This is a genomic window from Arthrobacter pasteuri, assembly GCF_054510955.1.
On record NZ_JBTNDO010000001.1, the window covers coordinates 566,401 to 623,717 of the forward strand.

50 protein-coding genes and 1 riboswitch (2 of these 51 only partly in view) are annotated in these 57,317 nt (G+C 70.5%); of the genes, 18 read left to right on the forward strand and 32 right to left on the reverse strand.

Translation table 11 applies throughout. The annotated features are described in order from the left end of the window. Both ACX80H_RS02740 and ffh read right to left on the reverse strand, forming a co-directional pair. A protein-coding gene (locus ACX80H_RS02740) for an alpha/beta fold hydrolase (protein ID WP_459313351.1) crosses the window boundary here: on the reverse strand, nt 1–320 show its beginning. 388 nt of this gene lie to the left of the window's left edge; the window shows 320 of its 708 coding nt (coding positions 1–320); the start codon lies at nt 318–320; its stop codon lies off the left edge, out of view. 46 nt (nt 321–366) lie between these two features. Then, nucleotides 367–1,950: a signal recognition particle protein gene (gene ffh / locus ACX80H_RS02745; protein ID WP_459310868.1), complete on the reverse strand. Its 1,584-nt coding sequence runs from the start codon at nt 1,948–1,950 to the stop codon at nt 367–369. Between the two features lie 177 nt (nt 1,951–2,127). On the opposite strand from ffh, the gene ACX80H_RS02750 reads away from it, so the two are divergent. Continuing rightward, a complete protein-coding gene (locus ACX80H_RS02750) occupies nt 2,128–3,567 on the forward strand; it encodes a glucose-6-phosphate dehydrogenase (RefSeq protein WP_459310869.1) in 1,440 nt (479 codons plus the stop codon). A gap of 121 nt (nt 3,568–3,688) precedes the next feature. On the opposite strand, the gene ACX80H_RS02755 is transcribed toward ACX80H_RS02750, so the two are convergent. From ACX80H_RS02755 to ftsY, 3 genes are all read right to left on the reverse strand, one after another. Next, on the reverse strand, nt 3,689–4,027 hold the full coding sequence (locus ACX80H_RS02755; RefSeq protein ID WP_055773303.1) for a P-II family nitrogen regulator: 339 nt from the start codon (nt 4,025–4,027) through the stop codon (nt 3,689–3,691). Beyond that, a complete protein-coding gene (locus tag ACX80H_RS02760; RefSeq protein WP_459310870.1) occupies nt 4,024–5,352 on the reverse strand; it encodes an ammonium transporter in 1,329 nt (442 codons plus the stop codon). Before ACX80H_RS02760 ends, ACX80H_RS02755 begins: the two co-directional genes overlap by 4 nt. Before the next feature lie 228 nt (nt 5,353–5,580). Continuing rightward, nucleotides 5,581–6,774 carry a signal recognition particle-docking protein FtsY gene (ftsY, locus tag ACX80H_RS02765; protein WP_459310871.1) on the reverse strand — a complete coding sequence of 398 codons (1,194 nt, stop codon included), beginning with the start codon at nt 6,772–6,774 and terminating at the stop codon, nt 5,581–5,583. A 64-nt stretch (nt 6,775–6,838) separates the two neighbouring features. Here ftsY and ACX80H_RS02770 point away from each other — a divergent pair, with 64 nt between their 5' ends. Further along, nucleotides 6,839–8,131, forward strand: coding sequence for an MFS transporter (locus ACX80H_RS02770; RefSeq protein ID WP_459310872.1), 1,293 nt, complete (start codon nt 6,839–6,841; stop codon nt 8,129–8,131). Between the two features lie 11 nt (nt 8,132–8,142). On the opposite strand, the gene smc is transcribed toward ACX80H_RS02770, so the two are convergent. Next, complete coding sequence (smc, locus tag ACX80H_RS02775; protein ID WP_459310873.1) at nt 8,143–11,763, reverse strand: chromosome segregation protein SMC; 3,621 nt, start codon at nt 11,761–11,763, stop codon at nt 8,143–8,145. A gap of 257 nt (nt 11,764–12,020) precedes the next feature. Here smc and ACX80H_RS02780 point away from each other — a divergent pair, with 257 nt between their 5' ends. Genes ACX80H_RS02780 through ACX80H_RS02790 form a run of 3 tightly spaced genes read left to right on the forward strand, consistent with a single transcriptional unit; the run spans nt 12,021 to nt 16,647 of the window. Beyond that, entirely contained in the window at nt 12,021–13,046 is a 1,026-nt protein-coding gene (locus ACX80H_RS02780; protein WP_459310874.1) for a 3-oxoacyl-ACP synthase III, read from the forward strand. Next, the gene (locus ACX80H_RS02785; protein WP_459310875.1) at nt 13,040–15,682 is read left to right on the forward strand and encodes an alpha/beta fold hydrolase; all 2,643 of its coding nucleotides are present in this window, start codon (nt 13,040–13,042) and stop codon (nt 15,680–15,682) included. Before ACX80H_RS02780 ends, ACX80H_RS02785 begins: the two co-directional genes overlap by 7 nt. Continuing rightward, on the forward strand, nt 15,679–16,647 hold the full coding sequence (locus ACX80H_RS02790; RefSeq protein WP_459310876.1) for an NAD-dependent epimerase/dehydratase family protein: 969 nt from the start codon (nt 15,679–15,681) through the stop codon (nt 16,645–16,647). Before ACX80H_RS02785 ends, ACX80H_RS02790 begins: the two co-directional genes overlap by 4 nt. A gap of 107 nt (nt 16,648–16,754) precedes the next feature. Here ACX80H_RS02790 and ACX80H_RS02795 read toward each other — a convergent pair whose 3' ends face one another. The 6 genes from ACX80H_RS02795 to coaD all read right to left on the reverse strand — a co-directional run bounded on the left by ACX80H_RS02795 (nt 16,755) and on the right by coaD (nt 21,165). After that, nucleotides 16,755–17,651 carry an NlpC/P60 family protein gene (locus tag ACX80H_RS02795; protein WP_459310877.1) on the reverse strand — a complete coding sequence of 299 codons (897 nt, stop codon included), beginning with the start codon at nt 17,649–17,651 and terminating at the stop codon, nt 16,755–16,757. A 2-nt stretch (nt 17,652–17,653) separates the two neighbouring features. Beyond that, nucleotides 17,654–17,832, reverse strand: a riboswitch (cyclic di-AMP (ydaO/yuaA leader). A 141-nt stretch (nt 17,833–17,973) separates the two neighbouring features. Continuing rightward, nucleotides 17,974–18,948 carry a bifunctional DNA-formamidopyrimidine glycosylase/DNA-(apurinic or apyrimidinic site) lyase gene (gene mutM / locus ACX80H_RS02800; RefSeq protein WP_459310878.1) on the reverse strand — a complete coding sequence of 325 codons (975 nt, stop codon included), beginning with the start codon at nt 18,946–18,948 and terminating at the stop codon, nt 17,974–17,976. After that, a complete protein-coding gene (gene rnc, locus ACX80H_RS02805) occupies nt 18,949–19,689 on the reverse strand; it encodes a ribonuclease III (protein ID WP_459310879.1) in 741 nt (246 codons plus the stop codon). A 74-nt stretch (nt 19,690–19,763) separates the two neighbouring features. Further along, nucleotides 19,764–19,967, reverse strand: a complete 204-nt coding sequence (rpmF, locus tag ACX80H_RS02810) for a 50S ribosomal protein L32 (protein WP_087076034.1) — start codon at nt 19,965–19,967, stop codon at nt 19,764–19,766. Between the two features lie 2 nt (nt 19,968–19,969). Next, on the reverse strand, nt 19,970–20,536 hold the full coding sequence (locus ACX80H_RS02815) for a YceD family protein (protein ID WP_301227153.1): 567 nt from the start codon (nt 20,534–20,536) through the stop codon (nt 19,970–19,972). 107 nt (nt 20,537–20,643) lie between these two features. After that, complete coding sequence (coaD, locus tag ACX80H_RS02820) at nt 20,644–21,165, reverse strand: pantetheine-phosphate adenylyltransferase (protein ID WP_459310880.1); 522 nt, start codon at nt 21,163–21,165, stop codon at nt 20,644–20,646. A gap of 138 nt (nt 21,166–21,303) precedes the next feature. Between coaD and ACX80H_RS02825 the strand changes: the two genes are divergently transcribed. The 5 genes from ACX80H_RS02825 to ACX80H_RS02845 all read left to right on the forward strand — a co-directional run bounded on the left by ACX80H_RS02825 (nt 21,304) and on the right by ACX80H_RS02845 (nt 25,116). After that, on the forward strand, nt 21,304–22,539 hold the full coding sequence (locus tag ACX80H_RS02825; RefSeq protein ID WP_459310881.1) for an aminotransferase class I/II-fold pyridoxal phosphate-dependent enzyme: 1,236 nt from the start codon (nt 21,304–21,306) through the stop codon (nt 22,537–22,539). Continuing rightward, complete coding sequence (locus ACX80H_RS02830; protein WP_459310882.1) at nt 22,536–23,378, forward strand: spermidine synthase; 843 nt, start codon at nt 22,536–22,538, stop codon at nt 23,376–23,378. Before ACX80H_RS02825 ends, ACX80H_RS02830 begins: the two co-directional genes overlap by 4 nt. A gap of 19 nt (nt 23,379–23,397) precedes the next feature. Next, nucleotides 23,398–23,610, forward strand: coding sequence for a hypothetical protein (locus ACX80H_RS02835; RefSeq protein WP_459310883.1), 213 nt, complete (start codon nt 23,398–23,400; stop codon nt 23,608–23,610). A 61-nt stretch (nt 23,611–23,671) separates the two neighbouring features. After that, nucleotides 23,672–24,268, forward strand: a complete 597-nt coding sequence (locus ACX80H_RS02840) for a hypothetical protein (RefSeq protein WP_459310884.1) — start codon at nt 23,672–23,674, stop codon at nt 24,266–24,268. Between the two features lie 116 nt (nt 24,269–24,384). Continuing rightward, nucleotides 24,385–25,116 (forward strand): YcnI family copper-binding membrane protein, encoded by a 732-nt coding sequence (locus ACX80H_RS02845; protein ID WP_459310885.1) that lies wholly within the window; start codon nt 24,385–24,387, stop codon nt 25,114–25,116. 93 nt (nt 25,117–25,209) lie between these two features. On the opposite strand, the gene rsmD is transcribed toward ACX80H_RS02845, so the two are convergent. The 11 genes from rsmD to ACX80H_RS02900 all read right to left on the reverse strand — a co-directional run bounded on the left by rsmD (nt 25,210) and on the right by ACX80H_RS02900 (nt 36,598). After that, the gene (gene rsmD / locus ACX80H_RS02850; RefSeq protein ID WP_459310886.1) at nt 25,210–25,782 is read right to left on the reverse strand and encodes a 16S rRNA (guanine(966)-N(2))-methyltransferase RsmD; all 573 of its coding nucleotides are present in this window, start codon (nt 25,780–25,782) and stop codon (nt 25,210–25,212) included. A 10-nt stretch (nt 25,783–25,792) separates the two neighbouring features. Then, nucleotides 25,793–26,872 (reverse strand): sulfate/molybdate ABC transporter ATP-binding protein, encoded by a 1,080-nt coding sequence (locus ACX80H_RS02855; RefSeq protein WP_459310887.1) that lies wholly within the window; start codon nt 26,870–26,872, stop codon nt 25,793–25,795. Further along, on the reverse strand, nt 26,872–27,702 hold the full coding sequence (locus ACX80H_RS02860; RefSeq protein ID WP_459310888.1) for an ABC transporter permease: 831 nt from the start codon (nt 27,700–27,702) through the stop codon (nt 26,872–26,874). Before ACX80H_RS02860 ends, ACX80H_RS02855 begins: the two co-directional genes overlap by 1 nt. Nucleotides 27,703–27,756: 54 nt before the next feature. Then, nucleotides 27,757–28,554 (reverse strand): molybdate ABC transporter substrate-binding protein, encoded by a 798-nt coding sequence (gene modA / locus ACX80H_RS02865; protein WP_459310889.1) that lies wholly within the window; start codon nt 28,552–28,554, stop codon nt 27,757–27,759. Then, nucleotides 28,551–28,955 carry a TOBE domain-containing protein gene (locus tag ACX80H_RS02870; RefSeq protein ID WP_459310890.1) on the reverse strand — a complete coding sequence of 135 codons (405 nt, stop codon included), beginning with the start codon at nt 28,953–28,955 and terminating at the stop codon, nt 28,551–28,553. The genes modA and ACX80H_RS02870 overlap by 4 nt, the downstream gene beginning before the upstream one ends. Nucleotides 28,956–28,996: 41 nt before the next feature. Then, nucleotides 28,997–31,228, reverse strand: a complete 2,232-nt coding sequence (locus ACX80H_RS02875; RefSeq protein ID WP_459310891.1) for an ATP-dependent DNA helicase RecG — start codon at nt 31,226–31,228, stop codon at nt 28,997–28,999. After that, on the reverse strand, nt 31,218–32,162 hold the full coding sequence (locus ACX80H_RS02880) for a DAK2 domain-containing protein (protein WP_459313352.1): 945 nt from the start codon (nt 32,160–32,162) through the stop codon (nt 31,218–31,220). Before ACX80H_RS02880 ends, ACX80H_RS02875 begins: the two co-directional genes overlap by 11 nt. Nucleotides 32,163–32,184: 22 nt before the next feature. Next, on the reverse strand, nt 32,185–33,192 hold the full coding sequence (gene thiL / locus ACX80H_RS02885) for a thiamine-phosphate kinase (protein WP_459310892.1): 1,008 nt from the start codon (nt 33,190–33,192) through the stop codon (nt 32,185–32,187). Between the two features lie 55 nt (nt 33,193–33,247). Beyond that, complete coding sequence (locus ACX80H_RS02890) at nt 33,248–34,669, reverse strand: sugar nucleotide-binding protein (RefSeq protein WP_459310893.1); 1,422 nt, start codon at nt 34,667–34,669, stop codon at nt 33,248–33,250. A gap of 4 nt (nt 34,670–34,673) precedes the next feature. Then, on the reverse strand, nt 34,674–35,672 hold the full coding sequence (gene rfbB / locus ACX80H_RS02895; protein ID WP_459310894.1) for a dTDP-glucose 4,6-dehydratase: 999 nt from the start codon (nt 35,670–35,672) through the stop codon (nt 34,674–34,676). A 113-nt stretch (nt 35,673–35,785) separates the two neighbouring features. After that, complete coding sequence (locus ACX80H_RS02900; RefSeq protein WP_459310895.1) at nt 35,786–36,598, reverse strand: hypothetical protein; 813 nt, start codon at nt 36,596–36,598, stop codon at nt 35,786–35,788. 188 nt (nt 36,599–36,786) lie between these two features. Between ACX80H_RS02900 and ACX80H_RS02905 the strand changes: the two genes are divergently transcribed. Together ACX80H_RS02905 and ACX80H_RS02910 are read left to right on the forward strand one after the other, a co-directional pair. Next, nucleotides 36,787–37,275, forward strand: coding sequence for a DUF3515 family protein (locus ACX80H_RS02905; RefSeq protein ID WP_459310896.1), 489 nt, complete (start codon nt 36,787–36,789; stop codon nt 37,273–37,275). Nucleotides 37,276–37,341: 66 nt separating this feature from the next. Next, nucleotides 37,342–38,199: an SMP-30/gluconolactonase/LRE family protein gene (locus tag ACX80H_RS02910; protein WP_459310897.1), complete on the forward strand. Its 858-nt coding sequence runs from the start codon at nt 37,342–37,344 to the stop codon at nt 38,197–38,199. A gap of 94 nt (nt 38,200–38,293) precedes the next feature. Here ACX80H_RS02910 and ACX80H_RS02915 read toward each other — a convergent pair whose 3' ends face one another. Next, a complete protein-coding gene (locus ACX80H_RS02915) occupies nt 38,294–39,133 on the reverse strand; it encodes an SDR family oxidoreductase (RefSeq protein WP_459310898.1) in 840 nt (279 codons plus the stop codon). Between the two features lie 132 nt (nt 39,134–39,265). Here ACX80H_RS02915 and ACX80H_RS02920 point away from each other — a divergent pair, with 132 nt between their 5' ends. Together ACX80H_RS02920 and ACX80H_RS02925 are read left to right on the forward strand one after the other, a co-directional pair. Continuing rightward, a complete protein-coding gene (locus ACX80H_RS02920) occupies nt 39,266–40,309 on the forward strand; it encodes a glycosyltransferase family 2 protein (RefSeq protein ID WP_459310899.1) in 1,044 nt (347 codons plus the stop codon). Between the two features lie 43 nt (nt 40,310–40,352). After that, nucleotides 40,353–40,583, forward strand: a complete 231-nt coding sequence (locus ACX80H_RS02925; RefSeq protein WP_459310900.1) for a DUF3072 domain-containing protein — start codon at nt 40,353–40,355, stop codon at nt 40,581–40,583. A 141-nt stretch (nt 40,584–40,724) separates the two neighbouring features. Here the strand turns inward: ACX80H_RS02925 and ribA are convergent, their stop codons facing one another. Both ribA and ACX80H_RS02935 read right to left on the reverse strand, forming a co-directional pair. After that, nucleotides 40,725–42,110, reverse strand: coding sequence for a GTP cyclohydrolase II (ribA, locus tag ACX80H_RS02930; protein ID WP_459310901.1), 1,386 nt, complete (start codon nt 42,108–42,110; stop codon nt 40,725–40,727). Nucleotides 42,111–42,183: 73 nt separating this feature from the next. Beyond that, nucleotides 42,184–43,101, reverse strand: a complete 918-nt coding sequence (locus ACX80H_RS02935) for a LysR substrate-binding domain-containing protein (protein ID WP_459310902.1) — start codon at nt 43,099–43,101, stop codon at nt 42,184–42,186. A gap of 142 nt (nt 43,102–43,243) precedes the next feature. Between ACX80H_RS02935 and ACX80H_RS02940 the strand changes: the two genes are divergently transcribed. After that, a complete protein-coding gene (locus ACX80H_RS02940) occupies nt 43,244–46,777 on the forward strand; it encodes a bifunctional proline dehydrogenase/L-glutamate gamma-semialdehyde dehydrogenase (protein ID WP_459310903.1) in 3,534 nt (1,177 codons plus the stop codon). A gap of 82 nt (nt 46,778–46,859) precedes the next feature. On the opposite strand, the gene ACX80H_RS02945 is transcribed toward ACX80H_RS02940, so the two are convergent. Together ACX80H_RS02945 and ACX80H_RS02950 are read right to left on the reverse strand one after the other, a co-directional pair. Continuing rightward, nucleotides 46,860–49,739 (reverse strand): PKD domain-containing protein, encoded by a 2,880-nt coding sequence (locus ACX80H_RS02945; protein WP_459310904.1) that lies wholly within the window; start codon nt 49,737–49,739, stop codon nt 46,860–46,862. Continuing rightward, nucleotides 49,736–50,251 (reverse strand): hypothetical protein, encoded by a 516-nt coding sequence (locus tag ACX80H_RS02950; RefSeq protein ID WP_459310905.1) that lies wholly within the window; start codon nt 50,249–50,251, stop codon nt 49,736–49,738. Before ACX80H_RS02950 ends, ACX80H_RS02945 begins: the two co-directional genes overlap by 4 nt. 636 nt (nt 50,252–50,887) lie before the next feature. Between ACX80H_RS02950 and ACX80H_RS02955 the strand changes: the two genes are divergently transcribed. From ACX80H_RS02955 to ACX80H_RS02965, 3 genes are all read left to right on the forward strand, one after another. Further along, the gene (locus ACX80H_RS02955) at nt 50,888–51,928 is read left to right on the forward strand and encodes a YeiH family protein (protein WP_459310906.1); all 1,041 of its coding nucleotides are present in this window, start codon (nt 50,888–50,890) and stop codon (nt 51,926–51,928) included. A 141-nt stretch (nt 51,929–52,069) separates the two neighbouring features. Then, complete coding sequence (locus ACX80H_RS02960) at nt 52,070–52,696, forward strand: FMN reductase (protein WP_459310907.1); 627 nt, start codon at nt 52,070–52,072, stop codon at nt 52,694–52,696. Between the two features lie 94 nt (nt 52,697–52,790). Further along, the gene (locus ACX80H_RS02965) at nt 52,791–53,876 is read left to right on the forward strand and encodes a CE1758 family FMN-dependent luciferase-like monooxygenase (RefSeq protein ID WP_459310908.1); all 1,086 of its coding nucleotides are present in this window, start codon (nt 52,791–52,793) and stop codon (nt 53,874–53,876) included. Nucleotides 53,877–53,962: 86 nt separating this feature from the next. Here ACX80H_RS02965 and ACX80H_RS02970 read toward each other — a convergent pair whose 3' ends face one another. The 4 genes in view from ACX80H_RS02970 to murA are tightly spaced (at most 12 nt apart) and all read right to left on the reverse strand, a layout consistent with a single transcriptional unit that may run on beyond the window. Then, on the reverse strand, nt 53,963–55,105 hold the full coding sequence (locus tag ACX80H_RS02970) for a D-alanine--D-alanine ligase family protein (RefSeq protein WP_459310909.1): 1,143 nt from the start codon (nt 55,103–55,105) through the stop codon (nt 53,963–53,965). Further along, nucleotides 55,102–56,151, reverse strand: coding sequence for an NAD(P)H-dependent glycerol-3-phosphate dehydrogenase (locus ACX80H_RS02975; protein ID WP_459310910.1), 1,050 nt, complete (start codon nt 56,149–56,151; stop codon nt 55,102–55,104). Before ACX80H_RS02975 ends, ACX80H_RS02970 begins: the two co-directional genes overlap by 4 nt. Continuing rightward, nucleotides 56,148–56,936 (reverse strand): lysophospholipid acyltransferase family protein, encoded by a 789-nt coding sequence (locus tag ACX80H_RS02980; protein WP_459310911.1) that lies wholly within the window; start codon nt 56,934–56,936, stop codon nt 56,148–56,150. The genes ACX80H_RS02975 and ACX80H_RS02980 overlap by 4 nt, the downstream gene beginning before the upstream one ends. Before the next feature lie 12 nt (nt 56,937–56,948). After that, nucleotides 56,949–57,317, reverse strand: the 3' end of a protein-coding gene (murA, locus tag ACX80H_RS02985) for a UDP-N-acetylglucosamine 1-carboxyvinyltransferase (RefSeq protein ID WP_459310912.1). The gene runs 981 nt beyond the window's last position; only the last 369 of its 1,350 coding nucleotides appear in the window; the start codon falls outside the window, past its right edge — the gene reads right to left on this strand; the stop codon is at nt 56,949–56,951.

Here is a 57,317-nt window from a genome sequence, read left to right on the forward strand (position 1 = left end):
GAAAGGCCGGCAGTCAGCGAGAGGCATGCAGGCTCGATGAGCGTCAGGGAGCCCACGAGGCCCGGCCGCTCGACGGCGAGCAGCATGGCCGGAACGGCACCCTCCGCGTGCGCGACGACGTGCCCGCCGGCGCCCAGGGCCTCGGCGAGGATCTCCTGGTCGCGATCGTGGTCCGTCGCCAGGGGCTCCGCCTCCGCGTCGAAGCCGTGGCGCCGGAGGTACAGGCAGTCGAAGTCGAGCGAGAGTCCGTGCTGCTTCGGCCAGGCCGCGGCTCCGAAACGGCCACTGCCGTGGACGAAGACGACACGCTCGAGGCTCAGCACGGGCGGGAACCTGCCGGGCCCGGTGCGGGATGCACTGGGATCGCTACTTCCCGAGGAACTTCTCGAAGCCCTTCGGGAGGTTCATGGCCGACGGGTCGAAGTCCTGCTGGCCGCCGAACGCCGCGCCCGTGGGCGCCGCAGTGCGGGCCGCGGTGCGCCGCGCCTCCGCTTCCTGCAGTTCCTGGGCCGCCTTCGCGGGGTTGCCCGAACGCGGCTTCTTCTTGCCCTTGGCCGCGACCGCCTTCGCCTTACGCGGACCGCCGAAGCCGCCGGGACCGGCCATCCCGGGCATGCCCGGGATTCCTCCGCCGGATGCCATCTTCTTCATCATCTTCTGCGCCTGGGTGAAGCGCTCGAGCAGTCCGTTCACCTCGGAGACGTGCACGCCCGAACCGCGGGCGATCCTCGCGCGACGCGATCCGTTGATGATCTTGGGCGCGAGGCGCTCGTGCGGGGTCATGGAACGGACGATGGCCTCGACACGGTCGATCTCGCGCTCGTCGAAGTTCTCGAGCTGCTCCCGCATGTTCGCGGCACCGGGCATCATCATGAGCATCTTCTTCATGGAGCCCATGTTGCGGATCTGCTGCATCTGGGCGAGGAAGTCCTCGAGGGTGAACTCCTCCTGGTCGGCGAACTTCTTCGCCATCCGGGCCGCTTCATCCTTGTCCCAGGACTGCTCCGCCTGCTCGATGAGCGTCAGGATGTCGCCCATGTCCAGGATGCGCGAGGCCATGCGGTCGGGGTGGAACAGCTCGAAGTCGTTCAGTCCCTCACCCGTGGACGCGAACATGACGGGCTTGCCGGTGACCGAGGCGACGGAGAGGGCGGCGCCACCGCGGGCGTCGCCGTCGAGCTTGGTCAGGACCACACCGGTGAAGTCGACGCCCTCGTTGAAGGCGAGCGCGGTGTTGACGGCGTCCTGGCCGATCATCGCGTCGATGACGAACAGCACCTCGTCGGGGCTGATGGCGGCACGGATGTCCGCAGCCTGCTGCATCAGTTCGGCGTCCACGCCGAGACGGCCCGCGGTGTCGACGATGACGACGTCGTGCAGGCGGGCGCGGGCCTCGGCGACACCCTGGCGGGCCACGGCGACGGGATCGCCCGTCGCTGCCTCGAATTCGGAGCTGACGCCCGGGTGCGGGGCGTAGACGGGAACACCGGCGCGCTCACCATTGACCTGGAGCTGCCGGACGGCGTTGGGGCGCTGGAGGTCGCAGGCGACGAGCAGCGGGCTGTGGCCCTGGCCCTTGAGCCACTTGGACAGCTTTCCGGCGAGCGTGGTCTTTCCGGCACCCTGGAGGCCGGCCAGCATGATGACGGTCGGCGGGTTCTTCGCCAGGCGGATCCGGCGGGTCTCGCCGCCCAGGATCCCGACGAGTTCCTCGTTGACGATCTTGACGACCTGCTGGCCCGGGTTCAGGGCCTGGGACACCTCGAGGCCGAGTGCGCGTTCCTTGACGGCTGCCGTGAAGGCGCGCACCACGGGCACGGCGACGTCGGCGTCGAGCAGGGCGCGCCGGATCTCGCGGACGGTGGCGTCGATGTCCGCCTCGGTGAGGCGGCCCTTGCCACGGAGGTTCTTGAAGGTCGCAGTCAGCCGGTCGGAGAGTGAATTGAACACGTGCCGTGAACTTCTTTCATCGGGAAGTAGAGAGACTCAACTCCCTAGGGTACCAACTGGGGGTGCCGGAGGGATGCCTGACCCGGGTGGACCCGGCCCACCGGACACTCCCGGCGCAACCGGCGACGCATTGCCCCAGTGCGGGACAGGCACAGGGATAAGTGGCAAGGTGAAGAGGTGGACACTCACTCTCTCGCAGAACACGACACCATTCCCGCCGAGGCAGACACCCGGGTCAAGACACTCCTCATCCTGGGGGCTTCCGGGGACCTCACGGGGCGCCTGCTGCTTCCCGGACTGGCGCGGCTCATCCGGCTCGGGCGCGCGGACGGGCTGAAGCTCGTGGGCGCGGGATCCGACGACTGGACGGACGAACAGTGGCGCGAACGCGTGGACGGGGCGTTCGCCGCGGCTCTGGAGAAGGCCGACGACGCCGGCAGGGCGTCCCTCCAGCAGGTGCGGGACAACAGCTCGTACCACCTGATCGACGTCACCCAGGACGGCCTGGCCGACCTGGTGCAGACGCTGGAGGGTCCGGTGGCGCTGTACTTCGCGCTGCCCCCGGCCATCAGTCAGAAGGCCTGCAGCGCCCTCGGGCCGGACTCCCTGCCGAAGAGCACCCGCCTCGTCATGGAGAAACCCTTCGGGACGGACCAGGCGTCGGCGCACAGCCTCAACGACAAGCTGGCCGGACTCGTCCCGGAGCAGAACATCCACCGCGTGGACCACTTCCTCGGCAAGGCGACGGTCTTCAACATCCTGGGCCTCCGCTTCGCCAACCGGATCCTCGAGCCGGTCTGGAACAACCTCCACATCGAGAAGGTCGAGGTGATCTTCGACGAGGATCTCGCGCTCGAGAACCGTGCGCGCTACTACGACGGCGCGGGCGCCCTGCGCGACATGATCCAGAGCCACCTGCTGCACGTAATGGCCCTTCTGGCGCTCAACGCGCCGTCCACCCTGCACGAGCGCGACCTGCGGGACCACATCGGCTCGATCCTCCGGGCGAGCTCGGTGGACCTCGACAGTCCGGGCAGCAGCCGCCGCGCCCGGTACACCGCCGGCACCATCGGCGACCGGCAGATCCCCGACTACGCCGCGGAGCCCGGCGTCGACCCCTCGAAGGGCACCGAGACCCTCGCCGAGGTCACCGTGTCGATCAACAACGAGCGCTGGTCCGGCGTCCCGTTCGTCCTCCGCTCCGGCAAGGCCCTCGGCGTCAAGCGCAAGGAGGCGGTCATCACCTTCCGGCCCGTCAGCCACCTGCCCGTGGGCTTCACGGGACAGGACGCGCCCACGAAGCTGCGCATCGGGTTCGGACCGGACACCCTCCAGCTCGAACTCGACGTCAACGGACCGGGCGACATCTTCTCGCTGGACCGCGCGACCCTCAGTGCGGACCTCAACGAGACGGACCTGCTCCCCTACGGTGAAGTACTCGACGGGGTCCTCGCCGGGGATCCGACGCTGTCCGTCCGCGGTGACACCGCCGAGGACTGCTGGCGCATCGTGGAGCCGGTCCTTCAGGCCTGGTCGGAGAACCGGGTACCCCTCGAGGAGTACCCCGCGGGATCGAACGGTCCGGAGTCCTGGCCGTCGTCCCACGGTCGGCCCTGACGACCGCTCCCGCACTTTCCCCGCGCTTTCCCCGCGCTTTTCCGACGATGACGGAAGGGCCGCCACGATGTGGCGGCCCTTCCGTCCTGCTTCTGCTGTGTCTTCTGCAGCGCTGCGTCTCCTACAGTGCTGCGTCCCCGCGCTCACCGGTGCGGACCCTGACGGCTTCCTCAACGGGGATCACCCAGACCTTGCCGTCACCTGCGCGCCCCGTGTTGGCCGTCGAGACCAGGACGTCGACGATGTCGGTGACCCAGGCATCCGCGACGAGGACCTCGACGCGCGCCTTCTGGAGGAGGTCCACGGTGTACTCTGCGCCGCGGTAGACCTCGGTGTGGCCGCGCTGGCGGCCGTAGCCGCTCGCCTGGCTGACCGTGAGGCCCTGGACCCCGTAGTTCTCGAGGGCTCCCCGGACGCCGTCGAGCTTGTCGGGACGAACGATTGCTGTCACCAGTTTCATGAATGTACGCCCTCCGTGACGTTCTGCTGGGTGGTCTTCTGCGTGGTCTTGTGCTGCCCGAACGTCTGCTCGGCGAAGGGGTGGAAGGATCCGCCCACTCCCAGTCCGCCGAATTCGTAGGCGGTCTCGGCGTGCTCCGAGAGGTCGACGCCGCCGATCTCGTTGTCGGAGCTGACCCGGAACCCGATGGTCTTGTGGATCGCCAGGCCGATGATGGCGGTCATGACGGCGGAGAGTGCGATCGCGATGGCGGCCGCGACGACCTGGGCCACGAGCTGCCCGGGGCCACCTCCGTAGAAGAGTCCGCCACCGGCGCCCTCGACCGGCAGTGCGATGAAACCGAGGGACAGCGTGCCCACGATGCCCGCGACCAGGTGGACGGCGACGACGTCGAGCGAGTCGTCGAAACCGAGGCGGTACTTGATGCCGACGGCCAGGGCGCAGACCGCGCCCGAGACGAGGCCCAGGCCTACGGCGCCGACGGGGCTGACGTTGGCGCAGGCGGGGGTGATGGCGACGAGGCCGGCGACGATGCCCGAGGCGGCGCCGAGGGACGTCGGGCGTCCGTCGCGGATCCGCTCGGTCATGAGCCAGCCGACCATGGCGGCGGCGGGGGCGGCCATGGTGTTGATCCAGATCAGGCCGGCCTCCTCGGCGCTTCCTGCCGCGCCCCCGTTGAAGCCGAACCAGCCGAACCACAGGAGTGCGGCACCGAGCATCACGAACGGGATGTTGTGGGGGCGCTGGGCAGGGTCCTGGCCGAAGCCCTGTCGCTTGCCGAGGATCAGGGCGAGGACCAGGGCGGCCACGCCTGCGCTGATGTGCACGACCGTGCCTCCGGCGAAGTCGATGGCTTCGCCGACAGCGCCGCCGACAGCACCGTCAGCGCTGAGGAGTCCGCCGCCCCACACCATGAACGCGAGCGGGCAGTACACCGCGGTGACCCAAATGGGCACGAAGACGGTCCACGCACCGAACTTGGCGCGGTCGGCGATGGCACCGCTGATGAGCGCCACGGTGATGATGGCGAACGTGGCGCCGTAGCCCGCGCCAATGAGGTCCTCCGTGCCGATCAGGCTCGCGAGCCCGAAGGAGGTGAACGGGTTGCCGAAGAGCTGGGCGATGCCGTCCCCGCCGGTCATCGAGTAGCCCCACAGGACCCAGACGACCCCCACGAGTCCGACGGCGATGAAGCTCATCATCATCATGTTCAGTGCGGCCTTGGCACGGGTCATCCCGCCGTAGAAGAAGGCGAGGCCCGGGGTCATGAGGAGTACGAGGGCAGCTGAGATCATCACCCAGACGTGGCCTGCTGTGAGGTCCATCAAACACGATCCTTCCGAAGGGGCGGGGACTTCCCGCACCTCCAGAATGCGATGGGCGTGTTTCCGTCCCTGGGGCGGAACATTGCGCGCAGGTTACATCAGTCTCACCGACGTAAAAGGCGCATGACGCAGATGTTTCCGTCAGGTTTCCGGGGGCCGGATCCCTTGCCGGATCACTGGATGGACCCTCGGTGGCGGCCCGACGGACCGCGCGTCCCGGCAGTACAGCTAGCTCAGGAGCGCGTCGACGAAGCCCTCGGCGTCGAAGGCCGCGAGGTCGTCAGCGCCCTCGCCGAGGCCGATCAGCTTCACGGGCACGCCGAGGCTGCGCTGGATCGCCACCACGATGCCGCCCTTCGCGGTCCCGTCCAGTTTGGTGAGCACGATCCCGCTGATGTTCACGACCTCGGCGAAGACGCGCGCCTGGTTGAGTCCGTTCTGCCCGGTGGTCGCATCCAGCACCAGGAGGACCTCGTCGACCGTGCCCTGCTTCTCGACGACGCGCTTGACCTTGCCGAGCTCGTCCATCAGGCCGACCTTGTTCTGCAGGCGCCCGGCGGTGTCGATCAGGACCACGTCGACTTCCTGCTCGATGCCCGCCTTAACGGCCTCGAAGGCCACGGACGCCGGATCGGCGCCGTCGACGTCGGACTTCACCGTGGGCACGCCGACGCGCGCCCCCCACGTCGCCAGCTGCTCCGCGGCGGCTGCGCGGAAGGTGTCCGCCGCTCCCAGGAGTACGTCCTTGTCGTCGGCGACCAGCGCGCGCGCGAGCTTGCCGACGGTGGTGGTCTTGCCCACCCCGTTCACGCCGACCACCATCACGATCGCAGGCCGGTCCGCGTGCCGCTGCGTGGCGAGTGAGCGGTCCATCGAGGGATCGACCAGCTTGACCAGTTCCTCACGGAGCATGTCCTTGACCTCGGCGGGGTTGCGGCTGCCGGCCACCTTCACGCGCTCGCGCAGCGCGTCGACCAGTTCCATGGTGGGCTCGGTGCCGAGGTCCGCCATCAGGAGGGTCTCCTCCACCTCGTCCCAGACGTCCTCGTCGATCCTGTCGCGCGACAGGAGGGTGAGCAGCCCCTTGCCGAGCGCGTTGTTCGAGCGGACGAGGCGTGCCCGCAGCCGGGCGAGGCGGCCCTGCATGGGTTCGACGGTGTCGAAGCGCGGGGCGGGGGGCGCCTCGTCGAGGGTGCTGAGGTCGTCGGGGACCAGGACATCCGTCGTGGTCCCACCCGGGCTGTCGAGGACATCGGTGGAGGTGGCACCGTGGGCGGCGACGCCGGCCTGGTCGTCGGGATCCCTCGGCGAGGAATAGAGCCCGGGAGGTGTGCGCCTGCCCCGGACGAGGAGGGCCGCGAGCGACCCGATCACGGCGATCGCGAGGATGACGAAGATGACAGGCAGAAGGATGTCGTTCACTGATCCACCTTCTCACACGGGCCGATTGAGCATCCGACGGATGCGGTGACAGAATGCGAGGACCATGGCCGGTTCCCCTCACGCTCGCAAGCAGTCCCTCCTTCGGATCCTTCCGCGGAGGACGCGGGGAGAGGGCGACGCTGCCGCGCCGGAGCGCCCCTCCATCCCGCGCGAGATCCGGGTCCTCATCGCGGCTGCGTTCGTGATCGCCATCGGCTTCGGGCTCGTGGCCCCGATCCTGCCGCAGTTCGCGCAGAGTTTCGATGTCGGAGTGACGGCGGCGTCCGTGATCGTCAGCGCCTTCGCCTTCACGAGGCTCCTGTTCGCACCGGCGGGCGGGTGGCTCGTGGAGAAGCTCGGCGAGCGTCCGGTCTACATCATCGGGCTGCTCATCGTCGCCCTGTCCACCGCCGCGTGTGCCTTCGCCGCGGACTACTGGCAGCTGCTGGTCTTCCGCGGCCTGGGCGGCATCGGGTCGACCCTGTTCACCGTCTCGGCCATGGGACTGATCGTCCGGCTCGCACCGCCGTCCATCCGTGGCCGGGTCTCCGGTGCCTACGCCACGGCATTCCTGCTCGGCAGTATCGGAGGGCCCCTCATCGGAGGCCTGCTCGCCGGCCTCGGGCTCCGCGTGCCGTTCCTCGCCTATGCGGTCGCGCTGCTCGTCGCATCCGCCGTCGTGTTCTTCCAGCTCCGGGACACCTCCCTCGCCGACCGGCAGGCGGCACGCCACCAGGCGCCGCTGTCGGTCCGGGAGGCCGTCCGAGACTCCGCCTACCGTGCGTCGCTCCTGTCGGGCTTCGCCAACGGGTGGTCCTCGTTCGGCATCCGGATGGCCCTGGTCCCGCTCTTCGCGACCGCCGTGCTCGACGCCGGGCCGCAGGTCGCAGGCCTCTCGCTCGCCTTCTTCGCGGGCGGGACCGCACTCTCGCTGACGGTGTCCGGACGCCTCGCCGACACGGCCGGCAGGAAGCCGCTGGTGATCACCGGGCTCCTCGTCAACGGCGCCGCCATGGCCGCGCTCGGCTTCTCGGGCAGCGTCGCCGTCTTCCTGGCGATCTGCGTGGTCGGGGGGATCGGGACGGGCCTGCTGAATCCGGCACAGCAGGCGGCCGTCGCGGACATCATCGGCACCGGACGCAGTGGCGGCAAGGTCCTGGCGACGTTCCAGATGAGCGCGGACCTCGGTGCCATCGTCGGCCCGATCGTCGCCGGCCTCATCATCGACCGGCTGGTCATGGGCTCCTACGCCCTGGCCTTCGTCGCCACCGGCGTTCTGGCCGTGGTCGCCGCCCTCACCTGGCTCGCGTCCCGCGAAACCCTCCCCCGGCAGTCCCGGGACCAGCTCTCCGGCTGACGGTCGCCCCGCTAGCCGGGGAGCTGCTCCTCGGCGTCCAGGCGCTGGCTGATGACGGTGGACACCCCATCACCGCGCATCGTGACGCCGTAGAGCGCGTCGGCCACCTCCATCGTCCGCTTCTGGTGCGTGATGATGATGAGCTGGCTCGACTCGCGGAGCTCCCGGAAGATCCTGATGAGCCGGCCCAGGTTCGTGTCGTCGAGCGCGGCCTCGACCTCGTCCATGACGTAGAAGGGCGATGGCCGTGCCTTGAAGATGGCGACGAGGAGCGCCACGGCGGTCAGCGAGCGTTCCCCGCCCGAGAGCAGGGACAGCCGCTTGATCTTCTTGCCGGCGGGCCGGGCCTCCACCTCGATTCCCGTGGCGAGCATGTCGGAGGGATCGGTGAGCACGAGCCTGCCCTCACCGCCGGGGAACAGCGTGGCGAACACGCGTTCGAACTGCTCGGCCGTGTCCCGGTAGGCGGCCGTGAAGACCCGCTCGACGCGCTCGTCGACCTCCCGGATGATGTCGAGGAGGTCCTTCCGGGTGGCCTTGAGGTCCGCCAGCTGCGTGCTGAGGAACTGGTGCCGCTCCTCGAGCGCCGCGAATTCCTCCAGGGCGAGGGGATTGACCTTGCCGAGCGCCGCGAGATCCCGCTCCGCGCGCTTCAGCCTCTTCTCCTGCTGCTCCCGCATGAAAGGAATTCCCTGCGGTACCGGGATGCCGTCGTCGTCGACCGGCGCCCGCAGGGCCGCCCACTTGTCCTCCGGGGAGTCCGCGGAGTCCTGGGGCACGGGCAGGTGCGGGCCGAACTCGTCCACGAGGTGGTCGGGCGTCAGTCCGAGCTCCTCGATGGACCGGTTCTCCAGGGCCTCGATCCGAAGCCTCTGCTGGGTGCGGGCGAGCTCGTCTCGGTGCACGGTGTCCGTCAGGCGTGCGAGCTCGGCGCCGAGTTCCGCGTTGGCCTTCCGGACCGTCTGCAGCTCCGTGTCCTGCTGTTCGCGCAGCCGCTCGGCGGCATCGCGCTGCTCGGCCGCGACCGCGACGGACTCCGCGGCCCGCCGCTCGGCAGAACGGGCTGCACGGGCGACCGCCGCAGCCTTGACGGCCTGTGCCTGCCGGATTCGTGCCTTCTCCGCCGCCTGTTCACGCGCCCGGCGCTCCGACTGGGCCGCTCGCTCGAGCGACGCCGCCCTGTTCCCGAGCGCCGACAGCTGCTCCTCGCCGCTGCGCAGGGCCAGCCGTGCCTCGAGCTCGGCCTGCCGCGCGTCTGCGGCGGCGCGCTGGAGGGTGGTGCGCTGCTCGGTGGACGGCTCGGCCTCGACGGGCTGCTCCTGCAGGTCCTTCAACCGCTGCGCCGCCTCGGAGAGCCGGGTCTCCTCCTGTGCGAGGTTCGTCTCCGCGGTCCGCATCAGTGCGGCCAGCCGTTCTGCCTCGCCGGATGCCGAGCGCAGGCTCGCGTTGAGGTGTCCGAGCTTCTCGGCGACGGCGGCCATGCGTGCGTCGGATTCATGCAGGCGCTCGAGCGCCGCGTCCACGCGCTGCTGCGCGGACTGCTGCCGGGTCCTCGCTCCCGACAGGCGGAACCGCAGGCGCTCGGTCGAGGCGACGGCGGAGGCCAGCCGCTCCTCCGTCTCCTCGGCAGCCGCGCGGAGCTCGAGGTAGCCTGCCGCGCCGGGGGTGCCGCCGCGGGCGGCATGGCGGGAGAGGACGTCGCCGTCGCGCGTCACGGCGAGCGGCGCCGCACCGTCCTCGATCACGCTGCGGGCGTGGTCCAGGTCCCGGACGACGACGGCGCCGCGCAGCAGGTCCTCGAGGGCGGGCCGGAGCGCGGGGGGCACCTCCACGACGGAGAGCACGGGAACGACGGCACTCGGATCCGCGGGGCCGGTCCCGCGCGGAGACGCCTTCGCCGGACGCCCGCCCGATCCTGCCCCGGGGGCGACGACGAGGGACACCTGTCCGGCGTCGTCGTGCTTCAGGAGCTCCAGTGCCGCGACGGCCGCGGCGACGCTCTCCACGGTGACCGCGTCGGCGGAGCCCGCGAGCGCCGCGGCGACCGCCTTCTCGAAGCCCCCTGCGACCGTGAGGAGCTGGGGCAGCGGCAGCGCCACGCCGTCGAGCCCGGCGGCGAGGAGGGCGCCGGAGCCGTCGCGCTGCTGCAGCCCCTCGCGCTGTGCCTCGAGGCGGGCGGCGAGGGCGCTCCGTTCCCGCTCGGCGGCGCGCTCCTCCCCGGCGAGCGCCTGCAGTTCGTCCGTGATGGTCCCGAGGAGAGCCGAGGCCTCCTCGTAGTCGGCGTCGAGGCCCTCCTCGCCCTGCTCGTGACCGGCTACCTGGCCCTCGAGCGCGGTGAAGTCCCGCTCGGCGGCACCGCGTCGTTCCTCGGCCGCGGCGATGGACGCCCGGAGGCGTCCGAGTTCCGCGACGGCCGACTCGACGCGGGAGCGGGCCGCTCCCACGGTGCCCGCCAGCCGGGCCTCGCCCTCGCGTCTGTCGGCGGCTGCGCGCAGCAGGCGCGCGAGCCTCGCGTCCTCGGCGGCCGACGCGTCCTCGGCCGCGCGACGCGCGGACAGCGTTGCCTCGAGTGCGCGTCCGAGCGAGGCCACCTCCTCCTGCAGCGCCGAGACCTCGGTCCGCACACGCGCCGCCTGCCGGTCGAGGTGGTCGGGATCACGCCCGGAGTCCGGTTCGGGGCCGCCCTGCCCCAGCAGGTGCCCGCGATCCTCGGCGCGCGCTGCGAGGGCCGCGAGTTTCTCGCGGGCACTCGACAGCGCGTACCAGGTCTCGCGTGCCCGGTTGAGGGCCGGGACGGCCCCCGCGGCGGCCTGCTCGAGATCGGCCTGGCGTTCCTGGCCGGCTCCGAGTGCCTGCTCGACCTCCTCCCGGCGGGCCTGGAGCGCTGCCTCGGCAGCGACGTCCCGCTCGAACCCGGAGCGCAGCGTGACCAGGTCGTCCGCGAGCAGGCGGGACCGCGCGTCCCGCACGGCGAACTGCACCTGCTGGGCACGGCGTGCGACCTCGGCCTGCTTCCCGAGCGGCGTCAGCTGACGCCGGAGTTCGGTGGTGAGGTCGGACAGGCGCGCGAGGTTCGCCTGCATGGCGTCGAGCTTCCGCACCGTCTTCTCGCGCCGGCGGCGGTGCTTCAGGATCCCGGCGGCTTCCTCGATGAAGCCGCGCCGCTCCTCCGGTGTGGCATGAAGCACCTTGTCGAGCTGTCCCTGCCCGACGATGACGTGCATCTCGCGTCCGAGCCCGGAATCGGAGAGGAGCTCCTGGATGTCGAGGAGTCTGCAGTTCTTGCCGTTGATCGCGTACTCCGAGCCGCCTGCACGGAAGAGCGTGCGCGAGATCGTGACCTCGGTGTACTCGATGGGCAGGGCACCATCGCTGTTGTCGATGGTGAGGGATACCTGCGCCCGCCCCAGCGGTGCCCGTCCGGACGTCCCGGCGAAGATGACGTCCTCCATCTTGCCGCCGCGCAGCGTCTTGGCACCCTGCTCCCCCATGACCCAGGCGAGTGCGTCGACGACATTGGACTTGCCGGAACCGTTGGGGCCGACGACGGCGGTCACGCCGGGTTCGAAGTCGAAGGTCGTCGCCGACGCGAAAGACTTGAACCCCCGCATGGTTAGACTCTTCAGATGCACAGTGTCAGGATCTCCAGGGGGAATGGGACCTCACCAATCTACTGGAACGCTCCGACTGTACTGAGTACGGGGCGGCATCGGGCGGGCAAGGCCGTGACCTCCGCGAATCGGGAGTGACCGGCCGGGGCATTAAGAAGTAGGCTTACAAAAGTTTCAGCAGTATCCGTTTCAGCAGTATCCAGAGGCGTCCAGGCCGATCCATCCGTGGGTCCTCTACGGCCACCTACCGGCGCTGACCAGTTGACGAGGCAGGAAATTTGACCGGTAACGCGACGTTTCGACATGACAACACGGCCTTGCTCGCCGTCACGAGTGTGGAGGCGCCGGTAGTCGTCAGTTCCGCAGAGTTCGACGAACGGCTGGCGCCCAGCCTGAAAAGGCTCCGGCTCTCGAAGCGGCTCCTCGAGCGCGTGGCCGGCGTGACGGAGCGCCGCTGGTGGTCGCCCGGGTCCGACTTCGACGACGCCGCCATCGAGGCGGGAGCCAAGGCGATGGCGGAAGCCGGCATCGAACCCGGTGACGTCGGCCTGCTGATCAACACCTCGGTGACCCGCCGCAACCTCGAACCGTCCGTCGCCGTGAAGATCCACCACTCCCTGGGTCTCCCGTCGTCCGCCATGAACTTCGACCTGGCCAACGCGTGCCTCGGCTTCGTCAACGGCATGACCCTTGCGGCCAACATGATCGACTCCGGGCAGATCAGGTATGCCCTGATCGTCGCCGGCGAGGACGCCCAGCGGACCCAGGAAGCGACGTTCAAGCGGCTGAACCGCGAGGACTCCACCCGTGAGGACTTCCTCAGCGAATTCGCGACCCTCACCCTCGGCTCCGGGGCTGCCGCCGCCGTCCTCGGTCCCGCCGACCTCCACCCCGGGTCCCACCGCATCCTCGGCGGCGTCTCACGTGCCGGCACCCAGCACCACGAACTGTGCGTGGGCGGCATCGACGGCATGTACACCGACACGAAGGGCCTGCTCGACGGCGGGCTCGAACTCGTGGTCACCGCATGGCACGAGGCGCAGGCCGACGGCTGGTCGTGGGGCGCGATGGACCGCTACGTGACCCACCAGGTCTCCAACTCCTACACCAACGCCATCATCAAGGCCGTGGATCTCGAGCGCGAGCGCGTTCCCATCACCTTCCCGCACTGGGGCAATGTCGGACCCGCATCGCTGCCGATGACCCTCGCGCAGGAGTCCCAGTCGCTCTCCCCGGGAGACCGCGTGCTGTGCCTGGGCGTCGGATCGGGCCTGAACACCTCCATGATGGAGATTGCGTGGTAGCACTCCCCGGCGTTGACCCCTCGTGGTCGACGTACATCGACGTGCCCTCGTCCAGTGCCGCGGACGCTCTGGGCACCAGCCATCGCTGGCACTACCTCGACAACGGGCTCGGCCGGGACGGCACCGGCAGCGTCCAGGGGACGCTCCTGTGCGTCCACGGCAACCCGACATGGTCCTACCTGTGGCGGACCTACCTCGCCGCCGGGCTGGAGGCCGGGTGGCGCGTGATCGCCGTCGACCAGCTCGACATGGGCTACTCGGAGCGGACGGGCGTCTTCCGGCGCCTCGAACACCGCATCACCGATCTCGAGGACTTCGTCGCCGCGGTGGGCCTGTCGGGGCCCGTGGTCACGGTGGGCCACGACTGGGGAGGCGTCGTCAGCCTCGGCTACGCGAACCGCAACCGGGACGACCTCGCCGCCGTCATCCTGACCAACACGGCCATCCACCAGGATCCCGCCCGCCCGATCCCAGCTCCGCTGCGGCTCGCGCTCGCTCCGGGCGTGCACGGGCTCGGCACCAGGACCAGCAGCGCGTTCCTGGACGTGACCCTGTCCCTCGCCCGGCCGGCCCTGGACCCGGGCGTCCGCCGCGCCTTCCGGGATCCCTACCGCACGGCCGCCGCACGCCAGGGCATCGCGAACTTCGTCTCCGACATCCCCGTCGGTGCGTCCCACCCGAGCCACGGCGCCCTCACCGCGACGGCGGAGGGGATCCGCAGCCTGGACGTGCCCGTCCTGATGATGTGGGGCCCGCACGATCCGATCTTCTCCGACCCCTACCTCGAGGACCTCGCCCGCCGGATGCCGCACGCGGACATCCACCGCTTCGAGCGGGCCGGCCACCTCGTGCAGGAGGACGCCGACACGACGTCGACGGCCATGGAGTGGCTCGGGAACCGTTCCGTCGGGCGGTCCCTCCCCGGGACGGAACGGGACGGTGTCGGACAGGATGTCCAGCAGGATGTCCAGCAGGACACCGCGTACCTGCCGTTGGGCGCACGCATCCCGGAACTGGCGGCCGGTCCCGCCGGGGCCACGACCGCCGTCGCCGAACTGACGTCCGCCGGGACGCGCACGCTGTCCTGGCGCGAGCTCGACGACGACATCAGCGCAGTCGCCGGCGGCCTCACCGCGCTCGGCTTCGGCGCGGGCAGCAGGGTGAGCCTGCTCGTGCCGCCCGGTGTGGACCTGACCGTCCTGATCTATGCGTGCCTCCGGATCGGCGCGGTGATCGTCGTTGCCGACGCCGGACTCGGGGCACGCGGCCTCAGCCGGGCCGTGAAGGGTTCCTCGCCCGACGTCGTCATCGGCATCGAGCGGGCACTCCTCGCTGCGCGCGCCTTCGGCTGGCCGGGGCGCCGGATCAGCGTCGCTCCGCTGTCGCCGGCGAGGCGGACGGCACTGCAGGTCGAGGCCTCGCTGAACGACCTGCGCGCCGCCCGTCCGACGGACCCCCCGGAGGCCGCGCCCGACGCCGACGCCGCCATCCTCTTCACGTCCGGTTCCACCGGGCCGGCCAAGGGCGTGGTGTACACGCACCGGCAGCTCTCCGCCATGCGCGACGCCGTCGAGACCACCCTCGGACTGGGCCCCGGAGCCGCGCTCGTCGCGGGCTTCGCGCCCTTCGCCCTGCTGGGTCCTGCCCTCGGCGTGACGTCGGTGACGCCCGACATGGATGTCACCGCTCCCCGGACCCTGACCGCCCGGGCACTGGCCGACGCAGCCGCTGCCATCGACGCGACCGTCGTCTTCGCGTCTCCCGCAGCCCTGCGGAACGTGCTGGCGACCTCGGCCGACGTCACCGGATCCGGCCGGGCGGCCCTGGGCAGGATCTCCCTTCTGCTCTCCGCCGGCGCACCGGTTCCCGTACCGCTCCTGGAGGCCGTGCAGGACCTCGTACCATCCGCCGTGCTCCACACGCCCTACGGCATGACGGAGTCGCTGCTCGTCGCGGACGTCGACCTGGCGGGGATCCGATCCGGTACCACAGCGGCGGCGACCGGGCTCGAAGGCGCCGGCAACGGCGTCTGTGTCGGCCGCCCTGTCTCCGGCACCCGCGCCGCGGTCAGCCCCCTCGACGGCACGGGAGCGGCGACGGGAGAACCGACGACCGCCCCCGGGGTGACGGGTGAGATCCTCGTCGACGCCCCGCACGTCAAGGACCGCTACTTCCGCCTGTGGAGGACGCAGCAGGAGTCGTCGCGTACCCCGCCGTGGCACCGAACGGGGGACGTCGGCCACTTCGATGCCGAAGGCCGCCTGTGGGTCGAGGGCCGGCTGGGCCATGTCGTGACAGCGGCGGGAGGCGTCCTGACCCCGGTCGGGCTCGAGCAGGCGCTGGAGGAACTCGACGGAGTGCACCTCGCCGCCGTCGTGGGCGTCGGACCCACGGGCACCCAGGCCGTCGTGGCGGTCCTCGAGGCGGAGACGGCAGGACGGCGCCCCCGTCTGGCAGACCCCCGGCTCGCGGCAGCTGCCCGGGTGGCTGCTCGGGAGCTCGGCGTGGACCTCGCGGCCGTTCTCGCCGTGCCCGCACTCCCGGTCGACATCCGCCACAATGCCAAGATCGACCGGACCCGCGTCGCGGCGTGGAGCGGCCGCTTCCTGTCGGGCGGACGGGCAGGATCCCTGTGACCGTCCTCGTGACGGGGGCCAGCGGCATGCTGGGCCGGGCCGTCGCGGAACACCTCCTGGCCGCCGGTTCCGATGTGCGGTGCTTCCAGCGCCGTCCGTCCGGCATCGACGGGGTCGAGGAGCTCCTGGGCTCGATCGGGGACGCCGGGGCGGTCGCGGCTGCGGTACGGGGCTGCGACGCCGTCATCCATCTCGCCGCGAAGGTCTCCTTCACCGGGACGCCGGCCGAGTTCGACTGCACGAACGTGGAGGGGACCCGGCTCCTGCTCGACGCCGCGCAGGAGGCCGGCGCCACCGACGTCGTGTACGTCTCCTCCCCGTCCGTCGCCCACGACGGGACGTCGCTGGTGGGCGCTCCGGCCGGCCCCGCGGACCCGGAGTACGCGCGCGGACACTATGCACGGACCAAGGCGGCGGCGGAGCTGCTCGCCCTCGCACGCTCGACGCCGGAGTTCCGCGTGGCGGCGGTGCGGCCGCACATCGTGTGGGGACCGGGCGACACACAGCTCGTCGAACGCGTCCTCGAGCGGGCCCGGCACGGTCGCCTGCCGCTGCTCGACGGCGGCACCGCACTCATCGACACCACCTACGTGGACAACGCGGCGTCGGCCATCGTCGCCTGCCTCCACCGCATGCAGGCTGCACAGGGGCAGGCGTTCGTGGTCACGAACGGCGAGCCGCGCCCCATCGCGGAGTTGCTGGGCGGCATCTGCCGCTCCGGCGGCGTCCGTCCCCCCGCATGGTCGGTGCCGGGGCCACTGGCCCGGGGCGCGGGTGCGGTCATCGAACGGGCATGGTTAGCACTCGGACGCGCGGAGGAGCCTCCCATGACCCGCTTCCTGGCCGAACAGCTCTCCACGGCGCACTGGTTCGACCAGCGGCACACGCGGGCGGTGCTGGACTGGCAGCCGTCCGTCAGCATCGAGGAGGGCCTCGAGCGGCTCGCGGCGCACTACCGCGGCTGACCCCGGCACCAGGAACCGACCGACGGAACAGACAGGGAAGGGCGGGATGCTGTGCATCCCGCCCTTCCTTCGTATCGTCCTGGTACCGGCGCAGGGCCGGTGCAGGGTTATCGCGTGTAGTAGCCGTCCACCGACATGGCGTTGACCGAGTGCACGAGCGTTCCCTGCGAGGGGTTGAGCGCGCTGATCATCTCGCCGTTGCCGAGGTAGATACCGACGTGGCTGCCGCCGTTCTGGCTCACCAGGTCGCCCGGCTGGGGGTTGCTGGTGGGCGTCAGGGCCGCGAACTGCGACCAGGTGGTGCGCGGCAGGCTGACGCCGTTCTGTGCGTAGACCCACTGCACGAAGCCGGAGCAGTCCCAGGCGCCGAAGGAGGTGCCGCCGTAGACGTATGCCGAGCCGAGGCCCTGCATCGCGGTCGCGGTGATGCCGCTGGTCGCTACCGGCGTGAAGGCTGCGGCCTGCGTGCTGAGGCCCGTCGAGTTGCCTGCCGGAGCAGCTGCGGGAGCAGCGACCGGAGCGGCTACGGGAGCAGCGACCGGAGCGGCTACGGGAGCAGCGACCGGTGCGGCTGCGGGGGCCGCGAGGATGGCTGCGGACTGGACGGAGTACTGCTGGGGTGCAGCGGAACCGCCGAGGGAGATCGACTGGCCGGGGTAGATGACCGAGCTGTACCCGAGGCCGTTGGCCGTGAAGACGGCCTGGAGGCTCACGCCGTGGGCTGCTGCGATGCTGCCGAGGGTGTCCCCGGCCTGGACGGTGTAGGTACCTGCCGCAGCGGTGGTCGCCGCTGCCGGCTGGGTGCTGGTGGACTGGACGCTGATCTCGCCGGCGGCGCTTGCCGGAAGCGCTGCACCGAGCATGATGCCGGATGCGGCAACGACGACGGCGGCGGGCTTGCCGGCCACCGAAGCAGAGGCGCTGACCGCGCGGGATGCGGTGACGAGGGGGTTGGTGCGCGTGGGGACTGCCCGGTGGCGCGCGGAAGTGTTCTTCTTGGACATGCTGTTGCCTTTCCCAATGCCTACGAAGTTAGCTGTCGGGTTCGGATGGGACATCCGGACGCGTTTCCCGTAGACCACCGCCCCCGGTGCTGGTCTACGCGCGTCTTAACCCCAAGGACTCTCAGGTGAGTCCGCTATTGGTTCCCCCGCCCCTGTCGAACGTGTTGAGCGAACGGTCCATCCTCATCGACAGGGTTAGGCAGTGCGAGGATGGGCGCCCGTCCGTGGTGGACCGGGCGCGGGCTTAACCGTACGCGGTCGGACGCGTCTTGTCACGTTTGGGTCACGAACCCCGCACGACGACGGGGTTCCGGGGCCTCGGCTAGGATCGCGCGTTGCGCGGTCTTGGCTGGCAGACGGGGCAGAGGAAGGACGACCGGTTCATGAAGGCCTCCCGTCGCAGGAGGGTCGTCCGGCCCTCCGACAGGCACCGGCGGCAGGGCTGCCCGGCACGCCCGTAGGCTTCCAGATCGCGCGCGAAGTAGCCGGACGCTCCGTTGACGTTGACGTACAGCGAGTCGAAACTGGTGCCGCCGGCCTCTAGGGCCCGCCGCATCACGGTCGTGACCGCCTCGACGACGCGGAGGGTGTCCGGCCGGCGGAGGGTGTCGGTGGGACGCGCGTAGTGCATCCTCGCCGCCCACAGGGCCTCGTCGGCGTAGATGTTCCCGATGCCCGAGATGAGGCCCTGGTCGAGGAGTGCGCGCTTGAGGCTTGTCCTCCGCTCCCGGAGCCGGCGGTGAAAGGACTCCGTGGAGAACGCGGGGTCGAGGGGATCGCGGGCGATGTGCGCGGCCTGCCGGGGTATGAACGGGAGGCTTCCGCCCCCGAGCCCGCCCGGCCGGCCATCGGTCGTCCGCTCGAGGTCCGTCACGAACATACCGCCGAAGATCCGTTGGTCCACGAAGCGCAGGTCTGCCGGAAGCGGAGTGCCGTCCGCATCGGTTGCGGCGGACAGTCTCAGCCGCACCTTCAGGTGCTTCTCCAGCGGCGCGTCGGGCTCCTCGATGAGCAGCTGCCCACTCATCCCGAGGTGGGCCATGAGGGCGGTGGAAGGAGCACTGGAGGGAGCGCTGGAGGGGCCGTCCGGATCCTCGAGGATCATCCAGAGGAACTTCCCGCGGCGGACGACGTCCGTCACGCGGGCGCCCGTGACGTTGCCGCGGAAATCCTCGACCCCGTGGACATGCCGTCGAAGCGATCGCGCGTCGAGGACGTCGACGTCCTCGACGGTCCGCCCGGTCACCCAGCGCGCCAGGCCCCGGCGTACCACCTCGACCTCGGGGAGTTCAGGCACTCAGGCCCTGTCCGCGGCGGACCCGCCGACCGCGTCGGGCCTGACGTCCGCAGGAACCCCGGATGCGTCCGCAAGGAGTCGCCAGGACTCGGCCGCCGCAGCCTGCTCCGCTTCCTTCTTGGAGTGCCCGCAGCCGGATCCGTAGTCGACGCCGCCGATCACCAGGCGCGCCGTGAAGGTACGGGCGTGGTCGGGGCCGGTCCCTTCGACCTGGTAGTCGATCAGCCCCAGGCGACGGGCGGCGGCGGTCTCCTGGATACGGGTCTTCCAGTCGGTGCCCTCTCCGAGGACCGCGGAGTCCCGCAGGAGCGGTCCGATGAGCCGCATGACCATTGCGCGTGCGGTCTCGATCCCGTGGCTCAGGTACGCCGCCCCGATGACGGCTTCCATCGTGTCCGCGAGGATGGAGGCCTTGTCTCGGCCGTTGGTGAGCTTCTCACCCTGGCCGAGCAGCACGTAGTTGCCGAGATCGAGGGAACGGGCAACCCCCGCCAGCGCCTTGGTGCTGACGACGGCGGAGCGCCGCTTCGCCAGTTCACCCTCGGACAGACCGGGATTGTCCCGGTACAGCGCGTCCGTCACCGACAGGCCGAGCACGGAGTCGCCGAGGAACTCCAGGCGCTCGTTCGTGGGGATCCCGCCCTGTTCGTAGGCGTAGGACCGGTGCGTCAGGGCAAGACGAAGCGTCTCGGTGTCGATATCGACACCGAGACGCCTCGTGAGTTCTGCTGTATTCTTCACAACCGCATCAGCTGATCCAGCATCGGACGGATGCCTGCCGCAGCACCGGGCGTGCGGCAGGCCATGGTCCGTTGTCAGACGTCGGCTACCTTGCGGCCCTTGTACTCGAGGAACAGCGGGGTACCGGCTGAGTCGGTGACAACCTTGGCCTGGTGGGCGAGGCTGTAGGTGACGCGGCCGTTCTCGATGGTCTTGACCAGCTTGGGGGCGGTTGCCTTCCACTGGGACCGGCGTGCGCGGGTATTCGCGCGGGACATCTTCCGCTTCGGGACAGCCACGGCTAACTCTCTTCTCTCTCGTCTGACTCTGACTTGGTTGCCGCGTCATTCTCAGCGGCGGTGCCCGCCAGCCCTGCAAGGGCTGACCAGCGAGGATCCAAAACTTCATGGTGGTGGTCCGGATCATCGTTGAGCCGGGCTCCGCATTCGGAGCACAGACCCTTGCAATCCTCCCGGCACACCGGCTGGAATGGCAGCGACGTAACCACTGCATCCCTCAGCACGGGTTCCAGATCGACCGAATCGTTCTCCACCCTGTACTGTTCTTCGTCCTCTTCCACCGACAGCGACTGGGAGTCGCTGTAGAAGAAGAGTTCCTGGATGTCCACATCGCGGTCGAACCGCAGTGGCTCCAGGCAACGGCCGCACTCGCCGGTTACCTCGACGTTTGCCGTTCCCGACACCAGGATTCCCTCGTGCACCGATTCGAACCGCAGGTCCAGTTCCATCTCGGAACCTTCCTGCACACCGATCAGTGCGACGCCGAAGTCCTTCGGTGCCGGTACATGTTCTTCAACTGTCCGCATGCTTCCCGGACTGCGTCCGAGATCCTTGACACTGAAAGTCAAAGGCGAACTGAGATCGCTTTTAATGGTGACTCCTGTAGAACATATGACCGACGTACCATCTTAGCCTGATGAGGCGGGCAGTCCCAAAACCGGCAGCAGGTGGCGGGTCACGCCCCTTCCGGCCGATCGCCGGCACTCCGTGACGTGCCCGGCGCCCCGCCGGCCGGCACCAGGCGGCGGAAGACCGCTTCCGGAACGAACGGCTGCACATCGCCGCCCAGGAAGGCGACCTCTTTCAGGAGGGTCGAGGAGACGTGCGCGAACTCGCTTCCCGTCGGCAGGAAGACGGTGTCGACGTCGGCGAGGTGGCGGTTCATCGTGGCCATGGGGAGTTCGTAGTCGAAGTCGAGCCCGGACCTCAGTCCCTTCACCAGCGCCGTCGCACCGTGCTCCCTGCAGAAGTCGGCCAGGAGGCCGGAGCCCATCGGGAGCACCGTGACGCCATCGAGGTGCGAGAGGCTCCCCGTGCAGAACGCGATGCGCTCGTCGAGGGTGAACCGGTACTTCTTCGCGTAGTTCGTCGACACCGCGACGATCACCTCGTCGAAGAGGCGGGCGGCCCGGCTGATGATCTCGACGTGTCCGTTGTGGAGGGGATCGAAGGATCCGGGGCAGACGGCGCGGCTCATGCCCCCACGCTACCCAGTCGGGCGGGCCCCGTGGGAACAGGACATGCGGAAGGAGCACCGGGAGCCGAGGACGCGGGGCGCCCCCTTCCGGGTCGGCGCGGGAGGCCTCCGGCCGGCAGGAGCGGCGATACTGGTGTCATGACGACGGAAGCGCGCACGACCATCCCCCCTGCCAGTGGCACGGCACCGTGGGCGAGAGCGGCGCGCGGCGCGAACCTGCTCGGCAGTGACGGCAGGCTCGGCATCACGATCTTCGAGGAGGTGACAGCCCTCGCGCAGCAGCATTCGGCGATCAACCTCGGGCAGGGTTTCCCCGACGAGGACGGACCGCAGGAGATCCTCGAGGCTGCCCGCGCCGCGATCGCCGAGGGCGCCAACCAGTACGCCCCCGGGCAGGGGCTCGCCGTCCTGCGCCATGCGATCGCCGCGCACCAGGAGCGTTTCTACGGCCTGCACGTCGATCCGCAGACCGAGGTCATCGTCAGCACCGGGGCCACCGAGTCGATTGCGGCCGCGATCCTCGCCTTCGCCGGTCCGGGCGACGAGGTGCTCACCTTCGAGCCCTTCTACGACTCCTACGGCGCCGTGATCGGGCTCTCGGGTGCCACCCACACCACCGCGCCCCTGAGGGCTCTGGATTTCCAGCCCGACGCCGCCGGCCTCGAGGCCGCCTTCAGCGAGCGCACCCGGGTCGTCGTCGTCAACAACCCGCACAACCCGACGGGCAGCGTCTTCGCCCGTCCGGCCCTCGAGCTCATCGTGCAGCTCGCGGAGCGCTACGGGGCCATCATCGTGACGGACGAGGTGTACGAGCACCTGACGTTCGGGAGCGGGCACCTGCCGATCGCTTCCCTGCCGGGGGCCGCCGAGCGCACCCTGACCATCTCCTCCGCGGGCAAGACGTTCTCGGTAACCGGCTGGAAGATCGGCTGGCTCAGCGGCCCCGCCGAACTGGTGGCGCAGGTCCGCACCGTCAAGACCTTCCTGACGTACACCTCGGGAACGCCGTTCCAGGGGGCCGTCGCCCTGGGCCTGGGGCTGACCGACGAATACTTCTCCTCCGCCGCGGCGACGCTGCGGAAGAAACGGGACCTTCTGGGTGAGGGCCTCCGGGCAGCCGGTTTCGACGTCTTCGAGCCGCAGGGCACGTTCTTCACCGTGGTCGATGCCGCGCCCCTGGGCATCGACGACGCGACCGACCTCGCGCGACGCCTGCCGTCCCTGGTCGGGGTCGCGGCCATCCCGGTGGCGGTGTTCTGCCACGAGGAGGGCGCCGAGCACACGCGCTCCATGCTCCGGTTCGCGTTCTGCAAGAAGTTCGACGTGATCGAGGAGGGCGCCCGCCGCCTCGCCATGCTGCGGGAGCGTGTATGAGCACGTCCCAGGGGCCGGAGTCCGACGGCGACTTCGACGTCCCCACGCGCTGGCTGCCGGGCGCGGCTGCCTATGCGGAGATCGACGAGGACGCCTACATCGACGGGGCGCTGATCCTCAGCATCGGTGGAGCCCAGCAGTCCCACGTCGACATGCGCCATCCGGACCGGGTGTTCTACGAATACCTCCAGCGCATCGCGCGGGTCATCGACCTGGTGCGGCCCCCTGCCGCTCCCCTGCGGATCCTGCACCTCGGCGCCGGGGCACTGACCCTCGTCCGGTACGTCCAGGCGACCCGTCCGGGGTCCGTGCAGGTGGCGGTGGACCTGGAGGCCGACCTGATCGACTTCGTCCTCGACGCCATGCCGCTCCCGGACGGCACGATGTGCGAGGTCGTCGCCGCCGACGCCGCGGACGCGGTCCTCGAGCAGCCGGATGCGGCGTTCGACGCCGTCGTGCTCGACATCTTCGCCGGAGCCGACGCACCGGCCCACCTGACCGGCGCGGACTTCGCGGCCCAGCTGTTGCGGGTCTGCGAGGAGGACGGGGTCGTCCTGGTGAACGTCGGGGACGACCCGCCGCTCGCCTTCGCCCGCGCGCAGAGCCGGCAGCTGTCCGCGCTCGCGGCCGGGACCGCCGTCCTGACCGAGGCCGGCATGGTCGGCGGCGAGCATCCCGGCAACGTCATCATCGCCTCCCGCGCCGCGGGCTGGCCGGACGCCTGGACGCCGGCACTCCTCGCGGCAGGGCCGCACCCGGCGGCCGTTCTCGTGGGCTCCGGACGCGAGGCCTTCGAGCAGGATTTCCCGCGGGCCTCCGGGCCGGGATGCGCTGAGTAGCCCGAACGGCACGAGCGGCGTGGAATCCGAGTACCCCCTCCTCGCGACCACGGGATCGATTCCGGCTCTCCTCGGTGAGGACCCGGACACCTGCCTCCTGATCGTGCCGGAGGTCCTGCTCAGCTGGCATCCCGTTCGTCCGGAACGACCCGCGCGCGTCCTCGGCCCATCCGCGAAGCCGCCCGGCCCGAACCACGTGCACGCAGGCTCCGGCCGTGCGGCGGTACCCTGAGGAAGAAGCCTGAGGATGCCGGGCTCGCAGGACCGAAGAACGGAACGGGGAGGAGACAGCAGTGGCAGGCCTTCCCTATCTCCGGTCCCTGGTCCTCGTCTCGCTGGTCATGTCGGTGTCGTCCGCGTCGCACCTCCTCGCGGGGGGCCATCTGCCCGCCCCTGGGGTCCTGCTCCTGTTCGGCGTGCTCCTCCTCGTACCGATGACGCTGCTCGGCCGGCGCAGGCTCTCCCTCCGCTCGTCGCTGCTGGCCATGGGCAGCGGCCAGGTGCTGCTGCACACCCTCCTCGGGATGACCGCCGTCCCCGCAGTGTGCGAGAGCTCCTCGGCCCTGCCCGGCCACCATGCCGCGTTCGAACTCGCCTGCTCGCCCGTGGCGCGGGATGCGATGGGCCCGGCGGCGGGCGACGCCCCCGTCATGGTCCTCCTCCACGGGATGGCCACGGTCCTCCTGGCCCTCGCCACCTCGCGGAGTGACGAGGCCGCCGCCCTCCTCCGCGCCTGGCTCCTGCCGCTCCTGGCCCTTCCCGCCGTCGCTCCCCCGGCTCCGACGCGCCGCCCGGTCCTCGACGTGCCGCCGCCCGTCCCGCCGCTGTCCGTCCACGCCTCGGTCCCGACACTGCGGGGTCCCCCGCTCCCCGGACCGCAGCCCGCCTGACCCTGCCTTCCCCGACGGAACCCGGGTCGGCCGGCGGTCCTGCCCCGATCCCGATTCCTCATTCCCTGCTGCCGCCCGCCCTCGCGGGCTGCAGCGCATTCCTGAAAGGCAGTTCCATGACGTCGTCCTACCCCCAGCGCGCCTTCACCGGTGTCGTCCTCACCACCGCCGGACTGATGGCCCTCGGCCTCGGCGCCGCAAGCGCCCACGTCTCGGTCGCACCCACGTCCACGTCCGAGAACGGCTATTCCCAGCTCACCTTCAGCGTGCCCAGCGAATCCGAGACCGCAGCGACGAACAAGCTCGAGGTGCAGCTTCCCACCGCCCAGCCCTTCACGTCGGTCCGGGTCAAGCCCGTCGAGGGCTGGACGGCGGAGGTCGTCTCCGGCGCCCTGCCCGAACCGGTCACGACGACCGACGGCGCAACGCTCACCGAAGCTCCCCTGTCCGTCGTATGGACCGCGGAACCGGGCTCGGAGATCTCGCAGCAGGAATACCAGACCTTCTCGATCTCCGTGGGACGCCTGCCCGAAGCAGGCTCCACTGTGATGCTCCCGGCGATCCAGTCCTACACCGACGGCGAGGTCGTCGAGTGGAACCAGGAGACCGAGGGTGCGGAGGAGCCCGAGAAGCCGGCACCGTCCTTCGTCACCACCGCGGCGGTGGAGGGCGACGGATCGCACGGAAGCCCGGAGGCTACCGAGGCCCCGGAGGCCATCGACGCCGAGCAGGCCTCGGACACGTCGGCAGGATCCCCGTCGGCACTCGGGTGGGCAGGCCTCGTCGCGGGCCTGCTCGGACTGGCCGCCGGCGGAACCGCACTGGTCCGGACGCGGCGCCGGGCATAGCCCTCCGGGAAGGACGGCGGACTCCCAGCGCGGTGCCGGCAGGCGAACCGGCACCGCGCCCCCGGGGTCTCCCCGACGGCGGACGGTAGCGGCTCAGTCGACGGCGGGCTCCAGGAACCACAGGCGGGTCTCGCCGTACTTCTTGTCCGAGAAGCGCTCGAGCCACGCGGGCCATTCCGGTTCCGGCGACCTCGCGGAGCGCTCGACCACGACGACGGCGCCCTCCGACAGCCTCGACCGCAGCGCCGTGAGGACGGCGAGCACCCCGTCCTCACGGACGCTGTAGGGCGGGTCCATCAGGACCAGGTCCCAGGTCAGCTCCGGCGCCACGCGCTCGAGGTACGTCTCGACCTTCGTCCGGTGTACGCGGACGGCCGTCCAGCCGAGCACCCGGTTCACCAGGTCCGCGTTGCGCTGGGCGACGGCGGCCGCCCGGTCCGCGGATTCGACGAGGTCGACGGACGCCGCACCGCGGCTCGCACTCTCCACCCCGAGCGAACCGGACCCGGCGTAGAGGTCCAGGACGTGCGCTCCGTGGATCACTCCGTAGGATTCCAGGCTGGAGAACAGGGCCTCCTTCACGCGGTCCGACGTCGGCCGCGTCCCGTTTCCCTCGACACTGGTCAGGGTCGAGCCGCCCGCGGCTCCGGCGATGATTCGGGTCATGCTGACGACTCTATCGTCCGCCCGCGGGACTTCGCAGACCGGTCCCGTCCACCGGGTAGACTGTTGCATCCGCGGGACGGACGCCGAGGAAGACCCGCACGCCGGGAGCGATTCCGAGCCCGACGGCGGCCGCCGGCGCGACGTCGGCCGCAAGCCCCGCCGCATGCACCCGCACGAGGTCGCCGCGGTGTTCGATGTCGTCGACCTCCGCTCCGATCCAGCTCCACCCCGCACCGGCCTCCGCTGTCCGGGACACCCCGACGCTGACCGGGCGCACGGCGAGGGCGAGGCGCGCTCCGACCGGCGTCTCATGCTCCAGCGGTACCTCCAGCCCGTTGTCCGCCCGGAATCCCGCCGTCGTCCGCCGCCCCGGTACGAGGTTCAGGCCGGCGAGGCGCGCGCCGAAGCCGGTCACGGGGCGTGTCAGGACGTCCCCTGTGGCGCCCGATTCGACGATCCTTCCGCCCTCGAGGATGAGCACCCGGTCCGCGAGCAGGAAGGCGTCGAGCGGGTCGTGCGTCACGAGGATGGTCGGGCGTTCGGCCAGGACCTCCCGCAGGAGGGTGCGGAGGGCCGGGGCGACGCTGACGTCCAGTGCCGCGAGCGGCTCGTCGAGCAGGAGCAGCGACGGGTCGGCGGCCAGCGCCCGGGCGACGGCGACGCGCTGCGCCTGCCCGCCCGACAGCTGGGCGGGCCTGCGGGAGGCGAGGTCGTCGACGCCGACGCGTTCGAGCCAGTGCCGCGCCGTCGACCGTGCTGCGGACCTGTGCTGCCCGCGGCTCCGTGGACCGAAGGCGACGTTCTCCAGCACCGTGAGGTGGGGGAACAGCAGCGCTTCCTGCGCCAGGAGCGCGACACCGCGGTGGCGTGGCTCGGTCAGCACGCGCCGGCCGGCCCCGACGTCGAAGAGGAGCGTGCCGTCCAGTTCCGCCCGGCCCGCAGCCGGCGCCAGGAGCCCCGCCACCAGGTCGAGCAGGGTGGACTTCCCCGCCCCGTTCGGGCCGAGGACTGCGAGCGTCTCCCCCGGGGCCAACTCGAACGAGACGTCGAAACCCCGCTCAGGGAGGGTCGCCGTGAAGGTGAAGCCCATCAGCGGACCGGAGCGCGGTCGTTCGCGGGCCGGCTGGACGGCACCGCGCTGCCCCCGAGCGGCCGGACCCGGTGTGCGACGCCGACGACGGCGATGGCCACTCCGACGAGGATGAGCGAGAGGGCGACGGCGGCGTCCGGGTCCGTCTCCCGCTGCAGGTAGACCTCCAGCGGGAGCGTTCTCGTGGTGCCCTGGAGGCTGCCCGCGAAGGTCAGCGTGGCCCCGAATTCGCCAAGTGCCCGCGCGAAGGAGAGCACTGTCCCCGACACGAGCGACGGCAGCACGACGGGGAGGGTGATCCGCCGGAGGACCGTCCAGCGCCCCGCTCCGAGGGTCGCCCCGACGGCCTCGTAGCGCGTGCCGGCCGAGCGGAGTGCCCCTTCGAGGCTGAGGACGAGGAAGGGCAGCGCCACGAAGGACTGCGACATCACGACGGCCGTCGTGGAGAAGGCGATGTCGATGCCCAGTGCGTGGAGGCTGCTGCCGAGCAGTCCGCGCCGCCCGAAGGTGTAGAGCAGGGCGATACCGCCGACCACCGGCGGGAGCACCAGCGGTAGGAGTACGAGCGACCGGACGAGCCGCTGTCCCCGGAACGACGTCCGGGCGAGGACGAGGGCCATGGGCACGCCGACCACGACGCAGAGGAACGCGGCCGTGAGGGAGGTCCTCAGGCTGAGCAGGAGCGCCGCCTGCGCGCTCTCCGACGTGACGAGGGGGACGAAGCGGGGCCAGTCGACCCGCAGGGCCAGAGCCACCAGCGGCAGGACTACGAACAGGCCGCCCACGACGGCGATCGCCACCACCCAGCGGGGCAGGCTCGCGCCGCTCACCGCGCATCCCCGGTGCCGGCGGCCGGCGGGCGGGGTGCTCGACGGCGGGCCGGTTCAGGGCGCACCGAAACCAGCCGCCCCGAGCACTGCCCGCCCGTCCGCCCCGAGCACGTAGTCGACGAAGGCCTGCGCCGTTGCTGTGTCCTTCCTCCCGGAGAGCGCAGCGATGGGGTAGGTGGTCGTCGCACCGGCTGCCTCGGGAAGGGGGATGCCGAGCACCGCATCCCCGGCCGCCCGGACGTCGGTGACGTAGACGAGGCCTGCATCCGCCTCTCCGGAGACCACCTTCCCCAGGACATCGGTGACGGACGACTCCTCGCTGACCGGCGTCAGGTCGACGTCCGCGGCCTCCTCGACCTGCGCCGTCACTGCCCCGCAGGGGACCTGCTGCGCGCAGACGACCGTCTTCACGCCGGGCCGGGCGGCGTCCGCAAGGGACGAGATCCCTGCGGGATTGCCGGAGGGCACGGCGAGTTCGAGGGTATTGGTGGCGAACGGGACCGCGTCTCCGGCGAGCAGCTCCGTACCCGCGACCCGCTCCAGGTTCCTCGTGTCGGCGGAGGCGAAGACGTCGGCGGGCGCGCCCTCGGTGATCTGGGTGGCGAGGTCGGACGAGCCCGCGAAGGTGAGCGTGACGTCCGCGCCGGGGTGTGCCTCCTCGAACCGCTCAGCCAGGTCGGTGAAGGGCGCCGTGAGGGATGCCGCGGCGAAGACGGTGATGGCGCCGTCCACCGCGCCGGTCCGCTCGGGGCTCCCGTCCGCAGCAGCGTCACTCCCGCAGCCGGTGGCCAGCACGACGACGGCGGGCGCGGCGAGGGCCAGGAGCCGGAAGCGGGAGGGCCGCGTCCTCACGCCTTCCCGCCCGGGGTCTCGATGATGACGGTGGTGGCCTTGACGACCGCGATCGCGACGGACCCCTCGGTGAGCCCGAGGTCACGGACGGCCTCACTGCTCATCAGGGACACCACGCGGTGCGGCCCGCACTGGAGTTCGACCTGCGCCATGACGGTGTCCGTGATGATGTCGGTGACGATGCCGACGAACCGGTTCCGCGCGGACCGTCCGATGTCCGACGGATCCCCGGGCAGGACGGCGTTCCGCCGGGCGAGCCGCGCGAGTTCCAGCGCATCGACCACGACCTTGCCGGAGGAATCCTTCGTGCTGCCGAGGATGCCACCGTCGCTCCAGCGGCGGACGGTGTCGTCACTGACACCGAGGAACCGCGCCGCATCGCCCACCCGTATCTGCGTCATGAGATGGATGCTACCCCCGCAGGTGCGGAAGCGCTCGTTCCTCATCCCTTCTCGAGGAACGCTTCCTTCTCGGGGTTCAGGTAGAGGTCGATCGCGAGCGAGAGCCCCGGGTAGTCGTGCAGGTCGGGATCACCCGCGACGATCTCCTGTGCATCGGCGCGCGCCTTCTCGATGACCTTGCCGTGCTGGGTGATCCTCAGGAAGCGCAGCGCCGAGCGGCCACCGGACTGCGAGGCCCCGAGGATGTTCCCTTCCCGCCGCAGCTCGAGGTCCTTCTGTGACAGCTCGAATCCGTCGGTCGTGGAGGCCACGGCGGACAGCCGCTCACGGCTCGGGTGCCCGGGTTCCAGTTTCGTGACGAGCAGGCAGGTGCCCGCGTGGCCGCCACGGCCGATGCGGCCCCGCAGCTGGTGGAGCTGGGAGATGCCGAAGCGATCCGCGTCCATGATGACCATGAGCGTCGCGTTCGGCACGTCGACGCCCACTTCGATCACGGTCGTCGCGATCAGCAGCTGCACGCTGCCGTCGGCGAAGCGCGACATCACGTCCGCCTTGTCCTGCGGGTCCATGCGCCCGTGCAGCATGCCGCTCGCGACGCCCTTGAGCTGCGGGATCCCGCCCAGGGACTCGACGAGTCCGACGACACTGGTGAGCTCCTGCTGCCCGCCGGGCTTCCGCTCCGCCGCGGGCTCCGCGTAGAGCGCCTCGGGCGCGTCCTCCTCCGTCTTCCCGTCGTCGCCGATCTTGGGGCACACCACGTACACCTGCCGGCCGGCGTCGATCTCCTCGCGCGCCCGCGACCAGACCCGGTCCATCCAGGCGGGATGCTCGGTGAGGCCCACCTCGTGGGTGGCGATGGGCGAACGGCCGGCGGGCAGTTCGGAGAGCGTCGAGGTCTCGAGGTCGCCGAACACCGTCATGGCGACGGTCCGCGGGATGGGTGTCGCCGTCATGACCAGGACGTGCGGGGAGGTGCGGGCCTTGGTCCGCAGGGAATCCCGCTGCTCCACGCCGAAACGGTGCTGCTCGTCCACGACGATCAGGCCGAGGTCGAAGAACTCCACGTTGTCGGACAGGAGGGCATGGGTCCCGATGACGATCCCCGCCTCACCCGACGCGGCGTCGAGGAGCGACCTCTTGCGCTGCGCCGTGGACATCGAGCCCGTCAGCAGGACCACGCGTGTGCCGTCCGCGGCACCGCCCAGCATCCCGCCCTCGGCGAGCGGTCCGAGCGTCCGGGTGATGGACTGGAGGTGCTGGGCGGCCAGGACCTCGGTGGGCGCCAGGAGCGCCGCCTGCCCGCCGGCATCGATGACCTGCAGCATGGCCCGCAGCGCCACGAGGGTCTTGCCCGAGCCGACCTCCCCCTGCAGCAGCCGGTTCATCGGGTGGTCGCGCGCAAGGTCCTCGGCGAGCGTCCGGCCGACGTCGAGCTGGCCCTGCGTGAGGGTGAAGGGCAACCGCGCATCGAACTGGTCGAGCAGGCCTCCCCCGTGAGGCGGCCGGGCCGTCGCTTCCTCCCGGGCCGCGAGCGCGCGGCGCCGCGCGAGGGCAGCCTGGAGGACGAATGCCTCCTGGTACCGGAAGCGGTGCTGGGCGCGGAAGGCGTCCTCGACCTGCAGCGGCCGGTGCACGAGTTCGTAGGCCGAGGCGAGGCTCAGGAGTTTGTCGCGCCGGGCGATCGACGCCGGGACGGGATCATCGAGGTCCGAGAGCCGCAGCGTGTTGAGGATGATCCCGACCGCGGTCGCGATCTGGTCGCTGCCGAGCTTCTCCACCGCCGGGTAGACCGGGATGGGCCGGTGGACGTCCTCGGGGTCGTCGCCCTCGTCGAGGAGGGCGTACCGCGGATTGGTGAGTGAGAGCTTCCCGCGGTACACGGTCACCTTGCCCGAGAACATGGCGCGGACGCCGGGCTTGAGGTCCCGCGCGGCGGCGAATCCGTTGAAGAACGTCAGGTTCATCCCGCCGAGCCGGCCGTCGGCGTCGTCGGTGATCACCACCTCGAGCAGCATCCCCTTGCGCGTGTGCATCCGGCGCGACGCGGCGGACTGCACGCGGGCGATCAGCGTGACCTCCTCGTCGACCGGGACGTCCGCGATGGGCGTCAGCTCCCCCCGCTTCAGGTAGGTGCGGGGGAAGTGGTTGAGCAGCTGGCCCACGGTGGTGATGCCGAAATGCTTGGCGAGCTGCTTCGCGACCGGCCCGAGGTGCCGGTCGAGCGGTGCGTCGAGCTCCGATGCGGTCACCGACCGCGCCGCGTCAGGAGTCACCGGCCTCGGCTCCCACGGTGGGAGCGGCGAGCTGCGTCACCGAGATGTTGACGGGCGTGCCTGCGGCGTGGATGAGGGCGAGGGCAGGACCGGGGTCCGGGACGTGCACGTGGACGCGCCAGCGGTAGCCCTCCTCCACCGCCGTGACGGCACTCATGATGACAGAATCGCCCAGTTCGTCGAGGTGCAGGCGGAGCGTCGCGGCATCCAGCGGGCTCAGGTTGATCGTGCACATGACCTCGACGCCCTCGGCGTCGCCGCCGTCGTGGATGTGCGGTGCCTGGATGTCGTAGCCGTGGAGCCCGTCGAGCAGCTCGTCCTGCAGCTCCTCGCCGAGCGCGGCCGCACGGAGCGCGTCGAGGACCAGCAGGAAACCGACACCGCCGGCATCGACCACCTCCGCGCGGGTGAGCGGACCGAGCTGGCTCTCGGTCCGCACGACCGCCAGCAGCGCGTGCTGCACACAGCCCCTCAGGGCCAGCGCGAGCGCGTGGTTGCTGTCGTCGCCCGAGTGTCCTGACGCAGCCTCGGCGGCACCCCGCGCGCTCGACTCGAGGACCGAGAGCATGGTGCCGGGGACGGGATCGCTGAGCGCAGACCAGCTGCGGATCTGCGCGCGGTGCAGCGAGGACGCCAGGAGCGTGCACGTCAAACGGGTGGCTCCGTGCAGTGGCTCGGCGAACGCCGCGAGGAAGACGGCGAAGAGGGTGCCGGAGTTGCCGCGGGCATCCTCCATGGCGGCCCTGCCCGCGATGGCGAGCAGCTCTCCGAGGTCCGAGGTCCCGGCCTCGTGGGCTGCCTGCGCCGCGGATCGGACGGTCTGGTAGAGGTTCGTGCCGGTGTCGCCGTCGGCCACGGGGAAGATGTTGATGGCATTGAGGCGGTCACTGTGGTTGCCGAGGGACTCTTCGGCCTTGCTCAACCAGCGCTTCATCGCCACGGCGTTCGCGGTGATTTTAGTCTGCAAAGTGATCCCATCCCCCGAGGGCTGTCGCCTGCGACTCCAGTGTCACCTGCGGCGTGCCCGGCACTACCGAGCCTACCGCAGTGAACCCGGGGGGCAGCAGGGCGTCCTGCGGGAAGGTGGCGAGGAGCCCGTGGTCCTCACCGCCGCCGAGCACCCAGGCCATCGGGTCCTCCCCCAGCAATTCCGCCAGCGGCGCCAGCGGATTGGCATACTTCTGCAGGACGTCCGGATCGAGGTCGAGCTGGACCCCGCTCGCGGTCGCGATCCGGCCGGCGTCGCGGACCAGGCCGTCCGAGATGTCAAGCATCGCGCTCGCTCCGGCGGCCGCAGCCGCAGGACCGGCACCCAGCGGTGGGCAGGGGCGCAGCTGGGCGGCGACGAGATCCTGCCCCGGCGAGCCGAAGTCCTCGACCGGGCGGCCGTCCTCCAGAATGGCCAGGCCCGCTGCGGCGCGGCCCAGCGTCCCGGCCACAGCGACGGTATGGCCGGCTCGCGCTCCGGAACGGAGGACCGGGGTCCGGCCCTCCAGCGTTCCCGTGACCGCCGCGGTGATCACGAGCTGGCCGCCACCCCCGAGGTCGCCGCCGACGACGGAGCATCCGGCGGCACCGAGACCGCGAATGGCGGCGGCGAGTCCGCGCGCGCAGTCCTCGACCCAGTCCACGGGTGTCTGCGGCGGAAGGGTCAGGCTCACCACCAGGGCGGTCGCCCTGCCGCCCATCGCGTTGATGTCGCTCAGGTTCTGGGCGGCGGACTTCCAGCCGACGTCGTAGCCCGTGGTCCGGAAGCCGTTGACCCGCATCAGCCGGAAATCGTGGTCCTCGACGAGGGTGTCCACGGACACCACGACCGGTCCGCCGTGGTCGGCCAGCACCGCGGCATCATCACCCGGGCCGACCACCGTCCCGGTGGCCGGGCCGAGCAGCGGGAAGATCCGGGCGAGCAACTGGCCCTCACTCAGGTCGCTGACAGCGGGGCGCTGCGAGGTCTCGGTCATGATGCCTACCGTACGGTGCGCGGCCGACACTGCGGTCCGGGGCGGCCGGGCCGGCTCACGCCGTCGTCAGCGCCGCGACGTACGCGGAGAGCCGGTCCGACGACGCCGCCGGAGCGAAACCCGCCGCCTTGAGCTTCGAAAGGTCGAGCGTGCTCAGGAGCGGACGCGGCGCCGCTTCCTTTCCCGCGAAGTACGCCTCCGTGCTCACACCGGTGACGTCCGCCCGGTCCCTGCCGCAGAGGGCGTACACGTCGGCGGCGATCTCCGCCCAGCTCTGCGCGTCGCCGTCGTTCGTGACGTTGTAGGTGCCGAACGGTGCCGCCGTGGCCAGGAGGTGCAGGATCGCCGCGGCGATGTCCTCCGTGAAGGTGAGGCGTCCGATCTGATCGTCGACGACGCTCGGCGAGATGCCGCGGCCCGCGAGGCCGGCCATCGTCCGGACGAAGTTGTTGCCCTCGCCGATCACCCAGCTCGTGCGCAGGATGTAATGGCGGGGCACCGTGGCGACGAGCGCGTCACCCGCGGCCTTGGTCTGTCCGTAGACGCCGAGCGGGCTGAAGGGCTCGGCCTCGTCGTGGAGTTCCTGCGACCCGTCGAAGACGTAGTCGCTGGAGATGTGGACCAGGGTCAGACGGTGGGCACTGGCCACCCGGGCGAGGGCGGCGACGCCCGCGACGTTGACGGCCCAGGCGGCCCTGCGGCCCTCGGGCGTCTCCGCGGTGTCGACGGCGGTGTAGGCCGCGGCGTTGATGATCGTGTCGTAGGACGCCCAGGGCCGTGCGTCGTCGAGGGTCCCGCCGAGCAGGTCGAGTTCGGCGCGCCCTGCGAACTCGACGGCGGGGTGGCCGGCGAGTGCGGCGCGCAGCGCCTTGCCGAGCTGCCCGTCGGCGCCCACGACGAGCGTCCTGCGCGGCGCGAGGGGCGTTACGTCGGCGAGGCGCGGGTGGTTCCGGTCCTTCTCGGACAGTTCCGCGTCGGCGAGCGGGATGGGCCAGTCGATGGCTGCCGTCTCGTCGGCGAGGTTGAGGAACACGTACTGGTCCTGCGCGTCGGCGGACCAGTGGTCGTTGACGAGGTAGGTGTAGGCGGTGCCGTCCTCCAGGGTCTGGAAGGCGTTGCCGACCCCGCGCGGGATGAAGATCGCCGTCGACGGATCGAGCTCGGCCGTGAAGACGGCACCGAAGGAGGGGCCCTCGCGGAGGTCCACCCACGCCCCGAACACGCGTCCCGTGGCGACGGAGATGAACTTGTCCCACGGCTCGGCGTGGATGCCGCGCGTGGTGCCGGCGGTCTCGTTGAAGGAGATGTTGTTCTGCACGGGACCGAAGTCGGCGAGGCCTGCCGCGGTCATCTTGGTCCGCTGCCAGTTCTCCTTGAACCAGCCCCGGTTGTCTCCGTGGACAGGGAGGTCGAAGAGGATGACGCCGGGGATCGGCGTCTCGCGGGCAGCAAGGGGCTTCGAGAAGGCGGGTCCCATGGCCTTACTGCCCCAGCTCGGTGTACTTGGACTCGGTGACGGCCTTCTGCGGGCGCCACCAGTCCTCGTTGTCCCGGTACCAGGCGATGGTGTCGCGCAGGCCCTGCTCGAAGTGGTGGAACTCGGGGGTCCAGCCCAGTTCGGTGCGCAGCTTGGTGGAGTCGATGGCGTAGCGCAGATCGTGTCCGGCGCGGTCCACCACGTGGTCGTACGCGTCGGCGGGCCGGCCCATCTCCGTGAGGATGAGTTCGACGACGTCCTTATTGTTCCGCTCGCCGTCCGCGCCGATCAGGTAGGTCTGCCCGATCTCGCCCGTGGTGAGGATCGTCCACACCGCCGACGAGTGGTCGTTCGCATGGATCCAGTCCCGCACGTTCAGGCCCTCGCCGTAGAGCTTGGGGCGGACGCCGTCGATCACGTTGGTGATCTGACGGGGGATGAACTTCTCGACGTGCTGGTACGGCCCGTAGTTGTTGGAGCAGTTGCTGATGGTCGCCTGGACGCCGAAGGAGCGGACCCATGCCCGTACGAGCAGGTCCGACCCTGCCTTCGTCGAGGAGTAGGGGCTCGAGGGGTTGTAGGGCGTGTCCTCGGTGAAGCGCGCCGGGTCGTCGAGTTCGAGGTCGCCGTAGACCTCGTCGGTGCTGATGTGGTGGAACCGCTTCCCGTACCGGCGCGCGGCTTCGAGCAGCGTGTAGGTGCCGATGATGTTCGTTTCGAGAAACGGCCGCGGGTCGTGCAGCGAGTTGTCGTTGTGCGACTCGGCCGCGTAGTGCACGACGGCGTCCGCGCGCTCGGTCAGCGGGTCGACGACGGCGGCGTCGGCGATGTCCCCGACGACCAGTTCGAAGCGGTCGCCGGGCAGCCCCTCCAGCGACGCATGGTTGCCGGCGTAGGTCATCTTGTCGAGGACGGTGACGGAGGCGTCCGTGTGCTCCATCAGGTAGTGGACGAAATTGGACCCGATAAAGCCGGCGCCGCCGGTCACCAAGAGATTCTTCACGTCCTGCACTTTACCGGGCGGAACCGGCGTCGCCGGAGCAGGGCACGGCCGGGTCCTCGTTTCCGCAGCGCGGGAGGCGCCCGTCCGGTACCAGGACGGGCGCCTCCCGCGCCTCAGGACTGGTGCCGGCCTCGCCGGCGGACGGCGAGGACCGCGACGACGCCGAGCGCGACTGCGAGGATCCCTGCGCCGATCCACGCTGCCGGGGCCGGGGACGAGGTCCGTGCCTCCTGCACCGCCTGGGCCGTGCCGGCGGCGGTGGGCGTGCCGGGGCGGCTTGCCCGCGGGGTCGCGCTCGTCGAGGACGTCTCGGCCGGAGCCACCGGGGCGGCGGGCGCCTCGGTGGCCGGGGCAGGCGTACCGGAGGGCGACACCGATGCAGCGGCGGACACCGTTGCCGTCGCGGACGCTGGTGCCGTCGCCGTCGCCGTTGCCGGTGCTGTCGCTGGTGCTGTCGGCGACGGGGGCGGCGTCGTCCCCCCTGGACCCGGAACCGGAGCGGCGACCTCGCCGTCGACCTCTACGGCCTCGCCCGTGACCTCGTCGTAGCGCAGGTTCGTGTAGATGAGGGTGTCGGCGAACAGGAGGTTCCCGGTTCCGGGCTCGATCAGGTAGCCGGTGGCAGGGTGGACCAGGAATCCGGTGCGTGCGTTGATGGCGAAACCGGTTTCCGGGTCGATACCCGACGTCGCCGTCGGATCGCCGGCGGGCGGAGCCGGTTCGACGAAGGTGGCGGCCGGCTGCGGCTGCTGCACCACCGCGGGTTGCTGCCCGGCCACGGCGGGCAGGACGGGGGCCGGCTCGGGTTCGACCGCGGACGCTGCCATCGGTGCGGCGAGGACCGCACCCGCGAGGAGGGCGGCAGCGGCCCCGGACAGAATCCTCGTACTGGCGGGTGTCGGGGTGCGGGTGTGGGGCGCGTTCATGTGTCCTCGGCTCGGGCTCTCGCCCCCGGCGGGCTGCAAGGCGACGCGCGGGGTGCGGGTGGAACAGCAGCCTGAGACCGGCTGCGGCTCTCGAATCCTACTGTCGGCGGTATTCCCAGCCCTGCTTTCCGGGGAGGACGACGCCGTCGTGTCGCTCCGGTGCTCGGGCCACCTACTAGGGTGGAACCATGCCTGCCCTCCCCCGTGCCGGAACCCGCCTGGTGCCCGCGGCGGTGCTGCTTCTCGCGCTGTCCGGCTGTGCCTCCGCGGTGGATGTCGACCCCGCCGACGATGCCGCGAACGCCCGGTGCGCCGACGTGATGATCGCCCTGCCACCGACGGTCGCCGAGAACGATCAGCGCGAGACGACCAGCCAGGCGACGTCCGCCTGGGGGGATCCCTCGAAAGTTGTCCTGCGATGCGGGGTGACCGTTCCCGGACCGACCACCGACCCCTGCGTGACCGTGAACGACGTCGACTGGGTGGTCCGCGAGGGGGACCCGGCCTGGACCGCCACCACCTACGGGCGCGACCCCGCCGTCGAGGTCCTCTTCGACCCGGACGAGGTGGCGTCGAGCACCGTCCTCGTGGAACTCGGGGACGCGGTGTCGAGGATCGGGCAGACGCGGGCGTGCGTGGGACTGTCCGACGCGACCCCGGCACCCTCGGACGGCTGACTCCGTCCCGCCAGGCATGCACACCGGCTCGAGCCATCCAGACCGCACCACCCACCAGGAGGAACAGTGAAAGCCGAGCAGATCTCCGACGTCTGCACCTTCCACGGCGAGGGCCCGTACTGGGACCCGCGCCGCAGCGAGCTCCTGCTGGTGGACATGATGGAGGGTGACGTCCTGGTACGCCACGAGGACGGCAGCATCGACCGCCACGACGTGCACCCGCGGCTCGCGGGCGTGATCCGGGGCCGGGAGTCGGGCGGCTACGTGGTCGGGGTCGAGCGGGGATTCCTGTTCGCCGACGACGCCTTCTCGGTCCTCCAGCAGGGACCGGAGGCGTTCACCGACGCGGCCGTTCGGATGAACGACGGCGGCTGCGACCCGGCAGGACGCTTCCTCTGCGGATCGATGGGCTGGGAGGGCGGTTTCGGCATGGGCACCGTCTACTCCCTGGGCACGGACCTCTCGGTGTCCACCGTGCTGGCCGGCGCCACCATCTCCAACGGCCTCCACTTCTCCCCGTCCGGCGACACAGCGTTCTTCAGCGACACCCCCACGGGAAGGATCGATGCCCTCGCCTACGACGTGGCTGCCGGGCGGTTCACCGATCGCCGCACGTTCGCCGTCGTCGAACCCGCGCTCGGCATGCCCGACGGCATGGCCATCGACGCGGAGGGCGGTATCTGGACCGCGCTCTACGGGGGCGGGGCCATCGCCCGCTACGACGCCTCGGGCAGGCTCTCGGAGCACATCCCGCTGCCCGTCACGAACGTGACCGCGTGCGCTTTCGGCGGGTCGGACCTGGGAACGCTCTTCATCACCACCACACAGGAGAACATCCCGGTAGGGTCGGAGCCGGCGGCGGGAGCCCTGTTCGCCGTCAAGCCCGGAGTTGCCGGCGCCCCCCTGCCGATGTTCACGGGGTAGGTCATCGGCATTCCCCGGACGACCACTGTCAAGCGCCCGGGGAATGCCGAGAGTCCTTCGTCGCCGGTCCGGCCGCGGATGGGCCCGCGGGCCTTCAGAGGATCGGCTTCCCTCCGGTGACCGCGATGCGCGCGCCCGAGACGTAGCTGGCCTCGTCGGACGCCAGCAGGACGTAGACCGCAGCAAGTTCGGCGGGCTGGCCGGGCCGCTGCATCGGGACCTGCTGGCCGAAGCTCTCCACCTCGTCCTCGGGCATCGTGGCCGGGATGAGCGGGGTCCAGATGGGGCCGGGCGCCACGGAATTCGCCCGGATGCCGCGGTCCGCGAGGAGCTGGGCCATGGACGCCGTCATGTTCGCGATGCCGGCCTTCGTCGCCGAGTAGGGCAGCAGCGTGGGCACGGGGTTGTCGGAATTCACCGAGCTCGAGCCGATGATGGACCCGCCCGGCGGCATGACGGGCAGGACCGCCTTCGTGAGGTGGAAGAACGCGCTGAGGTTGATGGCCAGCGTGCGGTCCCACTCCTCGTCCGGAATCTCCTCGATGGTCTCGTGTGTCATCTGGAAGGCGGCATTGCTCACGAGGATGTCCACCTTCCCGAACTCCTGGACGGCCCTGTCGATCACGGCCCGGCACGTCGCAGGATCGGCGAGGTCACCCGGGAACAGGACAGCCTTGCGCCCGGCCTCCTCCACCCACCGGGCTGTCTCCTGGGCGTCCTCGTCCTCGTCCAGGTAGCTGATGAGGACGTCGGCCCCCTCCCGTGCATAGGCGATGGCGACAGCCCGGCCGATGCCGCTGTCGCCGCCCGTGATGACCGCCTTCTTTCCGGTGAGTCGTCCCGACCCGCGGTAGGACTGCTCGCCGTGGTCGGGGGTGGGCTCCATGGCATCGGTGGTTCCGGGCGGTTCCTGCTGCTGCGCTGGCTGGCTCACTGTTCCTCCTGGTGTCTACGGGCAATCGCGCCCGCCGGTTCCTTGCGTGCCCACCATAAGCACGCTTAGTAATTGAAGGGAAGCGGCCAGCCGGTCCGGAAACCCGTTGCACAAGGAGGACACCCACCGTCCATGCAGTACGCAGCCGAATACATCCTGCCGTTGAAGTGGACCGGCGCGGGGCCCGTGACGGACCTGGCGGCCTACCTGCGCGATCTCGTCCGCTGGGTCGACGTCACCGTGGTCGACGGCTCCGACGAGCCCTTCTTTGACCGGCATTCCAGGGCCTTCCCGCCGGAGGTCCGCCACCTCCGGCCCGATCCGGCGCTCGTCCTTCGGGGCGGCAACGGGAAGGTGCACGGGGTGCTGACGGGGCTCGCCGTCGCACGGCACGAGCTCGTCGTGATCGCCGACGACGACGTCCGGTACCGGCGCCCCGAGCTCCAGTGGGTCCTCGAGCTCCTCGAGGAGTCCGACCTCGTGCGCCCCCAGAACTACTTCGCCCGGCTGCCGTGGCACGCCCGGTGGGACACGGGCCGCACACTGCTCAACAGGGCGTTCTCCTCCGACTATCCGGGTACGCTCGGCGTCCGGCGGAGCACGCTCCTCGCGGCGGGTGGTTACTGCGCCGACGCCCTCTTCGAGAACCTCGAGCTCATCCGCACCGTGAAGGCAGCCGGTGGCGTCGAGGCCCGCGCCGACGACCTCTTCGTGGCACGGATCCCCTGCTCCTCCCGGCACTTCGCCCGGCAGCGGGTCCGCCAGGCCTACGACAGCTTCGCGCAGCCCGGAAGGCTCGCCGTCGAACTCGGCCTGCTGCCCGCCGTCCTCCTGGCCAGGCCTGCCGGGCGCAGCCTCGCGCTGGCAGGTCTGGCGGTCGTCGCCGTCGCCGAGGCGGGCCGACGGCGGCGGGGCGGACGGCAGGTCTTCGGGCCCACAGCCGCCCTGTGGGCACCGGCCTGGCTCCTCGAACGCGCCGTCTGCAGCTGGCTCGCCGTCGCGAGCAGGGCACGCGGAGGCGTGCGGTACGCGGGCGGCAGGATGCTCCTCGCCGCGCACTCGGAGCGATACCTGCGCGCGTACCTCGAGCAGCGCCGCGGCGGCAGCGTGTTCCCGGCTGAAGCCGCCTCTCCCCCGGCGGCGCACCTGCCCCCGCGGGCCACCTCGGGAAAGTAAGTAGACTGATGGCTCACGCTGGCCACGACCGACAGGAACCGACATGGCAGACACACTGGGAAGCCCCGCCTCCGAGCCCGAGGGCGGTTTTGAGCGCGATCCGGCGGACTGGGTCACGGGCGACGAGCCCATGACCGCCGCGCAGCGCAGCTACCTCGACACGCTGGCGCGGGAGGCGGGCGAGGAGATCCCGGCTGACATCACGAAGGCGGAGGCCTCGGAGCACATCGACCGCCTGCAGAACAAGAGCAAGAGGCTCGGCGGCGACTCGTAGCGGCGCCTCCTGCAGCATCCATCCCACGGTCGGCTGTGCCCGGCGGGATGTGCCAGGGCGGGATGCTGCGGCATTTCCGCCCTGGCGCGGGGGTGTGAACCGAGCATCCGGGCGCCGGCTCGATGCACGCCCGGTGCAGGCTCAGCGCACGGCGGCGAAGTTGAACTCGGTGCAGATGTCCTGGCCGAAGACGAATCGCCGGACGGGAGCCGTCCGGGCCTCCGCCAGCGCATCCGACCCGGAGAACCGGATGCCGGGGACGCCGTCGCCCACCAGCACCGGAGCAGTGGTCAGGTAGAGGCGGTCGAGCAGGCCGGCCTCCAGGAAGCGTGAGACGGTATTGCCGCCTCCCTCGACCAGCACCTTCCACAGGTCCCGCGCCTGCAGGATGTCGAGGACGCGGCGCGGCGCGAAATCGTCAGCGGCCAGCTTCACCACCTCCACCGATGCGGGCAGGGCCGCGGGCACGTCCGCGTCGTGCCCGACGATCCAGAGGGTCGGCACGCCGTCGTCGGCGAGGACGCGAGCGTCGACACCGACCCGCGCCGCGGCGTCGAGCACCACGCGGACGGGGCTGCTGCCCGGTACGTCCTCGACGGCGAGCGAGCAGTCCTCGGTGAGCACGGTGGACGCCCCGACGACGACGGCGTCCACGAGGGCGCGCAGCCTCTGGAGGTGCCCGTGGTCGCCGCGGTCCTCATGGAAGCCGGAGTCGCCGGAGCGCGACGCGATGAAACCGTCCAGGCTCTGGCGCAGCTGCCCGGCGACGATCTGCCCGGACGCGCCGGCCAGGTAGCCGTACCGGTGCGCGAGCTCCTCCGCCTCGCCCGGCGCGGGAGCCGCAGGGACGACGCCGTCGAGCAGGTCGCTCCAGGCGTCGGCCGAGGGGGCCTCGTCGTGCCGCATCCGTGCACGCTTGGTGGCGAGGTATCCCGCGTTCTCCGAGCGCTCGGACACGGGCAGTCCACGACGCTCGAAGACCGCGATGCCCAGGTCCTCCAGCGCTTCCTCCTTGGCAGGATTCCCGGACAGCAGGCGGACGGCGCCGATGCCGAGGTCCTGCAGGATCTCTGCGGCCTGGTCGTAGCGCCGGGCATCGATGGGAAGCCCGAGGGCGGTGTTCGCGTCGACCGTGTCCACGCCCCGGTCCTGCAGGGCGTACGCCTTGAGCTTGTCGAGCAGGCCGATGCCCCGGCCCTCGTGCCCCCGCACGTAGACCACCACGCCGCGGCCCTCCTCGGAGATGGCGGCGAGCGCAGCATCGAGCTGTTCCCCGCAGTCGCAGCGCCAGGACCCGAAGGCGTCGCCCGTCAGGCACTCGCTGTGGACGCGGACCAGCGGAGCTGCATCCTGCGCCGCGTGCACGCCGTCGTGGATTCCCTGCGCGAGCGCGACGTGCTCGGTCCCCTCGCCGTCGCGGTAGCCGATCATGCGGAACGTGCCGTACCGGGTGGGGAGGACGGTCTCCGCGACCCTCTCGACCGTGGCCGGCACGGAGGCGGACTCAAGCTGGGTGGACTGGGTCATGCATCAACCTTAGGAGCGTGGTGGTACGACGCGAAAATGCACGTCGTAGGAGTCAACAGGACGGGGGGACCATTTATTGCGGCACCCGGGCCGGACGGCGCAGGTCGGCCGCGGCACGGTCGAGGACCTCGCGGACGGCCAGGACGGCGGGCCGTCGCGCGCCGGCCCGGCGCGCCGACGTGAAGATGGACCGGCGGGGCTCCTCGTCCAGGTCGAACAGCTGCACGGGCACATTCCGGCCGGTCCACACGAGGTCCGGCATGAGGGCGACGGCGTTGCCCGACTCGATCAGCCGGATCTGCGCCTGGAGGTCCGCCGTCTCGTAGCGGACGTCGGGCTCGAAGCCGGCGCGCCGGCACGCCTGCTCGGCCCAGTGCCGGGACGCCGCCCCCCGAGGCTCCATCACCCAGGCGGCTCCCGCCGCCCCGGCGACCGAGGAGATCCCGCCGGCGGGTCCGACCAGGGGGACGGCGAGGCGGATCGCATCCTCCGTCAGCGGCACATGGTCGAGTTCCGGGTGGCGGGGAGCCGCGTGGCCCGGGTACTGCTCGGCGATCACGAGGTCGAAGTCCCGGGCGAACGTCTCGTACAGGGCCGTCTCGGGCTCCCGCTGCACCATCTCCACGCGGACGTCGGGATAGTCGCGCGTCATGACCGTCAGGGCATCGGGCATGAGCGCCAGGGCTGCCGACTGGAAGACAGCCACACGGACGGTGCCGGACACCGTGGTCAGGGAGGCCGCCAGGTCGGCTTCCGCCCGCTCCAGGGTCTCGAGAAGTTCGGCCGTGTGCGCGACCAGCACTTCGGCCTGCGCCGTGAGGACCACCCGCCGGCCCGTCTTCCGCAGCAGCTCCACGCCCACTTCCTTCTCGAGCAGGGCTAACTGCTGGGACACGGAGGAAGGGCTGTAGCTGAGGGCAGCAGCAACATCGGCGAGGGTTCCGCGGATCTTGAGTTCGCGGAGCAGGCGCAGTCTGCGCAGGTCGAGCACGGAGCCTCCCAGTTCGGTTCTACTGATGAATACCCTTCGGTAATCATTGCTTTTCCTAATCGTACGGCCGGACCGATACTGGATATGAAGTAGCTGCTTCATCCTGTGCCCGGCGGAAGCCGTCGAACCGAAAGCCGTTGCCATGACAACCCAGATCCCGCCCCTCGAGGGCCTCGCCGACACCCCGGCGCTCCATGACGCGCACCCCACTCCTTACCCGGGGTCGGACCGCGCGCCCGAATTCTCCGCCGGTCCCGGCGGGACGACGGACATCCCTGCAGCACTGCCGGGGGCATCGGTCGCCCTCGTCCGGCGCTGGCTGACCGAGGCATCGAAGGTACCGGTGGACTCCTCGGCCAAGCAGCTCGCGGGCGTCCTCAAGGATCCCGACGGACTTGCCTTCACGGTGGGCTTCGTCGACGGCGTCATCCGCCCCGAGGATCTCTCGGTCGCAGCCCGCAACCTCGGTGCCATCGCCCCGAAGGTCCCCGGCTTCCTCCCCTGGTACATGCGCTCGGCCGTGAAGGTCGGCGCCGCCGTCGCCCCCGTGCTGCCGCAGGTCGTCATCCCCATCGCCCGCCGCGTCCTCCGGGAGATGGTGGGGCATCTCATCATCGACGCCTCCGATGCCAGGCTCGGGCGGTCCATCAGCAGGATCAAGCGTGAGGGCATCCGGCTCAACGTGAACCTGCTCGGCGAGGCCGTCCTCGGCGAGCACGAGGCCGATCGCCGGCTCGAAGGCACGGTCCGGCTCCTCGAGCGCCCGGACGTCGACTACGTCTCCATCAAGGTGTCCTCCACCGTCGCACCGCACCCCGCATGGGCCTTCGAAGAGGCTGTGGAGCATGTCGCCGAGAAGCTCGCACCCCTCTACGCGATTGCCGCCCGGTCCGAGAAGCGGAAGTTCATCAACCTCGACATGGAGGAGTACAAGGACCTCGACCTCACGATCGCCGTCTTCATGGCGATCCTCGACCGGCCCGAGTTCATGGACCTCGAGGCCGGGATCGTGCTGCAGGCCTACCTCCCGGACTCCCTCGCAGCGATGATCCGGCTGCAGGAGTGGGCGGCGGCCCGTCGTGCCAGGGGCGGTGCCGGCATCAAGGTCCGCGTGGTCAAGGGTGCCAACCTCCCGATGGAACACGTCGAGGCGTCCCTGCACGACTGGCCGCTCGCCACGTGGGGCTCGAAGCAGGACTCGGACACGCACTACAAGCGCGTGCTCAACTACGCCCTGCAGCCCGGGCGCGTCGACAACGTGCGCATCGGCGTCGCGGGCCACAACCTCTTCGACCTCGCCTTCGCCTGGCTCCTCGCCGGCGAGCGGGGTGTACGGTCCGGCATCGAGTTCGAGATGCTCCTCGGGATGGCGCAGGGCCAGGCCGAGGCCGTCAAGCGCGACGTCGGGTCGCTGCTGCTCTACACGCCCGTGGTGCATCCGGGCGAGTTCGACGTCGCCATCGCCTACCTGATCCGCCGCCTCGAGGAGGGCGCGAGCCAGGACAACTTCATGTCGGCGGTGTTCGAACTGTCCGAGAACGAGGCTCTGTTCGAACGCGAGAAGAACCGCTTCCTCGCGTCGTTGGCAGCGCTCGACACCTCCATCCCGGCCCCGAACCGCCGGCAGGACCGCACGCTCCCGGAACCGGCCCACCCCGGGTCCGGATTCGTCAACACCCCGGACACCGACCCGTCCCTCCCGGCCAACCGGGCCTGGGGCCGGGCGATCCTCGAGCGTGTGGCCACCTCCGACCTGGGCAACGACGTCGTCGCCGCCACCACGCTGACGCGGGCGGAGGACCTCGAGGACACCATCGCCGGCGCGGTCACCGCAGCATCCTCCTGGGGTTCCCTCTCGGGCGCCGAGCGCGCGGCCGTTCTTCACCGGGCGGGCGACGCGCTCGAGGCACGCCGTGCCGACCTCATGGAGGTCATGGCCGCCGAGACCGGGAAGACCCTCGACCAGGCGGATCCCGAGATTTCCGAAGCCGTGGACTTCGCCCATTACTACGCCGAGCGTGCCCGTGAGCTCGACGACGTGGACGGCGCCTCGTACTCCCCCGTCCGCCTCACGGTCGTGACTCCGCCGTGGAACTTCCCGGTGGCGATCCCCGCGGGATCGACCCTCGCTGCCCTCGCCGCCGGCTCGTCGGTGATCATCAAGCCCGCCTCGCAGGCGCGGCGCTCCGGCTCCGTCATGATCGAGGCCCTCTGGGCAGCGGGCGTGCCGCGCGAGGTCCTGCACCTCGTCCAGGTCGAGGAGAACGACCTCGGGCGCCGCCTCATCTCCGACGCCCGGGTGGACCGCGTCATCCTCACCGGCGGGTACGAGACCGCTGAGCTCTTCCGCTCGTTCCGCACCGACCTGCCGCTGCTCGCCGAGACGTCCGGCAAGAACGCGATCATCGTGACACCGAGCGCCGACCTCGACCTCGCCGCGAAGGACGTCGCGCAGTCCGCCTTCGGCCACGCCGGGCAGAAATGCTCGGCCGCCTCCCTGGTCATCCTCGTGGGCAGCGTGGGCACGTCGCAGCGCTTCCGCAACCAGCTCCTGGACGCAGTGACCTCGCTGGCCGTCGGTTACCCGTCGGACCCCTCCACGCAGATGGGTCCCGTCATCGAGCCGGCCGCCGGCAAGCTCCTCGACGGGCTGACGACGCTGGGGGACGGCGAATCGTGGCTCGTGGAGCCGCAGCGGCTCGACGATTCGGGCCGTCTCTGGAGCCCCGGCGTGCGCGACGGCGTGAAGCGGGGATCGACGTACCACCTCACGGAGTACTTCGGCCCCATCCTCGGCATCATGACCGCGCCGACGCTCGAGGACGCCATAGCCCTGCAGAACGACATTGACTACGGCCTCACCTCCGGCATCCACTCCCTCGACAGCCGTGAGATCGCCGCCTGGATCGACGGCGTGCAGGCCGGCAACCTCTACGTGAACCGGGGCATCACCGGTGCCATCGTGCAGCGCCAGCCCTTCGGCGGCTGGAAGAAGTCCGCCGTCGGGGCGGGCACCAAGGCGGGCGGCCCCAACTACCTCGTGGGACTCGGGAACTGGTCCTCCCGGGAATCGGCAGCCCAGGGTGCGCCCCTGTCCGCCGTGGCTCCGCTGCTGTCCGCTGCGCGCTCGGCGGGCCTGCCTGCAGCAGACGTCGGCCGGCTGGGCCGCGCCGCGGCATCGGATGCCGCGGCCTGGAACGGTGAGTTCGGCCAGGTGAAGGATGTCTCCGGCCTCTCGGCCGAACGCAACCTCTTCCGTTACCTGGCCCACCCCGTGACGGTGCGCCTCGCGGACGGCGCCCCCGTCGCCGATCTCGTCCGCGTCCTCCTCGCGGCGAAGGCGGCCGGCGCCCCGGTGTCGGTCTCGAGCGCGGTGGAGCTCCCGGCTGCGCTCCGTGCGGTCGTCCGGGAACAGGCTGAGACACTCACCATCGAGGACGACGGCGGGTGGCTGGCACGGGCCTCAGCGCTTCCCGTCCGGCGCGTCCGACTGATCGGCGGGGGCCTGTCCGCGCTGGCCGCCGCGACCGGCGGACGTCCGGACCTCGCGATCTACGCACAGCCCGTCACCGAAGCGGGCCGGGTGGAACTGCTCCCGTTCCTGCAGGAGCAGGCCATCAGCATCACGGCGCACCGGTTCGGCACACCCAACGCGCTGACGGAAGGCATCGTCTAGGGGTCCGAAGGGGCGCGAGCGAGGAGGGCGGGATTCACCCGCCCTCCTCGCCGGACGTGGCCGGTGCTGCTGGACTTCTCGGCTACTGGACGAGGAAGTCGTCGATGCGTACCTTCAGCGGTGCCATGGTCGCCGAACTGGAGAGGTAGGCGTCCACGACCACTGATCCTGCTTTCTGCAGGACCGGTTCGGAGTCCGTCCTGGTGAGCTGCCAGGTGGAAGGCTCCGCGGTTCCGGCCACCCACACCTTGGCCTGCACCGTCGCCGGAGCCGTTCCCGAGACCCGCACCCGCACGTTGTAGGTGTCGGTCACGGTGAAGGTCAGGGGCACCGAAGCGCTTCCGAGGGTGGTGACCGTCCCGTTGACGGCCTTCTCGGCGATCAGCGACATGCCGCCGGTCCCCGAGATCAGGAGCTTCGTCCTGTAGTCCCCGGCCCCGGCCACGTTGCGGCCGATCACCGTCAGGTGCAGGCCTCCCCCGTTGGGGGCCTTGTCGAGTTTCGTCGTGAACCGGGTGTCGGTGGTCAGCGACGACACCCCGTCGAGCCGGGCATTGGCACTGGAGGCTGCCGCCGCGAGGTTCATCAGGCCCGCGCTGCCGTCCACCGAGTACTTGGCCGTGGATCCTCCGACCAGCCAGGGCCCGCCGACGTCGGCGCTGCCCCACCCGCCGGTGACGGTCCGACCGAAGGCGTCCCGGGCCAGTTCGGCCGGCTGATCCCCGGCAGCGACGGTGACCGCCCTGGAGACGGAGTGCGTCGCCCCGGCATTGTCGGTCACGGTCAGCTTCACCGTGTAGGTGCCGGCCGCGGCGTAGGTCTTCGACGCCCTCACACCGGTGCCTGTCGTCCCGTCGCCGAAGTCCCAGGCGTAGGAGGCGATTGTGCCGTCGGCGTCGGCCGAACCCGCCCCGTCGAAGGACGCCGCCAGACCGGTGGCCGTGTACGTGAACGCCGCCGTAGGAGGGGCATTCACGGGAGTGTCGGCAGCGACGGTGACCGCCCTGGAGACGGAGTTCGTCGCCCCGGCACTGTCGGTCACGGTCAGCTTCACCGTGTAGGTGCCGGCCGCGGCGTAGGTCTTCGACGCCCTCACACCGGTGCCTGTCGTCCCGTCGCCGAAGTCCCAGGCGTAGGAGGCGATCGTGCCGTCGGCGTCGGTCGAACCGGACCCGTCGAAGGACGCGCTCAGGCCGTTGATCTCCTGCGTGAACCGTGCCACCGGCGCGGTGTTCGCCGCGGTGCCCGCCATGACTGTGACGCTCACGGTCTCGGAGCGGACCTCGTTGCCGAAGGGGTCGGTGGCGAAGATCCGGTAGGTGTGCGTCGAGGAGGGAGCCAGGCCCGAGTCCTCGAACGTGAGCACGGGCCGCTGCCAGAACTTCGACAGCTGCGAGACCTGGTGGACCGGGGTGGCGATCTGACCGTCACGGATCACCTTGTAGGTGATGTTCTCGTTGTCGTAGTCCCAGTTGGCCGTCCACTTCACCGTGACCCGGCCGGCTTCCGTGGAGGTGAGCGTCGGATTCGTCGCGGCACCGGTGACGGTGGGGCCGACCTTGTTGGGGGCGATGCTGCGGACGGCGAAGCGCACCAGTCCCTGCTGTCCCTTGCCGTTGACCCGGGGGAACTCCCCACCGAGGACCACGTAGTCGGCGTTGCCGGTCACCGACCAGGCCGCCTGGCCCTGACCGGTGAACGTGCCGGCGGTCATCCGCGGGAACCAGGTCAGCAGCGACGGGGCAGGAGTGCCCTCGAAGTTGAAGTAGTTGCCGACGCTGTTCCGCTTGACGGTCCCGGTCGTGCTCTTGCTGAAGGCGATGGCCCGCTGCCAGTCCCGCGGGTTCGATTCGGGGAACCCGCCGATATTGCCGCAGTAGTGGGCGTGCCCCACCGTGTAGATCACCTCGCCGATGGGTGCGACACCGTAGGAGTCGCCGTGGCAGTCCTCCACCCACGTCACGGACCCGTCCGCCCAGTTAGCCGAGAACGTCCCCTCGAGGTTCCCGCCGGCACCGAAGACATAACCGGTCCCGTAGACGCGCGTACCGTCGCTGGCCAAGGCGGTGATCGCCGCATCCTGTCCACCGTTGCGGACCAGACCGTTGACCGCCCATGGCTGCAACGCACCGGTCGCCGTATCGACAGCGGCCAGCCCATACCCGGGGTTCGAGGACCCGTTGAGCGTGGTGAAGCTGCCGCCCACCACGATCTTGCTGCGGTCAGGGGACAGCACCATCGCGGAGACATCCCCTCCTGCGGCCTTCGGACTCCAGCCGCGCAGGGCGCCGGTGGCCGCATCGACGGCGGCGAGCCTCGGCCGTGACGTCGACCCGACGGCGGAGAACCAGCCGCCCAGGTAGACCGCGTCGGATGTCGCCACGATCGCATCGACCCGCGAGTTCGGCACCGCCTTGAAGGAGGAGATCAACGCACCCGTCGTCGGATCGAGAGCCGCGATGCGCGAGGCCGGGGCCCCGTTCACCGTGGTGAACGCACCACCGACGTAGATCCTCGAACCATCCGGCGACGCCGCGATCGACCGGGCCTGCGCGTTCAAGCTCGGCGCGAAGGACTGAAGGAGCGCACCCGTGGTGATGTCATACGCCAGGATGTTATTGCGTGCCACCGTGCTCGTCCCCGCCGCGGCACCGGCCGGCCGGGCCGTGGTGAAGTTACCCGCCACATAGACGGTGTTCCCCACGACCACCTGCTGCCACACCACCCCATCGACCTGCACCGTGGGCAACGGATCCGCCGACACCGTCGCCGGATTCGCCGCACCGGCCGGGTCCGGCGCCGTGTCCGCCGACGCGATCGGGCCGGCAACAAGCCCCGCCACGACCGCGAAAACACCCACCGCCACCATCGCCACGGACTTCCGCAGCACGCCCCGGCACCATGGATGCCCCGCGGTCCTCCCCGCAGCCGACATCGGTGTCGGGATGCTGGTGTTGCTCATGGCGCCTCTCCCTGCACTGGCGCGGAGCCTTCGAAGGCCGCGACCGGCGTGACTGCCTGATGGTGGAACAGGACCCGGACCGCTCCACGCTGATCGGGGGGAATCCGGAAGACGAAGACACCCGAGACCGTCTTTCCCGCACCCACTTCGGCGGGGAAGGCCACGGCGCCCGGGCCGCTGAGCAGCTCCGCCGGGACCCGGCCCGATCCCGCCTCGACGTTCACCACCGCCTCCGCCAGGGAAACCGGCTCCGGGGTGCGGTTGGTCACCGTGAGGGTGAACTGGACCGCCGGCCCGGCCACCTCCCCGACACCGCGCGCCTCACCTGGCACCGCCTTCCGCCCCGACACCCTCACCGAAACGCCCTGAACGACATCGGTTGCCTTATCAAAGCCCTTGGCCACCGCTACCGGCGGCGGCTCATTGATGATCTTCCCCGGCACCCCCGGCGGGCCCGAAGCCTTCGTTTCGGGACCCGAAGGGACCGATTCGGAGCGCGTCGATGCCGGCATCAGCATCGACGCGGGTGCAGGAGCGGATTCGAGCCCCTCAGATCCGGAGGACACCGACTCCGGTGCAGCGGATCCAGCAGTCACCGACGGAGCGCTTGAGGGACCATCGATCTGCACCGCCCTAAAATCCGGCCCCGGTGCCGGAACCAGGCCGCTACCAGCCCCGGCCCACCCGCCGACACCGAGAACCGCTACGAGGGCGGCAGCACCCGCGGCCCGTCGTCTCCGGGAGAACTTTTTGCCTGGCTTACCGCGCTGGATGGAGGTCATTGCACTTGCCCTTCTGGGAAGGTGATTTTGAAGCACGCATGTCCTGGAACCCGCTCTTTCAGAATTCGCCAAGTTCTTCATCGATCAGAGGTCCCAGCTTATGAACGGGCGGATTGGACTACGCGAGTAGGCCCTACGCGTCTTGACCCTGAAGGATTACGCAGGCCTCTCGGCCTGCACGTGTACGAGACTCGCGCCGTTCCTTTTCTTGGTAGCCCGCGTCCTGTCGCAGGATGGAAGTACTGTGGGCGGGTCGGCAAGCACCCACTCCCGACGGTGCCGGTCGTAGAATGGCCCGCGGAGAACCGGACGCCGCCCCGACACCACCACGTGCTGCTTTAGTGGCGGCCGGAAGGACAGACGCCGATGAACAGCCGCAGCACCACTCCGAAGACCCGGGATCCCCGGCTCCGGGCGTGGATCCCGGGTCTTCTGGTGCTGGCGGCCGGCGTTGCCGGTGCCGTGGTTCTGGCCGGCCTCCAGACAGTCTTCGGGGCCCTCGTGATCGCCCTGATCCTAGGGATCCTGCTGGGCAATTCCGGCTTCTACACGGAGACCCTCCGCACGGGCATCGGCGGCGGAACAAAGCGCCTGCTGCGCGCCGGCGTCGTCCTGCTCGGGCTCCAGCTCGCCCTGCCGGACATCCTCGCCCTGGGCCCGCAGGTCCTCCTGCTCATCGTCGCGTGTGTCGCCGGAAGCTTCTACGCCACGCTCTGGCTCGGTGAGCGCCTCGGGCTGAGCCGGGCCGGGGCGCTCCTGATGGCAGCGGGCTTCTCGATCTGCGGCGCGTCCGCGGTGGCCGGGATGCAGGGCATCGCGGACGCGGACGACGACGAGGTGGCCTCCGCCGTCGCCATGGTCACGCTGTACGGATCCCTCATGATCATCGCCCTGCCCCTGCTGAACACACTCCTCGCCCTCGACGCGACGGAGTTCGGCGTGTGGTCGGGCCTCGCCGTCCATGAGGTGGCGCAGGTGGTGGCCGTCGCCAGCACGGCCGGGGCGACGGCGCTGGCGTCGGCGACCGTCGTCAAGCTGGGACGGGTGCTGATGCTGGCGCCGGTCGCGGCGGCAGCGGGTCTCGGGGAACGCCGACGCTCGGGTCGGCACGGCACGACGACCGCTGCGGACGGGAACGGGCGGGCAACCGCACCCCTGGTGCCACTTTTCGTCCTGGGCTTCCTGGCCATGGTCGTCCTGCGGTCGCTCGGCATCCTGCCTCCGCCGGTCCTGGAGGCCGGCCGCACTGTGGCCACCGTCCTGCTCGCTGCCGGGATGTTCGGGCTGGGCGCGGGGATCGACGTCCGGCGCCTCCTGCGCACGGGGGGACGGTTCGCCGCGGTCGGCGCCGCCTCGACACTGCTGCTGGCGGGAGCCTCGCTGATCGGCGTCCTCGTCCTGGCCTAGTACGCCCTGCCCGCCACGAACCGGAACCGCCCCGGCCTTCGACCACGACGCCCCGGACTCCGCCGTCGGCGGTCCGGGAATGACTCGGCACCTCGACGCGTTGAAGAAGTCGATGCATATGCATCTACCACTGGAGGCGTCATGACGAAAGTCGCAGTTGTCACAGCGGGACTCGGCGTCCCGTCGTCCAGTCGAATGCTGGCCGATGTGCTGTCGGAGGCCGTCAAGGCCGAGTTGTCCCTGTCCGGCCATGACGCCTCGATCCAGGTCCTCGAGCTCCGCGACCATGCGGTCGACATCGCACACCACCTGGTGAGCGGGTTCGCGCCCCCTGCCCTGGCCGCTGCCATCGGGAACGTCACGGACGCGGACGCGCTCATCGTCGTCAGTCCTGTGTTCACAGGGTCCTACAGCGGGCTGTTCAAATCCTTCTTCGATGTCATCGACAACACCGCGCTCGAGGGCATGCCCGTTCTCCTGGGGGCGACAGGCGGCAGCGCGCGCCACGCCCTGGTCCTCGACCACGCCATGCGGCCCCTCTTCAGCTACCTGCGGGCACGGGTAGCTCCCACCGCCGTCTATGCTGCACCCCAGGACTGGGGAGCCGGCGCCGACGGTGAACCCGCGCTGGAACAGAGGTCACGCCGTGCCGCACGGGAGCTGGCCGGAACGCTCGTCGGGCGGTCCCCGGCACGCCCTTCCTCCCGGATCGAACCGTCCGCGCCGTTCGAGGACCTCCTGGCAAGGATCCAGGCGCCGACGTCCTGAACCCCCGGCCACCCGCCTTTCACCCCCTTCAACCTCTTCAACCTCTTCAACCTCTTCAACCTCTTCAACCTCTTCAACCTCTTGGAGCAGAATCATGGAAATCGGCGTTTTCACAGTCAGTGACGTCACCCGGAACCCCCTCACCGGTGAGACACCCACCGAGCATGAGCGCATCAAGGCCGCCGTCGCCATCGCCAGGAAGGTCGAGGAGATCGGCATGGACGTCTACGCGACCGGCGAGCACCACAACCCGCCCTTCTACGCCAGCTCCCCGACCACCCTCCTGGGCTACATCGCCGCCCAGACCGAGCGCATCACGCTGTCCACCAGCACCACCCTGATCACCACCAACGACCCGGTGAAGATCGCGGAGGACTTCGCCACGCTGCAGCACCTCGCCGACGGTCGCGTGGACCTGATCCTCGGGCGCGGCAACACCGCGCCCGTCTACCCCTGGTTCGGCAAGAACCAGCAGGACAGCGTCGAACTGACCGTCGAGAACTACAACCTGCTGCGCCAGCTGTGGGACAACGACGTCGTGAACTGGGAAGGCAAGTACCGAACGCCACTGCGCAACTTCACCTCCACTCCGCGACCGCTCGACGGCGTCGCACCGTTCGTCTGGCACGGTTCCATCCGCACGCCGGAGGTCGCGGAGATCGCCGCCTACTTCGGCGACGGGTTCTTCGCCAACAACATCTTCTGGCCGAAGGAGCACTACCAGCAGCTCATCGGCCTCTACCGGGAACGCTACGCCCACTACGGCCACGGCACCGCCGACCAGGCGATCGTGGGACTGGGCGGACAGTTCTACATGGCGCGGAAGTCACAGGATGCGGTGAAGGAGTTCCGTCCGTTCTTCGACAACGCCCCTGTCTACGGCCACGGGCCGACGATGGAGAGTTTCATGGCCCAGACGCCGCTGACGGTCGGCAGCCCCCAGGAGGTCATCGAGAAGACCCTGTCCTTCCAGGAGTATTTCGGCGACTACCAGCGCCAGCTGTTCCTCATCGATCACGCCGGCCTGCCCCTGAAGACGGTGCTGAACCAGCTCGATCTCTTCGGCGAACTGGTGCTGCCCGAACTACGGGCAGAATTCGCCAGGCGACGCCCCGCCCACGTCCCCGACAAGCCGGTGCACACTCCGCGCAGGGTCGGCGCCGTCACTGCCGCCGGATGACGAGGGGCGGTCCCGATTCAGGTTCTTGCCGGGTCCCGATCGGGCCCGGCAGGGACCTCCGGGTCAGCCCGGCAGGGACCTCCGGGTCAGCGCAGTCCGGTACCGCGGTCGAGCGCCAGCCCGATCAGTTCGTCGATGAGCTCGGTGTAGCCGAGGCCGGACTTCGCCCACATCTGCGGGTACATGCTGATCGGCGTGAAGCCGGGCATGGTGTTGATCTCGTTGATGACCAGGTGGCCGTCGGGTGTGTAGAAGAAGTCGACGCGGGACAGTCCCTCGCCGCCGATCGCGTCGAAGGCCTCGCCCGCGAGCCTGCGGACGCGGTCGATCACGTCCTGCGGGAGGTCCGCCGGGCAGGACAGCTCGGCCGCGGCACCGTCGACGTACTTCGCCTCGAAGTCGTACCAGGCGTGCTCCCCGGGCTGGATGGCGATCTCACCGGGCAGCGACGTGCGCGGGCCGTCGAGGCCCCGGCCCTGCAGGACCGCCACCTCGATCTCGCGTCCCAGGATCCCGGCCTCGATGACCACCTTGGGATCGAACACGCGCGCGGCGTCGACCGCGGCCCGGATGCCGTCCGCATCCTCGACCCGGCTGATGCCCATGGAGGACCCGGCCCGGGCCGGCTTGACGAACAGCGGGAAGCCGAGCGCTGCGGCGCGCCGGATGCTCTCCTCGGCGTCGGTCCGCCACTGGCGGTCCGTCACCACCACGTACGGGCCCACCTCGAGGCCCGCCGCAGCGAAGACCACCTTCATGTAGTGCTTGTCCATCCCTACCGCGGACGCCAGGACCCCGGCCCCGACGTACCGCATGTCGGCCAGCTCGAGCATGCCCTGCAGCGTGCCGTCCTCGCCGAACGGTCCGTGCAGCAGCGGCAGCACGACGTCGACGCCGCCCAGGCTCTCGGGGACGGACCCGGGCGCGGCGACGAGCAGTTCCTGCCCCTCGCTGCCGTCGGCGGCGGTGCCCATCACCACGGCCTGCTCGGTCGCCGTGACCTCGGGCAGCACGTCGGCGCGCAGGGACCACGAGGACGGGTCGGCCGAGACGAGGGACCACTGGCCGGACTTGGTGATGCCCACCGGGACGACCTCGTACCGGGTCCGGTCGATCGCCTCGAGGACTCCCGCCGCAGTCACGCAGCTCACGGCGTGCTCACTGGACCGGCCGCCGAACAGGACGAGGACGCGGGGCTTGCGGGAGCGGACAGGAGAATCGGTGGTCACGGTGCGGAATCGCCTTCCGGCTTGAGGTTGCGGGCCAGCAGCCGCGGGCCCAGGTCATTGACGGACAGGCGTCCCTGGAGGACGGCCACGACGCTTTCGGTGATGGGCATGTCGACACCGAGCTTCATGGCGGAGTCGAGGACGGCCTGGGCGGACTTGATGCCCTCGGCCGTCTGGTTCATCCTCACCGTCACCTGGTCGAGGGTCAGGCCCTGCCCCAGCAGGTGGCCCGCCGTGTGGTTGCGCGAGAGCGCGGAGGAGCACGTGGCGATCAGGTCGCCCATGCCGGCCAGTCCCGCCATGGTCTCGGGCTTTCCGCCCAGCGCCACGGCGAGGCGGGTCGTCTCGGCCAGCCCGCGGGTGATGACCGACGCCTTCGTGTTGTCCCCCATGCGGCGTCCCTCGCAGATGCCGACCGCGAGGGCGATCACGTTCTTCACGATGCCGCCGATCTCCACGCCGATCACATCGGTGGAGGTGTAGGGGCGGAAGTAGGCGGACGTGCACGCCGCCGCGATCCATGCCGCCGTTCCGTGATCGGGACACGCGACGACGGACGCCGTGGGCTCCTCGCGGGCGATCTCCATCGCCAGGTTGGGCCCCGAGACGACGGCGATGCGGTCGGCCGGCAGCGCGAGCTCCTCCGCGATCACCTCGCTCATGCGGGCGTCGGTGCCGACCTCGAGTCCCTTCATGAGGGAGACGACGACGGCGTCGGACGGCAGGAAGGGCCGCCAGGCCGGGAGCTGGGCGCGCAGCGTCTGGGCCGGAACGGCGAGGACCACCAGGTCGCTTCCGGCCAGGACCTCCCGGACGTCGGGGGAAGCGGTCACGTTGCCCGGGAGCCGCGTATCGCCGAGGTACGGGGAGTTCCTGTGGTCCACCGTGATCTCGGCCGCCACCTCGGGGCGTCGCGACCAGAGCATGACCCCTGTATCGGCAGAGGCATCGGCGAGCACCTTCGCGAACGTGGTGCCCCAACTGCCGGACCCGAGGACGGCGATCTTCGCGGGCTGCGCCGCGCGTCGCCCCTGGACCGCGGTCACGCTCCTCCTCCGGTCAGGGGTTCACCGGGATTCCCGCCGCCGTCCTGGATCTCCGACCCGCGGCCAGTCCGCTTCTGCTGCTTCTCCGCAGGGTCCCACCGCTCGGCGGGCGCTTCCTCGCCCCTCAGCTCCGCCAGCAGCTCGGTGACGGCGTCGAGGATGCGGTCGGTGGCACGGTCGAGCGTGGTCCTCGTCAGGGGCGCGCCCCTGAACTCGCTGAGGTCCACGGGGTCCCCGACGAGCACGCGGGACCGCTTGCGCGGTAAGAGGTAGAAACGCTTGGCATAGGGCGGGAAGACCTCGTGCGCACCCCAGTGGGCGATCGGAACCACCGGCGCGCCGGTCTGCAGTGCGAGGCGGGCGGCGCCCGTGCGGCCCTTCATGGGCCACAGGTCCGGGTCGCGGGTGAGGGTGCCCTCGGGGTAGATGATGATGCCGCCGCCGTCGGCGAGGGCTTCACGGGCGGCTTCGAGCGACCGGTTCGCTCCGGCCGAGCTGCGCTCGACGGGTACCTGCTTGATGGTGCGCAGGATCGATCCGATCACCGGCACCTTGAACAGCGACGCCTTCGCGAGGAAGTGCGGCATGACGCCCTGGTTGTACAGGAAGTGCGCCACCACGACCGGATCGATCTCGGTGACGTGATTGGGACAGATGATCATGCCCGTCCCGACGGGCAGCTTCTCCTGCCCGTGCCATTCCTTGTCCATCAGGGCGTTCATGACCGGCCTCACCCAGGAGGCGAGGAACGTGAACATGGCGCGTGAGCCCCGTGACTCCCCCATGTGCCGGACCGCCTAGGAGAGTGCCACGGCGACAGCCGGGGCGTCCTCCGTGATGTCGAAGTCGGCGCCCAGGCCCTCGAGCTTGTCCTGGAAGCGCTCGTAACCGCGGTTGATCAGCTCGATCCCAGTGACGCGCGAGACGCCGTCCGCCGCGAGTGCCGCGATCAGGTGGCTGAAGCCGCCGCGCAGGTCGGGGATGTCGATGTCCGCGCCGCGCAGCTGCGTCGGGCCGGAGATGACGGCCGAGTGCAGGAAGTTGCGCTGCCCGAAGCGGCAGGGCACGCTGCCGAGGCACTCGCGGTGCACCTGGATGTTGGCGCCCATGCGGATCAGTGCTTCCGTGAAGCCGAAACGGTTCTCGTAGACGGTCTCGTGGACGAT

What these genes read in the sequence shown, in the direction of transcription:
- ACX80H_RS02755 (WP_055773303.1), bottom strand. Translation starts at nt 4,027, where the DNA reads ATGAAACTGGTGACAGCAATCGTTCGTCCCGACAAGCTCGACGGCGTC.
- ACX80H_RS02760 (WP_459310870.1), bottom strand. Translation starts at nt 5,352, where the DNA reads ATGGACCTCACAGCAGGCCACGTCTGGGTGATGATCTCAGCTGCCCTC.
- ACX80H_RS02770 (WP_459310872.1), top strand. Translation starts at nt 6,839, where the DNA reads ATGGCCGGTTCCCCTCACGCTCGCAAGCAGTCCCTCCTTCGGATCCTT.
- ACX80H_RS02795 (WP_459310877.1), bottom strand. Translation starts at nt 17,651, where the DNA reads ATGTCCAAGAAGAACACTTCCGCGCGCCACCGGGCAGTCCCCACGCGC.
- coaD (WP_459310880.1), bottom strand. Translation starts at nt 21,165, where the DNA reads ATGAGCCGCGCCGTCTGCCCCGGATCCTTCGATCCCCTCCACAACGGA.
- ACX80H_RS02825 (WP_459310881.1), top strand. Translation starts at nt 21,304, where the DNA reads ATGACGACGGAAGCGCGCACGACCATCCCCCCTGCCAGTGGCACGGCA.
- ACX80H_RS02830 (WP_459310882.1), top strand. Translation starts at nt 22,536, where the DNA reads ATGAGCACGTCCCAGGGGCCGGAGTCCGACGGCGACTTCGACGTCCCC.
- ACX80H_RS02845 (WP_459310885.1), top strand. Translation starts at nt 24,385, where the DNA reads ATGACGTCGTCCTACCCCCAGCGCGCCTTCACCGGTGTCGTCCTCACC.
- rsmD (WP_459310886.1), bottom strand. Translation starts at nt 25,782, where the DNA reads ATGACCCGAATCATCGCCGGAGCCGCGGGCGGCTCGACCCTGACCAGT.
- ACX80H_RS02855 (WP_459310887.1), bottom strand. Translation starts at nt 26,872, where the DNA reads ATGGGCTTCACCTTCACGGCGACCCTCCCTGAGCGGGGTTTCGACGTC.
- ACX80H_RS02870 (WP_459310890.1), bottom strand. Translation starts at nt 28,955, where the DNA reads ATGACGCAGATACGGGTGGGCGATGCGGCGCGGTTCCTCGGTGTCAGT.
- ACX80H_RS02880 (WP_459313352.1), bottom strand. Translation starts at nt 32,162, where the DNA reads ATGAAGCGCTGGTTGAGCAAGGCCGAAGAGTCCCTCGGCAACCACAGT.
- thiL (WP_459310892.1), bottom strand. Translation starts at nt 33,192, where the DNA reads ATGACCGAGACCTCGCAGCGCCCCGCTGTCAGCGACCTGAGTGAGGGC.
- ACX80H_RS02890 (WP_459310893.1), bottom strand. Translation starts at nt 34,669, where the DNA reads ATGGGACCCGCCTTCTCGAAGCCCCTTGCTGCCCGCGAGACGCCGATC.
- ACX80H_RS02900 (WP_459310895.1), bottom strand. Translation starts at nt 36,598, where the DNA reads ATGAACGCGCCCCACACCCGCACCCCGACACCCGCCAGTACGAGGATT.
- ACX80H_RS02905 (WP_459310896.1), top strand. Translation starts at nt 36,787, where the DNA reads ATGCCTGCCCTCCCCCGTGCCGGAACCCGCCTGGTGCCCGCGGCGGTG.
- ACX80H_RS02920 (WP_459310899.1), top strand. Translation starts at nt 39,266, where the DNA reads ATGCAGTACGCAGCCGAATACATCCTGCCGTTGAAGTGGACCGGCGCG.
- ACX80H_RS02925 (WP_459310900.1), top strand. Translation starts at nt 40,353, where the DNA reads ATGGCAGACACACTGGGAAGCCCCGCCTCCGAGCCCGAGGGCGGTTTT.
- ribA (WP_459310901.1), bottom strand. Translation starts at nt 42,110, where the DNA reads ATGACCCAGTCCACCCAGCTTGAGTCCGCCTCCGTGCCGGCCACGGTC.
- ACX80H_RS02940 (WP_459310903.1), top strand. Translation starts at nt 43,244, where the DNA reads ATGACAACCCAGATCCCGCCCCTCGAGGGCCTCGCCGACACCCCGGCG.
- ACX80H_RS02945 (WP_459310904.1), bottom strand. Translation starts at nt 49,739, where the DNA reads ATGAGCAACACCAGCATCCCGACACCGATGTCGGCTGCGGGGAGGACC.
- ACX80H_RS02950 (WP_459310905.1), bottom strand. Translation starts at nt 50,251, where the DNA reads ATGCCGGCATCGACGCGCTCCGAATCGGTCCCTTCGGGTCCCGAAACG.
- ACX80H_RS02955 (WP_459310906.1), top strand. Translation starts at nt 50,888, where the DNA reads ATGAACAGCCGCAGCACCACTCCGAAGACCCGGGATCCCCGGCTCCGG.
- ACX80H_RS02960 (WP_459310907.1), top strand. Translation starts at nt 52,070, where the DNA reads ATGACGAAAGTCGCAGTTGTCACAGCGGGACTCGGCGTCCCGTCGTCC.
- ACX80H_RS02965 (WP_459310908.1), top strand. Translation starts at nt 52,791, where the DNA reads ATGGAAATCGGCGTTTTCACAGTCAGTGACGTCACCCGGAACCCCCTC.
- ACX80H_RS02980 (WP_459310911.1), bottom strand. Translation starts at nt 56,936, where the DNA reads ATGGGGGAGTCACGGGGCTCACGCGCCATGTTCACGTTCCTCGCCTCC.